Here is a 57,671-nt window from a genome sequence, read left to right as displayed (position 1 = left end):
GCTCCTATTATTTCTTCCGAGATACATTCAACGGCAACAGAAACAACTTCCGCTGACAACCGCTGCCACGGCCCACCCATGTACCGCGAACCCACCATCAGCCCCAAAGCCATCGCCTGGGCCCTGCTGAGCCAGTCGATCTGGCTGCCGTTGCTGGCCATCGATGCCCACGATCGCTGGCAGGCGCGGGTGAAGGACATGGCCGTCCCCCAGCCCGCCGATCCCAAGGGCAGCGACGAAGCGATCGCCTCCCTGCCGGAAGCACCCGTCGCCTCCCCGGTGGCCAGGAGCTCCTCGCCGCTTGACGACCTGGGCACCACCACCGGCCACGTGCTGAGCTCGGCCTCCGACAAGATCGGCTCGCTGCTGGATGCGCCCCTGGCCCGCAGTCTCGACCTGAGCGGCCCCTCCAACACTTCGCGCGCCCGGCCCGATCCCGGTCGCCGTCCGGTGGTCGCGTCGCGCGGCAGCGCGCCGGCGCGCGTGGCCAAGGCGCCGGCCCGCCGGGTTTCCTTCCGCATCGATGGCCCCCCCCTGGGCACCACCGGCCTGGGCAGTGCCCAGACCCTGCTGCAGCGGAATTTCTCCAACTCCGAGCTCCTTGGTGGGGTTCTCACCATCCAGGACCTGGGCATGCCCGCCATGCCCACGGTGGCCCGGGCGGAGCGGGCCCGATGGGCCAGCAGCGGCGACCCGATGGCTCCCCTGCCCCAGAACCTGAGGGAGCCGATGCGCCAGGCGATCCGCACCCTGCCCACCCCCACCCCCACCAAGGCGGCCAAGCTGCAGCAGGCCCGGGTCATCCACGTGCCCTCCACCCGGGTCAGCAGGCCCACCCAGGTGCCCCTCGCCGTCCAGGCCGACGGCAGCGTCGATGTGCTGAGCCAGCCGGATGATCCCGGCGTGATCGAGGACATCCGGGAATGGTCCAGCCGCCAGCCGGCCCAGGCCCCCGGGACCGTCACCCCCACGGTTGTCAATCTCCAGCCGCTCCCGGCTGAGGTGAGGGCCACCCCCGCCCCCGTCCGGGTCACGCCCGTGGCCAGCAGCGCCCCGATTGCGCCGCCGCCCCCACCGGCTTCCGCCACGCCGGCCCCAGTGGCGGAGGCCCCCGCCCCCACCCCGGCACCGGCCGGTTCCGCCGGCGCGATGGTGGCCCCCCAGTGAGACGCCACCGGCTCCACCCCTCCGCCCTCCCCCTGGTCGGCCTGGCCTGTCTGGCGACGGGTGGGGAACCGGGCCGGGCCCAGTCCCTGCCCGCGCCACCGGCCCCCTGGGTTCCCATCGCGGCGGAGCCCGCAGCGGCCGGCTGGGAGCCCGTCACCGACGCGGCCAGCCTGCCGCCGGACTATCTGCCGCCTCCGGCCAACCGCGATCCCGCCGAGCTGGCGATCGTGCCGCGTCAGGGCAAACCGATCGAGAACGTGGGCATCTACGGCATCGGCGGTGGCGTCAATTTCGGCAGCGATCTGCCCAACAGCGGGGTGTTCACCGGTCGGATCGGCTACAAACTCAACGAAACCCTGGCGGTCTCCCTGCGTCCCAGCGTGATCTTCGGCAACCGGGATGTGCTCGGCCGCTACAACGGCCAGACCTCCTTCCAGGTGCCCCTCACCCTCGATCTGTTCCGCCGCTCCGTGGTCTCCCCCTACCTGGGGGGTGGCATCGCCACCAACACCTATTCGACCGGACAGACCAACGCCATGCTCACCGGCGGGGTCGATGTGAACATCACCCAGAACGTGACCCTGGGGTTCAACGTCAATTACGTCTTCCTGCCCGATGGTGTCACCTTTGACGCCCTGCAGGCCATGACGCTGCTCTACCTCAAGTTCTGAGGCCCGGGCCCATGGGGTGGGTGCGGGCTCAGTCGGCCACCGCCTCGATGGCGGCGGCGATCGCCTGACGCTGTTCGGCGTCGTACCCCCAGCGGTCGAGGAAGGCCCTGTCCTCCGCGACGGCTCCTTCGGAATCACCGTCCTGCGCCGCGGCGGCCAGCAAGGATTCCAGCCGCTGCTTCACGGCCACCGGCTCCAGCTGGCGCAGCAGCTCGGTGCTGCGCAGCTGCACCCGCTCCGAACCGGCCTGGTGGTCCCGGTCCCCGGAGCGCCGGTGGTGCAGCACCATCGCCGTGCTCATGGCCAGGTTGCGCGCGGTGAGATCCACCACCCCCGGACCCGCCTGCCGCAGGGCGGCCACCAGGGGTTCCGGCAGCCGGTCGAGCAGGGGCGCCTCACCGGTGAGGCCGACGACGAAGAAACCGCGCGCCCCGTCCCGGCTCGCCACCAGCTCCCCCACCCGATCGGCCAGCACCTCATCGCTGAGTTCCCCCGCTTCCCACAGGCCGATCCACTGGGCCGCGATCTCCATCGCCTGGGGGAAGCTCGGCGCCAGGGGGGTCACGCCCTCGGTGGTTTCTGTCAGGGGGGTCCCGGTCTGCGGGGCGTCATCGATCATGGCGGCGGACGGGCGGCGGGGCCCACGGACTGGCAGTGTTGAGGCTATGGACCCGAGCGCCCCGACCGCCAGCCCCGGCGATGCCCAGCCCCAGGACATCCGTTCTCACCAGGACGGGGCTGAACAGGGCAGCACCGGAGCGTCTGTCTTCCGCTCCGGCTTCGTGGCCCTGATCGGCCGGCCGAACGTGGGCAAATCCACCCTGCTCAACCAGCTGGTGGGCCAGAAGGTGGCGATCACCTCCCCCGTGGCCCAGACGACCCGCAACCGGCTGCGGGCCATCCTCACCACCCCCTCCGCCCAGCTGATCCTGCTGGACACCCCGGGGATCCACAAACCCCACCACCTGCTGGGGGAACGCCTCGTCCAGAGCGCCCGGGGGGCCATCGGCGAGGTGGACGTGGTGCTGCTGCTGGTGGATGCCAGCCAGCCGGCCGGCCGGGGGGACGGCTTCATCGTCGACCTGCTGCGCCACAGCCGCGTGCCGGTGCATGTGGCCCTCAACAAGAGTGACCGGGTCGGCGCCGACGCCGAGGATCTGGCCGCCACCTACCGGGAGCTGCTGGCGGACGCCGGCGATCCCCCCGTGGCCTGGCCCCTGCACCCCTGCAGCGCCCTCAACGGCGATGGCTGCCAGGCGCTGGTGGAGGCCCTGGCGGCCGACCTGCCGCCGGGTCCCCTGCTCTACCCGGCCGACACCGTCAGCGACCAGCCGGAGCAGCTGCTGCTGGCGGAGCTGATCCGGGAGCAGGTGCTGACCCTCACCCGGGAGGAGGTGCCCCACTCGGTGGCGGTGCGGATCGAGCGGATCGTGGAGGAGGAGGCGAAGGGCAAGGTGCGCACGGCCGTGCTCGCCACCGTGCTGGTGGAGCGCAGCAGCCAGAAGGGCATCCTGATCGGCAAGGGGGGCCAGATGCTCAAGGCGATCGGCCAGGGGGCGCGGCTGCAGATGCAGAAGGTGTTCGAGGGTCCGGTGTACCTCGAGCTGTTCGTCAAGGTGGTGCCCAACTGGCGCAGCCATCCGGGCCGGCTGGCGGAGCTGGGCTACCGGGGCGACTGAGGCCACCGGCCCGCCGCCCCTGGTGCCGGGGGGTTTGCGAGGATCCCGACCGGGGCCCACCGGCCCCGATCTCCCGCCGCCACCGCCGTGACCAGCGCGACCGAGCCGCCCGCCGCCGCCCCCTTCCCGCCCGAGACGATCGCGGCGTTCCTGACCTTCTGCGCCGGCGACTGGCTCTCCCTGCGCAGCTGCTTCAGCCTCGAGGAGGCGGCAGAGGCGGCGCGGGAGGCCGAGGCGGACGGGGTCAGCTGGCACAGCTCCGAGCGCGGGGAACTGACCGTCACCTACCTGACCCCTGAGCGGAGCGGCGAGCCGGGAGGGCTGGAGATCACCCCACCCGGTGGCGGCCGCCACCGGCTGCTGTTCCGCCCCGACGGCGGCTTCCAGGGCAGTGCCCCGGACGGGGCCGCCAGCACGGGGCGCTGGCAGCTCTGGCCGGACGGGAGTCTGGAGCTGACCAGCGAGCGGGCCGGGACGTCGGTGCGCGAAAGGATCTGGTTCACCAAGGCCAACCTGCGCCTGCGCAGCAGCGTCGAGCACCACCCCGACGGCCGCCCGGGCCGGGCCAGCTTCAGCTCCGAGATCCGGCGGGTCAGCCGACCCGCCGGCTGAGGCCACCCCCATGCGCTTCGACGTGGTGAGCCTGGTGCCGGACGCCTTCACGCCCCTGCTGGGGCTGGGGGTGATCGGCCGTGCCTTCGCCGCCGGCATCGCCGAGGTCCACACCCACAACCCCCGCGACCACGCCACCGATCGCTACCGCAAGGTGGACGACGTGCCCTACGGCGGCGGCGCCGGCATGGTGCTCAAGCCCGAGCCGGTCTACGCCGCCTTCGAGGCGATCCCGGTGCTGCCGCGCAGCCGCGTGCTGCTGATGAGCCCCCAGGGCCAGCCGCTGCACCAGCGCGACCTGCGCCGCTGGGCCACGGAGCACGACCAGCTGGTGCTGCTCTGCGGCCACTACGAGGGCTTCGACGAGCGCATCCGCCCCCTGGCGGACGAGGAGGTGTCCCTGGGGGATTTCGTGCTCACCGGCGGCGAGCTGCCGGCCCTGGTGGTGATCAGCGGCGTGGTGCGGCTGCTGCCCGGGACCGTCGGCTCCCCGGACTGCCTCGAGGCCGAGAGCCACAGCGGCCTGCTGCTGGAGCACCCCCACTACACCCGGCCGGCGGAGTTCCGCGGCATGGCGGTGCCGGAGGTGCTGCGCAGCGGCGACCACGGCGCCATCGCCCGCTGGCGCCAGGAGCAGCAGGTGGCCCGCACCCGCGAGCGCCGCGCCGACCTGCTGGCCCTGTGGCAGGCGCAGCAGGAGACCTGAGCCGCGCCCCCGAGGCACGCGCCCGTGGAGCACGCCGTCGCCCCGGACCGGCGACACTGGATCCGCCCCCAACGCCCCCCATGCAGCTGCGCATCGGCAACGGCTATGACATCCACCGGCTCGTCCCCGGCCGTCCCCTGATCCTGGGGGGCGTGCGCCTGGAGCACCCCGACGGCCTGGGGCTGGACGGCCACAGCGACGCCGACGTGCTCGTCCACGCCCTGATGGATGCCCTGCTGGGGGCCCTCAGCCTGGGGGACATCGGCACCCACTTTCCGCCGGAGGACGAGCGCTGGCGCGGCGCCGACAGCCTGGTGCTGCTGGAGCAGGTGGTGGCGCTGGTGGCGGAGCGGGGCTGGCAGGTGCTCAACGTCGACACGGTGGTGGTGGCGGAGCGGCCCCGTCTCAAGCCCCACATCGCCGCCATGCGGGAGGCGATCGCCGGCCGCATGGGCCTGGCCCCCGAGCAGGTGGGGGTGAAGGCGACCACCAACGAGGGCCTGGGGCCCACGGGCCGCCAGGAGGGCATCGCCTGCCATGCGGTGGCCCTGCTGCAGCGGCCGTGACCCGTCGACCTCCCCGGCCGCTGGCTACCTTGCTGGCCGCCCTGTGCCTGTTCACTCTCGTGTTGGTCGGCGTTCCCGCCGTGGCCCAGGCCGCCACTGCCCAGGGAGCCATCACCCCGCCCCAGGGGTCGGTGGTGGAGCACCTCAGGGTGAAGGTGCCCGCCGGCGCCCGCGGGGCCTGGCTGCAGGCGGAGGAGGAGAGCTGGGGGCCCTGGCTGCAGCGCCAGGACGGCTTTCTGGGCCGGGACCTGCTCTGGGATGCGGAACGGGAGGAGGGCCTGCTGCTGATCCGCTGGCGCAGCCGCCGCCAGTGGCTGGCCATCCCGGCCAGTGAGATCGAGGCCGTGCAGGTCCGCTTCGAAGCTGCGGCCCGGCGGGCACTGGCCCACGATCCAGGAGAACCGAGTCTGGCCCGGGCCACCAACCCCTTTCCCCTGGTCCACGCCGGCGAATTGGAATGGGTGGCTCAGACCGCGCCACTGGAGGAGGAAGGGCGTTGAGCGAGGACGCCCGGCTCGACCTGGGCCGCCGTGGCCGGCTCGGCATGGTGGAGGCGGTCTGGGGCGAGCACAAGAGCGTCGAGCAGATTGCCGCCGTGATGCTGGAGATGCGCCGGGCCGGGGAACTGGCGCTGGTGACCCGGGTGTCGGCGGAGAAGGCGGCGGCGGTGCAGCGGCAGCTGGAGGCGTCCATCGGCGTCCTGGGGGCCGAGGCGGAGCCCCGGCACGATCCGGTGGCCCGCTGCCTCACCTGGCCCGCGCCGCCGCCAGCCGATCCGACCCTCGGGCGGGTGGCGGTGCTCGGCGGCGGCAGCAGCGACCTGACGGTGGCGGCCGAGGCGCGCCTGGCCCTGGCCTGCCACGGGGTGGCCAGCGACCTGGTGCTGGACGTCGGCGTGGCCGGGTTGCACCGGCTCCTGGGGCAGCTGGAGGGACTGCGCCAGGCCCGGGTGCTGATCGCCTGTGCCGGAATGGAGGGGGCCCTGCCCACCGTGCTGGCCGGTCTGCTGCCCCAGCCGGTGATCGGCGTGCCGGTGGCGGTGGGCTACGGGGTGAGCGCTGGCGGCCATGCGGCCCTGATGGGCATGCTGGCCAGCTGCGCCCCCGGGCTCACCGTGGTGAACATCGACAATGGCTATGGGGCCGCCATGGCGGCCCTGCGGATCCTGCAGCTGGGCGTGGCCGGCTGATCAGCCGCCGGGGATCAATGGATCCGATGGCGGCGCCTTGATCTCCAGCACGGTCTGGAGCCAGAGGGTGAGGGAGCGGGGCAGGCGCCCCTGCTCGTAACGCTGTATGGCCTCCTGCAGCACCGGAGTGTTGATCCAGCTGATCGGATGGGGAGGCACCGGCGCCTGCGGCTTCTGTGGCGCAGTGTGGGCGACGACCGGCCGGCCGGCAAGGCCGCCGGATCAGAGATGCTGCAGGTCCGGGTAGGCCGTGATCACCTGCTCGGTGGTCAGCACTTCGCCGGCCCCTTCCGGCTGCCAGATCACCTCGATGGCCAGCAGATCGTCCGCACCGACGGCACCGAGCTTCTGGAGCGAATCACGCAGGTCGTCGGCGGTGCCGGCCCCCTTGATCGCCAGGCTGCGCCGGCTGGCCACCAGCAGGGTGACGACGATGAAATCACTGGCGGCGTCGCTGGCACCGGGGGCGACCGGCGCCGGCTCGCTGAAGCGGCGGCCGGCCACGTTGGCGGTGAGTTCCCGCTCCAGCTTGCTGCGCTCCTGCATGGAGAGCCGGTTGAAGGTGGATTCGGCGCTGGCGAAGGGCACCTGGCCCACCTCACCGCTGGCGTACACCCAGAGGTCGGGATGGCGCAGCAGGGAGAGGCTGGTTTCCTGCAGCACCCGCTGCAGGCCGGAGCTGCTGGAGGTGTCCGACGAACCGGCCAGGCGCCGCAGGTCGTCCTGGAGATCGCGGGCGGATGCCAGCAGACCCACCTGGATCTGGGCGATCGACACCGGACCGTCCGGACGGGGGTTGTAGGCCAGCTCGGAGCCCGAGCCTCCGAGGGCCGGACCGCCGCCGCCGCGCAGGGCGTTGACCACCACGCCGGCCACGGCCATGAGAATCAGGAAACCGAACAGGCCGCCGCCGCCGAATCCGAAGATCGGCACGATGAAGGGGAAGCCGATGCCGCCGCCCCGGTAGCCGCCGCCACTGAAGCCACCGCCGTAGCCACCACCGCCGCCATAGCTGCGGGGCATGGAGGGGGCCGAACGGAAGCTGCCGCCGCCGATGCGGCCACCGCTGGCGGCCTGGGCCGGCGGCGGCGAGGCGATCACGAGGCCGGCCACCAGCACGGGCACGACCATCAGACCGGCCAGGCGCCGGAGCAAGCGGGAACCCATGACGTGCGACGTTGCGATGGCAGGAATCTAGGAACCGCCCCCCACGATGGTGACCACTTCCAGCACATCGGATTCCACCACAGGCTGGGAAGGCCAGCGATCCCTGGGGAGGATCTCGCCGTTGAACTCCACCACCACCAGGCGCGGCTGGTAGCCGAGGGCCACGAGCACGGCATCCAGAGACAGGCCCGCCGGGCAGTGGCGCACTTCCCCGTTGACCCGCAGCAGCAGGTCTGCCGCCATCCCCCCCGTCATGCCACCTGTCATGCCTCGGCCTCCAGCCCCGCCAGCAGGGCGGCGACCGCCTCGCCGGGGTCGGCGGCGGCCGTGATGGCCCGCACCACCGCCACCCGATCGGCGCCGGCACGGCGCACGGCGGCCAGGTTGCCCGGATCGATGCCGCCGATGGCGAAGAAGGGCAGGGGGGATTCCGCCGCCGCCTGGGTGACGTAGGCCAGCCCCACCGGCTCGCGGCCGGGTTTGGTGGGGGTGGCGTTGACGGGCCCCACCCCCACGTAGTCGCAGCCGTCGGCGACCGCCTGGCGCAGGTCCTCGATCCGGTGGGTGCTGCGGCCGATCAGGCGGTCGGGGCCCAGCAGGCGGCGGGCCACCGACGGCGGCAGGTCGCCCTGGCCGAGGTGGACGCCATCGGCCCCCACCGCCAGAGCCAGGTCGATGCGGTCGTTGACCAGGAACAGGGCGCCATGGCGGTGGCAGAGCTGGCGCAGGACACGGGCCTGCTCGAGGCGGTGGCGGTCCTCCACGTCGGGGTCGGGCTTGGCGCGGTACTGGACCAGCCGCACCCCCGCCGCCAGGGCCGCGGCCACCACCGCCTCCAGGCCGTCCACCGGATTGGTGACCAGATACAGATGGCAGCGGCGCAGCAGGGCGCGGCGCCCGTCGCCGTCGCGACCGGCCTGGAGCAGGTCCACCTCCAGGTCGTAGAGGGCGTAGCGGATCGTCGCCGCCTCGGCCGCCAGGTCTGGATCCTCGAGCCGGCCGAACTCCTCCAGCACCCGCAGGGCCTCCTGCACCCGGCCGGCGTTGGCGGCCAGGACGGCGTCGGCCTCCTGCCGTTCGGCCTGGGCCGGATGGGCCAGGCCCGCCGCCGGGTCGCTGGCGGTGTGCCGGGCCAGCTTGTAGGAACTCCGGTGCAGCCGCCCCAGGCGCTGGCGCAGGTCCTTGGTGCGGGCCACCAGATCGGGCCGGTCCAGGGCGAAGCGGGCCCAGTCCTCCAGCACCCGCAGCCCCTCCCGGGCCCGGTCGAGGTTGGCATCGAGCAGCCGCTCGATGGCGGCCCGCTCGACGGGACGCTGCGACGGGACTGGAGACGGCGGCGTCACCGGACCGGGGCGGGTGGGCTCCCCAGGGTATGGGAGGGCGTCGTCAGGCGGCTGGCGGGGCGGCCGCGGCGGCGGGGTCCGGCCCCAGGGCCAGGGCCACCAGGGCCAGCAGCACCTCGACCAGCAGGTAGAGGACGCGGTGCACGGCCACCACCACCAGGGAGGTGTCGGCCGCGAGGAAGGGATCCAGGGCCAGGGCCAGCACCACCTCCCGCACCCCCAGCCCCGCCGGGGCGAAGGGCACCAGGTACCCGGCCACCCAGGCGAGGCAGTAGACGCCGATCACCGCCGGCCAGGCTGGACCGGCACCCAGGAACGGCCGCAGACACAGCCAGAAGGAGGCCCCGAGCGCGGCCCAGCCCAGCAGCAGGCTCAAGCTGGCCGCCCGGGGGGGGCGCAGCCGGATCAGCCAGGGCAGCAGCCGCGAGGAGCGGCGGCGCAGCCTCGGCAGGGCCACCGCCAGGGCCCCGGCCAGGGCCAGCAGCACCGCCCCCAGGGGCAGCGCCAGGGTGGGCGGGACCCGGCCCAGGGCCTCCAGGAGCCTCAGGTAGAAGGCGGGCTGGGCCAGCCCCAGCAGGACGACGCCGATCAGCAGGGCCGATCCGACCACCCAGCCGTTCTCGGCGAGGATCGAGTCGCGGATGGCGGTGGCCGGGGCCTGGCGGGCCCGCAGCATGGCGATGCGACTGACGAACTGCCAGATGGACCCCGGCACGTACTTGGCCAGCTGGGCCAGGTTGTACATGTAGAAGCCATCGCGGCGGCTCACCGGGATGGCGCAGTGCCGCGTCGCCAGCAGCATGGCGACGTTCATCCCCAGCTTGCCGAGCACCAGCAGGGCCGCCACGGCCGCCAGCTCCGGTGGGGAGAACCGGGCCAGGTCCTGGACGATCACCTGCCGCCGGGTGATGGCGAAGGCGGCCACGGCGACCACGACCAGGCCGATCCAGATCCACTTCACGAGGACGCCCAGGGGGCTGGAGGGCCACTTCAAGGGGTGAGCAGCGGCTGCACCGCATCGAACTGACGGGCGGCGAGGGCCTGCACCCCCGGCAGCGCGGCGACGATGCGGTCGCGGCGCTCCGCCCGCTCGGCGATCAGCCGTTGGATCAGGGCCACGGTGCGGGGTCGGTCGAGGTCGGCGCCGTCGAAGACCATGTCGGCCTGGCCGAAGCGCTCCATCACCTCCAGGTACTTGTGGCTCCAGCCCATCACCAGCACCGGAACGCCCACCACCAGGGCGCCGACCATGGCGTGGAAGCGGGACACCGCATGGACGTCACAGGCCCCGAGGATGCGATGGATCTGGGCGGCGTTCCAGCCGTCCTCGAACCCCACCACGGAGCCGGCGACGGCCGGATCGAGGTGGGTCAGCGTGGCCCGCAGCAGGGGCAGGTCGTTGTTGTGGAGGCGGGTTTCCCCCCGGCCCCGGGTGGCGTTGGGGTAGAGGGCCACCCCATGGCCAAGCCCCACCAGGTCGGTGATCAGGCCCGCCAGCCAGCGGGGGTAGTCGTGGCCCGCCGCCGCCGCGCGCCGGGCGATCACGGCGCTGGGGCAGACGCCGACGATCGGCCGGCCCCGCTCCCGCAGCGCCTGCAGGGCCAGCAGCCGCCCGTCGAGGCCGGGGGCGGGGGTGCTGAGGCCGAAGCGGCCCTCGAACAGAAAGGCCACATCGTCGCTGCGGCCGTAGCAGCCGCCGGATCCCAGCAGGCCGGCCACGTGGCGCTGGGTCACCTCACCGCGGGTGTGGAGGCGGTGGCAGCGGGACAGGAACCAGTGGGCCAGCGGGCGGTTGGGCCAGGTGCGGAACGGCCCCATCGCCTGGGACAGCTTCACGACGGGAACCCCGAGGATCATCGCCGGCCAGAGGGTGGCGATGTTGAAGGGCAGGAACTTGGCCCGGCCATCGATGAAGGAGACCCCGGCCAGGCAGAGCAGGGCCCGCGAGCGGGCCAGCGCCCGCACCGACGCCGGCAGCAGCCTCTGCAGGGGATGGAGCCGCAGGCCGCCCAGGAGCCGGTGCAGCACGGCCCCCGGCAGCAGCACCAGCACCAGATGGGCGGGGGTGGCCGAGAAGATCCCCACCCGGGGGTCGTTCACCAGCTGGCGGTCGACCGTGGGGTAGTAGCTGAACACCTCGAAGCGCAGCTGGGGCCCGCAGCGCTCCGAAAGCACGCCGACGGCCGTGCTCAGCATCGCCTCCGCACCGCGGTTGCCGTGGAAGGTGGCCGCGATGATCGCCACGGAGCTCATCGGATCCCCCGCTTCATTTCACCGACTCCAGACCCTTCTTGAGATACAGCAGCCCCCTGATCACGGGCCGGGGCAGGGCGAAGATCAGCCGGCGGCCCCAGGCGGACTCGCTCAGGCGCACATTGGCCAGGGTCCAGAGGGCATTGAGCTGGTCGTGCCAGGTGACCGGCGCCTGCACACGATCGGGGATCCTCAGCCCCAGCCAGCGGCCGGCCCGGGCCCGGGCCGTGACGTTGTAGTGGGCCGGACCGATGCGGGCCTGGCCATCCATGATGTCGCGGATGTCGAGGGCGGAGGCCGCCACGGCACCGGATCGGGTGGCGGCGTCGAACAGGGCCTGACCCGCCTCGGTGCGGGTGATCACGGCGGTGTGCTTGATCGGGTCGTTCTTGAGCCGGAACAGCCAGATGTCCCCCATCGTCAGATCGGCGGCATAGCCGTAGTGGTCATGGCAGGAGAGACATTTGCGCTCGCAGAAGAAGAACATGTTCTGGTAGTCGTTGAATGTCTTCGTGGGCCGGCGCAGCAGGGAGCCATCGGCGAATTCCGCCTCCAGATGGCCGCGCCAGTGGCCGATGCGGAAGCGGTAGGCCCGCAACGGCTGGCCCGCCTGCTTCTCCAGCCGGCCTGTGACGGCATCGATCAGGGCGGTGCGGGAGTTGTGGCCGCAGACCAGGGCGATGGTCAGCGCCAGCTTGGCCGCCAGGACGGGGTCCGTGCCGCAGCGCTGCCGCAGGGCGGCGATGTCGCAGGGCAGGCCCACCACCGCCACCCGCCCTTCGAAGCGGCGCAGCAGGGGCAGCACCGAGGGCAGGAAGCGGGATTCCACGTACTTGCTGCCGCGGGCGGCCAGGATCTGGTCCGGGTCGGTGGCGATCCGGAACCGGGGTCGCACCTTGCCGTCCTCCACCACCGCCACGCAGACCACGGCGCCGTCGAACAGGCCTTGGCGCAGCCCCTCGATCAGCACGGCGCTCGTGGTTCCCCCCGACGCGGCCCGTTCCCGGATGGCGCCGTCGGTGGCATGGGTGAGCCACGCCTCCCGCCAGGTGCCCACGTAGCGATCGATGTCCGCCGGGCTCCAGCGCTTCTTGAGAAAGCGGTCCAGAACGCTGCCGAAGGTGCGACGCTCCGCCATCTCAGGAACGGCTGCGGCGGGACTCGAAGCGGAGATCCTCGAGCAGCTTGCGATTGGCCGCGATCACATCGGTGACGAAGGCGATCAGCAAGGACTGGAAACCACCGACCAGCAGCACGGAGGCCAGGATCAGCGACTGGATGTGGCCGCCGCCCCGGCCGATCGACACCATGTAGAGGTAGCGGAAGCCGATCACCGTGCCGATGCCGAAGAGCAGCGTTCCCAGCAGCGCGAAGAACCGAAACGGCCGGTAGACCACGAAGATCCGCACGATCGTGACGATGCTGCGCTGGATGTAGGAGGGGATGCTCTTGACCAGCCGGGACGGGCGCTGGAAGCCGTTCACCCGCACCGGCACCGAGGTGATGCCGATGTTCTTCTGGCCCGCCTGGATGATCGTTTCCAGGGTGTAGGTGTAATCGCTGAACACCATCAGCTGCTGGGCCGCCCGGCGGCTCATGGCACGGAATCCGCTGGGGGCATCGGGAATGTCCGCACCACTCAGGCTGCGCACCACGCCGCTGCCGAGTTTCTGGAGCAGTTTCTTGGTGGGTGAGAAATGCTGGATCTGGCTGATGGGACGCTCGCCCACGACGATCTCGGCCTGCTGGTCGAGAATCGGAGCCACCAGCCGGGGGATGTCACGGGCGTCGTACTGGTTGTCGGCGTCGGTGTTGACGATCACATCCGCCCCCCGGGCCAGACAGGCATCCAGCCCGGTCATGAAGCCCCGGGCCAGGCCGCGGTTGTGGAAATGGCGCACCACGTGGTCGACGCCATGGGCGAGGGCCACCGCCGCCGTGTCGTCCTGGCTGCCGTCATCGATCACCAGCCATTCCACCTGATCGAAACCCTCCACCTGGCGCGGCAACGCCGCCAGCGCCACCGGCAGGGTGGCGGCCTCGTTGAAGCAGGGGATCTGGATGATGAGCTTCACGGCCTGACCCTCCGCCGTGGCCGATGGCGGCGCCCGGCCATGGCCCTCGATGGGGGAGACGCCATGATCACATGCCTGCTCCGTGATCAGGGGCCGGCCGCCCCTGGGGGGAACGCGGCTCGTCTGATGGAGAGCTCACGAGGATCACCAGGGAAAGAATCATCAGGGGGATCGCCGGTGCCGAATAGCGCGGAATGTTGTGGCTGAGCAGCCCATAGGCCAGCAGCATGCCCACCGGCAGCAGGGTGAGGGCCAGAAAGGAACCATTCCTGCGGATCACGCCCAGCAGGAACAGCACCACGAGGGCGGCATAGGACAGCAGCGCCAGCAGATCCTTGACCAGAACATAGATCGAACTGCCCTTGAAGTTGACGCCTTCATTGGGCCAGGACCAGAGGCCCCGCCAGAGGAACAGGGGGGTCATCATCAGGTGGCGGCCAGGATCGGAAAGAATCATCCGTTTCGCTTTCTCCCCCACCTGTTTCTCGGCCACTCGATTCGCATCGGGCACCCCCCGGGCCGCCGCCACGAAGATCAGCCGGTTCACCTCCGCCCCCACTTTGCGGTGATAGCTGATCACATCCTGAGGGCGACCCGCCATCGCGGCCCGGAGATCGGCCTGCTGGAAGTCGGAGCCGTAGCGGTTGATCCGCTGGTAGCGGCCGCCGGCCTGGAAGTCGGCTGGGGTGGCCCCGAGGCCCAGCAGGCGGGAGCCGTGCTGATAGAAGGAGGGACCCCAGAAATGGAGGGCCCCCGGGATTTCGGCGGCCGTCATGCCGTTCTTGATGGCCCGGGCGTACAGCACACGGCCACCCCTCTGGGTGAGCTGGACGGTGCCCAGCTGCAGCTGGTTGCGGATCATCCACGGCAGCACGGCCCCGGTGAACCCCAGCAGCAGCACGGCGGCGGCCGCCAGGGGCTGCCGGCGGCGACCACGGGCGGCGTCCCAGAGCGCGTGCAGCAGCAGAGCTCCGATGATCAGCAGGCAGACGTAGAAGAAGATCGCCTTGGTCAGGCTCAACAGGCCGAAGCAGAGTCCGGCGGCCAGAAACCAGCGGCGGCGGGAGGTGCGGACGGCCAGCACCAGGAACAGGCTGGACCAGAGCAGCATCACACTCGCCTGCAGCTCCGTGTAGAGCGTGTCGACGAACATCGGCACGGCAAAGAAGAAATACCCCACCAGCACCGTGGCGACCACCACCAGCAACACCCGGCCCGTGAGCACCTGGCAGAGCAGGGCCGTCGCCACCAGACCCAGCGCCGCCCAGTAAAGGTTGGCCCCCTTCACGGCGCGGGCGCCGGGCCCCTCCACCAGATCCCGATAGGAAGGCGCCTGGCCGGCCAGGGTCAACAGTTTCAGGTGGCCGGCGGTGACCAGATTCGGGACCGGCTCCCTCGCATTGGAGGCGGAAAAGGGCGCCCGTTCGGCCGTGGAAAACGCGCCATGGCTGGCCAGATTATGGGCCAGTCGCAGATTCACCAGGGCGTCCTTCTGACTGCCGGCCTCGGTGATCTGCGTGGCGCCGAGGGCCAGCATCGCCAGGATGGCCATCCCGACGATCAGCACCTTGATGGGGCCGGCACGACGACCGGACCGTCGCGACTGGCTGTCGATCCAGGCCTCGAATCGATCCGAGCCCTTGGTGACGAAGCTGGAAAGAATTCCGCCCATCACCCGTCGCCGGTGTGCCCCAGACAGTATCAGCAGGGAACCGGAACGGCCACGGCACAGCTTCAGCCGTCGGCGGGCAACAGGGCTTCCCCTCCGGCGCTGCGACCCATCTCCAGGGCGCGATCGGCATCCAGCCGGATCTGGCGGCTGAGGGCCTCGAGGCTCTCGAACGCCTGCTGCCGCCGCAGCAGTTTCAGGGGCTGGACGGTCAGCCGGGCCCCCGCCAGCTCCAGCCGGCGCTGCAGCAGGTGCACCTCCACCGCCGACGGGGCCAGGGGGTCCACCGTGGGCTGGGGCCCCAGGTTCATCACCGCCGCCATCGGCCCCTCGCCGCCGTCGCGCCAGGCCAGGGCCGCGTAGACCCCCTCCAGCGGCAGGAACTTGCGCCCGTCCACCGCCAGGTTGGCGGTGGGCCAGCCCAGCTGGCGTCCCAGGCCCCTGCCGCTCACCACCTGGCCACTGAAGCGGTAGGGACGCTCCAGCAGGCGGGCCGCCTCGTCGATGTCGCCGGCCGCCAGGGCCCGCCGGATGCGGCTGCTGCTCACCCGCTCGGCCCCGTCCCACAGCATCGGCACCACCTGCACATCGATGCCGAGGCTGGCGCCGATGCGGGCCAGGTCGTCCACGTCCCCGCGGCGATCGACCCCGAAGCGGAAGTTGGTGCCCACCGCGATGCGGCGGGCCTGGAGCCTTTCGGCCAGCACCTGGCGCACGAACGGCTCCGGGGTCAGCGCCGCCAGCTCGCGGGTGAAGGGCACCAGCACCAGCTGGGCGATGCCGAGGGGTTCGAGCAGTTCCAGTTTCTCCTCCGGCAGATCCAGACGCAGCCGCGTCTCGCCGTGGAGCACCTCCCGGGGGTGGGGCCAGAAACTGACCACCGTCGGCACGACCCGCTCCCGGGCGGCGGGCATGGGGGCGGTGACGGCGGCGATCACGCGACGGTGCCCCCGATGCAGGCCGTCGAAGCTGCCCAGGGCGACGGCGGTGGGGCGCAGGGCGCCGGGGGGGTCGTGAAGCGGGATCAACGGCCTCGGCCCTCGCCGGCTGGATCCTCCCATGCCAAGTTTGGGAGCACCGATCCCCTCTCCATGGCCGACCAGCTGGACCTGCAGCGCATGGCCGACGCCCTACGCCGCACGGGCTGGGTGCGCTTCTGGATCCAGCTGGCCCTCGGGGTGGTGGTGGTGGTGGTCCTGATGTTTAACAACATCGGCGGCCGGCTGGCGGCCAATTCCTCCCGTGCCCTGGGGCTGGGCCCCGGCCTTTCCCTCACCACCCTCTCGTTCCTGGTTCTGCTCTGGAGTCTGTGGCAATCCTGGCTGGTGGTGCGCTGCGGCCGTGCCCTGGCCAGCCCGGTGCGCCCCAGCCGGGGGGAGACCGCCCGCCTGGTGAAGCGGGGCCTGGTGGCCGATGTGGCCGGACTCACCCTGGCCTCCGTGGGCTACCAGGCCCTGGCCGGCAGCCTGTTCGTGCAGGCCTCCCAGCAGGTGCCCGGCTTCCTCGGGGCCCAGCTGCCGGCGACGCCGGGCAGCGGCGGCCGGGTGGTGGGGCTGCCGATCACCTCGATCGAGATGCTCTCGGTGCTCAGCAACACCCAGGTGCTGTTCGCCCACGTGCTGGCCCTGATCATCAGCCTCTGGCTGCTGCAACGGATCTACCGCAGGAGCTGATCCCGGCGCCCGAGCGACTCCACGGGCGGCAGTGACGCCACCGGCCCGCGCCAGAACAGCTCCGGCTGCAGGGGCGTCAGGGACGGTCCCCCCTGCTGCACCCAGGCCACATCGGTGGGCCACTCGGCGGGACCGGCGCCGGTGCCCTCCAGATCGTCGACCACCTCGCCGGCCAGCCAGTAGTAGGTGCGACCGCGGGGATCGCTGCGCTTCTCGAACTGATCGATGTAGCGTCGCACTGCCGTGCGACACCAGCGCAGCGGGGCGAGGGCATCGGCGGGCCGGGGCGGCACGTTGAGATTGAGCAGCAGCCCCTCGGGCCAGCCGCCGGCCAGCATCCGCTCGGCCACATCAAGGGCCAGGGCCGCCGCCGCCTCGAAGCGGCGCCAGTGGAAATCGGCGCTGCTGACCGCCAGGGCCGGCAGGCCCTCGATCGTCCCCTCCATCGCCGCCGACACCGTGCCCGAATAGAGGACGTCGGTGCCGAGGTTGGGGCCGTGGTTGATGCCGGAGAGCACCAGATCCGGCGGCTGCTCCAGCAGCCGGAACAGGGCCAGCTTGACGCAGTCGGAGGGGGTGCCGCTGCAGGCCCAGGCGGTGACCCCCGCCGCGAACAGCTCATCGGCCCGCTCCGCCCGCAGCGGCGTCTGCAGGGTGAGGCCATGGCCGGTGGCGGACCGTTCCCGGTCCGGGCAGACCACAGTGACCGTGGGGCCGCGGCCGGCCGCCTCGGCCGCCAGGGCCTGGATGCCGTCGGCGAAGACCCCGTCGTCGTTGCTGATCAGGATCCGGAGCGGTGCCATCGACCCTGAACAGGGGACTGCCGGCAAGCTAGACGCTGCTGCCTACAGTCGCTTCCTCCCCCCGATCCGTGCCGTGAGCACCACCGTCAGCCTGCAGCAGCTCACCGACCAGCTGGAGCGCCTGGAGGCGGAGGCCGCCGACGCCATCGCCGCCGCCGGGGACGCCGCGGCCCTCGAGGAGCTGCGGGTGGGCCTGCTGGGCAAGAAGGGGCGCCTCTCCGGGGTGCTCGGCGCCATGGGCCGGCTCCCCGGCGACGAGCGCCCCCTGGTGGGCCAGCGGGCCAACCGCCTCAAGGACCAGGTGCAGCAGCTGCTGGGAGCCCGGCTCGAGGCCGTGCGCAGCGCCGCCATGGCGGAGCGGCTGGAGCGGGAGCGGATCGATGTGACGGCGGCCTGCAGCTACGTGCCGCCGGGCCACCGCCATCCGCTGCAGAGCACGATCGAGGAGATCGTCGACATCTTCGCCGGCCTCGGCTACCGGGTGTCCGAGGGGCCGGAGATCGAGACCGACCACTACAACTTCACCGCCCTCAACATCCCGGAACACCACCCGGCCCGGGACATGCAGGACACCTTCTATCTGGGGGGCGACCGGCTGCTGCGCACCCACACCTCGCCGGTGCAGATCCGCCACCTCGAAGCCAACCCCCCGCCGGTGCGGGTGATCGCCCCCGGCCGGGTGTATCGCCGCGATGCGGTGGATGCCACCCACTCGCCGGTGTTCCACCAGGTGGAGGTGCTCGCCCTCGACGAGGGGCTGGATTTCAGTCACCTGCGCGGCACCGTCACCACCTTCCTGCAGCAGTTCTTCGGCGACCTGCCGGTGCGGTTCCGGGCCAGCTATTTCCCCTTCACCGAGCCCTCCGCCGAGGTGGACGTGCAGTGGCGGGGCCGCTGGCTGGAGGTGATGGGCTGCGGCATGGTGGATCCGGCGGTGCTGGAGGGCCTGGGCATCGATCCGGAGCGCTGGAGCGGCTTCGCCGCCGGTCTGGGGGTGGAGCGGTTCTGCATGGTGCGCCACGGCATCGACGACATCCGCAGGCTGTTCAACAGCGATCTGCGCTTCCTGGAGCAGTTCTGATCTCCCCCCATAAACTCGATGGGCCCCCACGAGCGCGATCGGTGCCCCGGGTCGGACTGATCGTCAACGACGGCAAGGATCTGGCGATCAGCACCGCCGACCTGATCGAGAACCGGCTGACCGCCGCCGGGCTGGAGGTGGCGCGGGTGAGCAGCTCCGGCGGCGTGGTGGGCTTCGCCAACCCCGACCAGCACCTGCGCTCCCGCGGCTATGCCGCCTGCGTGCCGGCCAGCTTCGACGAGGAGATGGCCCTGGCCCTGGTGCTGGGGGGGGACGGCACCGTCCTCTCCGCCGCCCGCCAGACCGCCCCGATCGGCGTGCCGATCCTGACGATCAACACCGGCCACCTGGGCTTCCTGGCCGAGGCCTATCTCAAGGATCTGGACCAGGCCCTGGCCCAGGTGGTGGCCGGGGAATGGACCGTGGAGGAGCGCTCCATGCTGGTGGTGAGCGTGATGCGGGGGGAGCAGCGGCGCTGGGAGGTGCTCTGTCTCAACGAGATGGCCCTGCACCGGGAGCCGCTCACCAGCATGTGCCACTTCGAGATCGCCATCGGCCGCCATGCCCCCGTCGACATCGCCGCCGACGGGGTGATCCTCTCCTCCCCCACCGGCTCCACCGCCTACGCCCTCAGCGCCGGCGGGCCGGTGATCACCCCCGACTGCCCGGTGCTGCAGCTGACGCCGATCGCCGCCCATTCCCTCGCCTCCCGGGCCCTGGTGTTCAGCGACCAGGAGCCGGTGACCGTGTTCCCCGCCACCCCCGAGCGGCTGATGATGGTGGTCGACGGCAGCGCCGGCTGTTACGTCTGGCCCGAGGACCGGGTGCTGGTGCGTCGCAGCGAGCACCCCGTCCGCTTCGTGCGGCTGGCCGACCATGAGTTCTTCCAGGTGCTGCGCAACAAGCTGGGCTGGGGCCTGCCCCATGTGGCCAAGCCCTCCAGCAGCCACGCCGACGCCCCCCTGTGACCGCGTCCCTGCCACCGACCGTCGTGCTGCTGGTGGGCCCGGAGGCCGCCGGCCTGGCACCGCGGCTGGAGGTCTCCGGCTACCGCACCGTGCTGGAGCAGTCAGGGGAGGACCTGCCGGCGGCGGCGGTCCTGTCGCCCGGCAGCGAAGAACGGATTCCGGAGCTGCGCCGCCGGCTGGGGGCCCGGCCGCTCCTGCTCGGCATCACCAGCGACAGCATCGAGAGCCGCAGCCGCTGCCTGGAGTGGGGCGCGGATGACTTCTGGCTGCCCACCCAGGGCACCAGCGACCTGCTCACCCGGCTGCGGCTGCACCTGGGCTTCGCCCGGCGCCAGGCCCCCACGCCGGTGTCCACGCTGCTGAAGGTGGCGGATCTGCGCGTCGACCCGGTGGCCTGCCAGGGGTGGCGCGGCCAGCGCCAGCTCAGCCTGACCGCCCGGGAATACCAGCTGCTGCTGCTGCTGCTGCGCCACAAGGGCACGGTGGTGAGCCGGGAGCAGATCCTCGAGGAGATCTGGGCCGACCAGGGCGGCGGCGCCAGCAACGTGATCGAGGTCTACGTGCGCTACCTGCGCCAGAAGCTGGAGCAGGGGGGGGAACCGCGGCTGATCCACACCGTGCGGGGCCGGGGCTACTGTCTCCGGGACGGGCGGCCTCCGGTGGGGCCCATGCCATGAGAGGTCCCTTCCTGCGGAGCCTGGCGGTCGCCAGCGCGGTCGGGCTGATCGGCTGCGGACCGGGCTTGAGCCAGAGCCCGCCCCAGTTCCTGCCGATCAGCGCCCAGTGGTGCCTGGAGGGGACGGTGCCGCCCCGCTGCATCCAGCTGGAGGTGCCCCGGGGGGAGCGCCAGTACGCCATGGGGCTGCAGCTGCGGCCACCGTTGCCGCCCCTGCGCGGCATGTGGTTCCCCTACGACCCCCCCGCGGTGGCCCGCTTCTGGATGCACCGCACCCCCGAACCGCTGGACATGCTGTTCATCCGCCACGGGCGCGTGGCCGCGCTGGAGCCGGATGTGCCCCCCTGCATGAACCTGCCCTGCCCCAGCTACGGCCCCGACACGCCGGTGGACGGGGTGCTGGAGCTGGCGGCCGGCCAGGCCGCTGCCCTGGGCATCACCGTGGGCACCCCGGTGCGGATCACGCCGCTGCCGGGAGCGACCCCTTCAGCACCAGCACCGGATTGAGGGGCGCCAGACGGGTGCCCTCCGCCAGGGGGGCGCCACGCCAGGCCTGGATCTGGCTGACGGTCACCCCCAGGCCGGCCTGCTCCAGCTGGGGCCTGAGCTGGGCCAGGGCTTCGACCGTGGCCAGGGGCAGGACCACCACCCCGCCGGGCCGCAGCCGGCCCAGCACCGCCTGAAGCCCCTCGGCGCGCCCCCGGCCGCCGCCGCCGATCAGCACCCGGTCGGGATCGGGCAGGGACCCCAGGGCCGCCGGAGCCTCCCCCTCCAGCACCGCCATGGGCCGCACCCCCAGCCGCTCCGCATTGGCGCCGATCAGGGCGGCGGCCCCGGGCCGGCGCTCCACCGCCCACAGCTCCAGGGCAGGGCGCAGGCGCAACGCCTCCAGCCCCACCGACCCCACCCCGGCGCCGATGTCCCAGAGCACCCCGTGCCCGGGGAGCTCCAGATCGGCCAGCAGCTGGATGCGCACCTCCCGCTTGGTCATCAGCCCCGGCTGGTCGGGGTGCTGCAGCCAGAGGCCATCGGCCAGGCCGAACAGGGGCAGGGTCTCCGGCGGAGGCACGGCGGGCTCGGCGGCGATCAGCAGCACCAGGTGCAGGGGATCGAGATCGGGCGGCAGGGGGTCGGCGGGGGCCAGCCGCTGCAGCCGCTCCGCCGGATGGCCCAGGCGTTCCCCCAGCCAGAGTTCATAGGCCGCCTCCAGCCCCGACGCCCGCAGGATGCGGCGAACGGCGTCGGCACCGCCGCGGGCCGGATCGGTCAGCACCGCCAGGGCGGCGGGCCGCTGCTGCAACCGGGCCGCCAGCGGCTCGGGATCGCGCCCGTGGAGGCTGATCCACGAGGCGTCCTGCCAGGGCCGGCCCAGGCGGGCGAAGGCCAGCTGCAGGGAGGTGGGGGCCGGGTGGAAGCGGAGCCGTTCGGCGGGAAGGTGCTGGAGCAGCAGGCGGCCGATGCCGAACCAGAGGGGGTCACCGCTGGCGAGCAGCACCACCCGCTGGCCGGCGGCGAGGGCCCGCTCCAGCCGCGGCAGCAGGTCGGCGGGCCTGTCGCTGGCGAGCAGCTCCGGGGCAGGGGCGCCGTCGCGCCAGGCCTCGAGCTCGGCCAGGAGCCGCCGCGGGGCCGCCACCAGGTCGGCCCGCCGGATCCGCTCCTGCCAGGGGCGGGAGAGACCCGCCAGGCCGGCGGCATCGGTGCCCAGCACCTCCAGCAGCGAACCCTCCAGCCGTGCCCCAGACCCAGTTCTGGCCATGATGCTCCCGCATGTGCCGGTCCCACCCCCTGACCATGAGCGATCGACGCCAGAGGATCCACACCCTGGTGCTGGCCCTGCTGGCCCACCAGAGTGACCTCGAGCTGCTCGATGACGACCGCTCCGGTCCCGGCGGCCATCCGCTCGGGAGCGCCGGGGACGCCGGCAACTGGCTGGAGCGCAACCGTCGCGTGGTGCAGCGCTACCAGTCGCTGGTGCGCAGCGCCGTGACCCTCGATGCCCTGATCGAACAGGAACTGGGCAGCGATCAGCTGGGCGGCGGCGCCGGCCCCGGCTGAGCCTCGAGGAAGGCCATCAGGCGCGGATAGAGCAGCAGGGCGCCCGCGTTGGTGAGGTGGGTCTCGTCGCTGTAGAGCAGCGTCCCGGCACGCACGCTGGAGCAGACCGCCTGCGACGGCGGGCAGAGGCTGTCGAAGGGGCTGAACAGGCGGGCGCCGGCCAGATCCCGGATGGAGCGCTCCTGCAGGCGCCGGGCCGGGGCGATGGCGGCAAGCTCCTGCCGGCGGGGCCGCAGCACCGGCTGGCACTGGGGACCCAGGGACCAGGCGGGACGGAACCATTCCGCCTGGCAGAGGGTGAGCGGGCCGCCGATCTTCTCCTGGGGGAAGGTGGGCAGGGGGCCGAACAGCACCAGTGCCCCGCCGCGGCGGCTCACCTCGGCTCCGAAGCGGCGCAGGGCGGCGGTGTAGGAGGCCTCGGCGCTGCGGAGGGCCGCCCCCCGGGCACCCTCCAGGTAGCCGGCCAGATTCGACACCAGCACCACCCGGTCCCCGGGCCGCAGGCGGGCCAGCACCCGGCGCTCCTCGTTGTCGGCGTAGGGCCGGCAGCGGCGGTAGCGGGCCGGCACCGGGGCGCCCTCCCCCCAGCGGGAGAAGAAGGGCACCGGACAGCCGCCCCGGGCCATGAAGGCCACGTTGAAACGGCCGCTGGCCAGCAGCTTCTCCCCCAGGGGGATCAGCACGTGGGTGTGGCTGTCCCCCAGGAAGAACAGGGTGGGAAGGTCCTTCCCCTTCGGTGCCAGGGCCAGGCAGGGGTCGGGACCATCGCCCCCGGCGACCGGATCGGTGGGCTCCTGGAAGCAGTGGACCGTGTCGACGGTCGTGCCGCCGATGCGCTTCATGTTGGCCGTGGTGCCGACGGTGTGGCGGCGCTCACCGACGAAGAGCCGGCCCAGCAGGGGCCCCTGCAGGCCCGCAGTGAAGGCGGCGACCAGCACGGTCATGGCCGGGTAGGCGAGGCCGGAGCGACCCAGGCCGGGGATGGCGGGGTGGCCGTAGCGGAACAGGCACTCGAGCCGGTAGGAGAGGGCCGTGCAGAGGGTGATCAGCACCAGCACCGGCAGCAGGGTGACGGCGTTGAACCCCACCGTCCAGCGGGCCAGCACGATCACCGGCCAGTGCCACAGATAGAGCGAATAGGACACCATGCCGATGGCCAGGCAGCCGGGGTGGCACAGCCAGCGGCCGAGGCCCCCGGCGGGCCGGAGCAGCAGCAGCAGCGCCGCCGTCAGCACCGTGATCCCCAGGGTGGTGCCCAGCCGCCAGGCCTCCGGCAGCAGCAGCAGGGCCAGCAACGCCACCAGGGCCACGGTGGCCAGGGGCTGGCGCCAGCGGGGCAGCGCCAGGCGCTGGCCCAGGTCGCGGGCGCTGCCGCTGCCGCGATGGAGCAGGTAGGCGCCGCAGCCCGCCGTCAGTTCCCAGAACCGGGCCGTGGTGAGGAAGAAGGCCCGCTCGCCGTTGCCGCCCAGGCTCAGGCCCAGATAGAGCGCCAGGGACAGGGCCAGCAGCAGCAGGCTGGCCACCTTGAGCCGCCGCAGGGCGCCGGCGCCGGCGCCGGCCACCCCCAGGCCGCAGAGCAGCAGCACCGCCGGCCAGACCAGATAGAACTGCTCCTCCACCCCCAGCGACCAGGTGTGCATGAAGACGTTGAAGTGGTTGTCGGTGGCGAAGTAGTTCGAGCCCTGCCGGAGCAGATAGAGATTGGAGACCCCGAACAGGGCGGCCAGGCCGGTCCGCATCACCGGCGCGAAGAAATCATCGAGCGGCGAAACCACCATCGAGAACAGGGCCGAAACGACGGCGATGTTCACCACCAGCGCCGGCATCAGCCGCCGGATGCGGCGTCCATAGAACCGGCGCAGGAACTGCCAGCGGCTGCCGTCCCGCCGCGCCAGCAGCGAGGACGTCACCACATAGCCCGAGATCACGAAGAAGATGTCCACCCCGAGGAAGCCCCCCGGCAGCCAGCGGGGATCGAGGTGGTTGATCAGCACGGCGAGGACGGCCACGGCCCGCAGGCCGTCGATCTCGGGCCGGTAGGCCCTCGAGCGTTGCGGCGGCCGCAGGCCCGGGCCGAAAAGCCGCACCAGAGAATTCACGCCGCCCCGACGATTGCAGGCAGGGTAATGGCGATTCTGGACGGGCCCTCGCTGAGGGGGCAGCTCTGACAAGCTGGGCCCACCTCGTCTGGCCCCATGGCGCCCTTCGGCCTCTCCGCTCTCCAGAACCTGCGGCGCGGCAGGAATCCCTGGCAGCCCCCCGAGGCCAGCTGGTCGCGGCCCTTCGGCCAGGGCTGGAGCCAGCCCTACACGGTGCGCTACGCCAGCAACCTCGACGACGGCCCCAACCACGGCATGCCCCTGGGGGGCTTCGGCGCCGGCTGCCTGGGGCGGGGCCTCGACGGTGCCTTCAACCTCTGGCACCTCGATGGAGGGGAGCACTGGTTCGGCGTGCTGCCCGACTGCCAGTTCGCCCTGTTCGAGCGGGACGGCGACGGTCGCCGGGCCCATGCCCTGGCCACGCAGCCCGAGGGCGACGCTTCCCGCCCCGACGCCGGCCCGCCGCTAGCCGCCTGGAGCTGGTATCCCGCCGCCACGGCGGAGCAGCCGAGCGGCACCGTGGCGGTGCGCTACCCGATCAGCTCGCACCATTACGCCTCCGTGTTCCGCGCTGACGTGCGCTGTGAGGCCTTCAGCCCGATCCTTCCCGGCGACTACCGGCGCACCAGTTACCCCGTCGCCGTCTTCGCCTGGACGTTCAGCAACCCCACCCACCAGCCGCTGGAGCTGTCGCTGCTGCTGAGCTGGCGCAACACCGTCGGCTGGTTCACCAACACCGACCCGGCGGCGGAGATCCACTTCCGGGACGACGGCAGCCCGGAGCACAACTACGTGCCGGCGATCGGCCGCGGCAAGGGGCAGCGCAACCGCTGGGTCGACGGGGCCGGCCTCAAGGGTCTGCTGCTGGAGGGGGAGCGCTCCCAGCCCCTGGCCGAGGGTGAAGGGCAGTGGTGTCTGGCGGTGCCCGACGAGGCGGCGCTGAACCACCCGGGGGTGGAGGTGTTCCGCTGCAGCCGCTGGGATCCCAGCGGCGACGGGGCCGAACTCTGGGAACCCTTCAGCCGCGACGGCGCGATCCCCGACAGCGACAACGACCGCCGCAGCACCGGTGACGATCCCCTCAGCGCCGCCCTGGCGGTGCGCTTCCGGCTGGAGCCCGGGGCCACGCTCGAGCTGCCGGTGGTGATCAGCTGGGACCTGCCGGTGACGGCCTTCGCCACCGGCACCCGGGCCCTGCGCCGCTACACCGACTTCTTCGGCGCCGATGGCGAGAGCGCTGCGGCCATCGCCGGCGAAGCCCTGGCCGACTGGCGCGACTGGCACGCCGCGATCGAAGCCTGGCAGGCGCCGGTGGCGGGGCGCCACGACCTGCCGGAGCCCCTGCGCATGGCGCTGCTCAACGAGCTCTACGACCTGGCCAGCGGCGGCAGCCTCTGGACGGCCGCCAGCCCCGGCGATCCCGTGGGCCGCTTCGGGGTGCTCGAGTGCCTCGACTACGCCTGGTACGAAAGCCTCGACGTGCGGCTGTACGGCTCCTTCGCCCTGCTGCAGCTCTGGCCCGAGCTCGACAAGGCGGTGCTGCGCAGCTTCGCTCGCGCCATCCCGGCCGCCGATCCGACGCCGCGGCCGATCGGCTGGTACTTCACCCAGGGGCGGGGCCGGGTGGAGGCCCCCCGCAAGGTGGCCGGCGCCACCCCCCACGACCTCGGGGCCCCCAACGAGCGCCCCTTCGACGCCACCAACTACACCGCCTACCAGGACTGCAACCTCTGGAAGGACCTGGCCAGCGATTTCGTGCTGCAGGTCTGGCGCACCTACCGCCTGGCCCCCAGCGGCCCGGACATCGCCTTCCTGGCGGACTGCTGGCCGGCGGCGGTGACCGCCCTCGACTACCTCAAGCGCTTCGACGTCAACGACGACGGCCTGCCCGACAACGGCGGTGCCCCGGACCAGACCTTCGACGACTGGCCCCTGCAGGGGGTGAGCGCCTACTGCGGCGCCCTCTGGATCGCCGCCCTGGAGGCCGCCCTGGCCATCGGCCAGCAACTGCAGCTGGAGCTGGGGCTCGACACCGCCGAGGAGCAGCGGCGCTTCGGCGGCTGGCTGGAGCAGTCCCGAAGCCATTTCGATGCCCTGCTCTGGAACGGCGAGTACTACGCCATCGATGCCGGCAGCGGCACGCCGGTGGTGATGGCCGACCAGCTCTGCGGCGACTTCTACGCCCGCCTGCTGGGGCTGCCCCCGGTGGTGGCCGACGAGCGGGCCCGCTCGGCCCTGAACGCGATCCGCCAGGCCTGCTTCGAGTCCTTCGAGGGGGGCCGCCTCGGGGTGGCCAACGGCCTGCGCCGCGACGGCACCCCCCTCGATCCGAAGGGCACCCATCCCCTGGAGGTCTGGACCGGCATCAACTTCGGTCTGGCCGCCTACTACCGGCTGATGGACCAGACCGCCACCGCCTTCGCCATCACCGGGGCCGTCGTGCGCCAGGTGTACGAGGGGGGCCTGCAGTTCCGCACCCCGGAGGCGATCACCGCCGCCGGCACGTTCCGCGCCTGCCACTATCTGCGGGCCATGGCGATCTGGGCCCTCTGGGCCACCCACACCGGCTGGCAGCCGATCCCCGGCGCCGATCGCCAGCCATGAACCACCGGACCGGCGGGCTGATCGACGTCCTGCTGCTGGCGCCCGTGCTGGCCCTGATCCTGGCGATCGCCCCGGCGCCGGCCCTGGCCCAGGTCCATGCCCACCCCGATGCCCAGGGCACGCCGGTGGTGCGCAGCCTCGAGAGCCTGCGCGACCTCGACGACCAGAGCTGGCAGGTGGTGGCCTACCGGGAAGGGCCGCCGGGGGGACCGCTGCGGCTGCGGATCGTCGGCTACCCCGGCAAGGTGCGCCTTGACCATCCCACCGCCCTCGAGGTGCGCAGCGGCCGACTGCGCTGGGACCTGGAGGACGTCACCCTGGCCAGCACCGCCCTCGCCGGCGACACCCGTTCCGCCGCGGCCGAATTTGATCTGGCGCCGCTGCTGGCCGATCTGGACCGCGACCGCCCCCTGCGACTGCGGCTGCCACGGGTGTTCAGTGAACTGGCGGTGCCCCCCTACGTGGTGGCCGAATGGCGCAGCCTCCCGGACGCCCCTGCCCCATGAGCCCCGGCTCCCCCTGGCGCCGGTGGATGGCCCGGGCGCTGCAGCTGGCCGCCCTCGCCGAGGGGCGCACCAGCCCCAATCCCCTGGTGGGAGCCCTGGTGCTCGACCCAGGCGGCCAGCTGGTGGGGGAGGGATTCCATGCCCGTGCCGGCGAGGCCCATGCGGAGGTGGGGGCCCTGGCCCAGGCGGGCGAACGGGCCCGGGGCGGCACCCTGGTCGTGACCCTGGAACCCTGCTGCCACCACGGCCGCACCCCCCCCTGCAGCGAGGCGGTGCTCGCCGCCGGCATCGCCCGGGTGGTGCTGGCCATGGCCGACCCCAACCCGCGGGTGGCCGGCGGCGGCATCGCCCGCCTGCGGGCCGCAGGCCTGGAGGTGATCGAAGGGGTGATGGAGGCCGAGGCGCGCCGGCTGAATGCGCCCTTTCTGCATCGGATCGCCACCGGCCGGTCCCTGGGGATCCTCAAATGGGCCATGAGCCTGGATGGGCGCACGGCGCTCCCCAACGGCGTCAGCCAGTGGATCAGCGGTCCGGGGGCCCGGGACTGGGTGCACCAGCTGCGGGCCCGCTGCGATGCGGTGATCGTGGGGGGCGGCACGGTGCGGGCCGACGACCCCCTGCTCACCAGCCGGGGGCGGCGCACCCCGGAGCCGCTGCGGGTGGTGCTCAGCCGCGGCCTGGATCTGCCGGCGGCGGCCCAGCTGTGGGATCCGGCCCCGGCGGCGACGCTGCTGGTCCATGGGCCGGAGGCGCCGCAGGAGCGCCGCGACCGGTTCGATCGGCTGGGGGTGGAGCGCCTGGCCCTGGAGGCCTGCGAACCGGCGGCGCTGGCCATCGCCCTGGCCCGGCGGGGCTGCAACCGGGTGCTGTGGGAGTGCGGGCCGGTGCTGGCGGCGGCGGCCCTGCGCCAGGGCTGCGTGCAGCGGCTGGCCGCGGTGATCGCACCGACGCTGCTCGGCGGCCTCCCCGCCCGCACCCCCCTGGCGGACCTGGGCCTGGAGAGGCTGGAGGACGGCTGGGCCCTGTCGGAGGCGGCCACCGGCTGGCTGGGCCCGGACCTCCTCTGGCAGGGTTCGGTGAACGGAGGCCCTCCGCTCAGCGCAGTTCCGGGTGCCGGGGATCCCCCTTGAACGGTCCCTCCACGGCGCTGGTGATCCAGCCGCCGTAGAAGCCGCCGGGCTGGGGGACCACCCGCTCCCCATCCACCCAGCAGCCATCCATCAGCGCCGGATAGCAGGCCAGCCAGCCGGCCAGCGGCGTGAAGGCCGGGGTGGGCGAGGGGTAACTCCACAGCGCCCGCCGCAGGCGACGCTCCCCGCCTTCGCCCTCCGGGGCCACCAGATCGAAGTAGCGGGCCACGCCCTTCCACTCGCAGTAGCTGGAGCCGGGCGCGGGCTCCAGCAGGGTCAGGTCCACGTCCTCCGGGCAGAGATAGAAGACCGGGGGGTGAAAGGTTTCGAGCACCCGCAGGCTGCGCCGGGTGTCACACAGCACCCGCCCCAGGGCCTCCACCCGCACGTGCTGGCGGCACTCCACGAGGGCCGGGGGCCGGGGATAGCTGGCGACGGACTCGGCCATGGCCATCAGCCGGGGATGAAGTGGCGCAGCCGTCGCGCCTCGGCCCCGGCCCGCGCCTGCAGCTCCTCATCGCTGAGGCTGGCCTCGGCCCGCTGCTGGGCGGCGATCACGTCCGCCTCGTCGACGGCGAAACCGGCGCCGCGGGCCAGGGCCAGAAAGACCGCCAGATCGGGGGGGTCGGCCGGGTCATGGAGACGGCGATCGAGGGCGGCATCGGCGCGGGCGTGGGCCAGGAAGGCATCCAGCTGGTCGAGGCTCATGGGACCGGCATCGGGGCCCTACCTCTCTAGCGGCCCGCCGGGTCGTCCGCGGCGGCAGCCAGCAGATCGAGCTGAACGGCGGCCTGGGGCGGCGCCTCCAGCTTCACCGCCTCCCACGGGGCCGGGTCCCAGGGGGCCATCAGGGGTTCCAGGGCCCGCAGGGACGGACCGTCGACGGCGGCCAGCCACGCCTCCTCCAGGCCGTCGGGGATCACCACCGGCATCCGGTCGTGCACCCGGGCCAGCAGATCGTTGGGGGCGATGGTGAGCACGACGCAGGTCTCGAGCTCCCCCCCGTCCGCCCCCAGCCAGCGGTCCCAGAGCCCGCCGAGCCAGAAGGGGCGCCGATCCCGCCGCCGGAACAGCCAGGGCTGCTTCACGGGCCGGCCGTCCACCGTCTTCGCCTGCCATTCGTAGAAGCCATCGGCGGGGATCAGGGCCCGGCGGTGGCGCCAGGCACCACGGAAGAAGGGTTTCTCCGCCACTGTCTCGGCGCGGGCGTTGATGGGCCGGCGGCGGGCGCCGGGGTCGGGGCACCAGTCCGGCACCAGCCCCCACAGGGCCAGGGCCACCTCGAGCTGGCCATGCTCCTGGCGCTGCAGCAGCACCGGCTCCCCCGGCCGCACCTGGGGCCGGGGGGCGTAGTGGGCCTCCAGCCCCGGCGGCAGCGGCCCCTTGAGCCGCGGCAGCAGCCGGTCGAGGCGGGTGGCCAGGGAGTAGCGGCCGCACATGGGGGGGTGGGAAGCCGAGGGGCGGGGCGTTCGGTTCTCCCGACCGGGGGTGGGAACGGCGGGTGACGACCAGACCTAGCTTGGGCCCATTCGACGTTGCGCGCAGCATGGCCATCCGTCAGGACGACAACCGCCCCACCCGGCGTTTCGGCATCGTCAACCTGCTCCTGATCGGCTTCGGTGTGCTGCTGCTGTTCAGCAACTTCCTGCCCAACCCCGCCACCCAGGTGCCCCGGGTGCCCTATTCCCTGTTCATCGACCAGGTGAACGACGGCAACGTCAAGCGGGCCTACATCACCCAGGACCAGATCCGCTACGAGCTGACCAAGCCGCCGGAGGAGGGCGCCCCCACGGTGCTCTCCACCACGCCGATCTTCGACATGGAGCTGCCCCAGCGGCTGGAGCAGCACGGCGTCGAGTTCGCCGCGGCGCCGCCGAAGCGGCCCAGCTTCCTCACCACGGCCCTCAGCTGGGTGGTGCCGCCGCTGATCTTCATCCTGGTGCTGCAGTTCTTCGCCCGCCGCAGCGGCATGGGCGGCGGCGCCCAGGGGGCCCTGAGCTTCACCAAGTCGAAGGCCAAGGTCTACGTGCCCGATGAGGAGTCGCGGGTCACCTTCGCCGATGTGGCCGGGGTCGATGAGGCCAAGACCGAGCTCACCGAGATCGTCGACTTCCTCAAGACGCCCCAGCGCTACATGGACATCGGCGCCCGCATTCCCAAGGGCGTGCTGCTGGTGGGCCCCCCCGGCACCGGCAAGACCCTGCTCTCCAAGGCCGTGGCCGGCGAAGCCAGTGTGCCGTTCTTCATCATCTCCGGCTCGGAATTCGTCGAGCTGTTCGTGGGGGCCGGTGCCGCCCGCGTCCGCGACCTGTTCGAGGAGGCCAAGAAGAAGGCGCCCTGCATCATCTTCATCGACGAACTGGACGCCATCGGCAAGAGCCGCTCCGGCTCCATGGGCGTGGTGGGCGGCAATGACGAGCGGGAGCAGACCCTCAACCAGCTGCTCACCGAGATGGACGGCTTCACCGCCCAGGACAAGCCGGTGATCGTGCTGGCGGCCACCAACCAGCCCGAAACCCTGGATGCCGCCCTGCTGCGGCCGGGCCGCTTCGACCGCCAGGTGCTGGTGGACCGTCCCGACCTGTCCGGCCGCAAGATGATCCTCGACATCTACGGCAAGAAGGTGAAGCTCGCCGAGGGGGTGGATCTGGACAAGATCGCCCAGGCCACCAGCGGCTTCGCCGGCGCCGATCTGGCCAACCTGGTCAACGAGGCGGCCCTGCTGGCGGCCCGGGCCTATCGCACCACCGTGGAGCAGGCCGACCTCAACGAAGCCATCGAACGGGTGGTGGCGGGCCTGGAGAAGAAGAGCCGCGTGCTGCAGCCCGACGAGAAGAAGGTGGTGGCGTACCACGAGGTGGGCCACGCGATCGTGGGGCACCTGATGCCCGGCGGCAGCAAGGTGGCCAAGATCTCGATCGTGCCCCGGGGCATGGCGGCCCTCGGCTACACCCTCCAGCTGCCCACCGAGGAGCGGTTCCTCAACTCCAAGGAGGATCTCGAAGGCCAGATCGCCACCCTCCTGGGCGGTCGCTCCGCCGAGGAGGTGGTCTTCGGTGAGGTCACCACCGGCGCCGCCAACGACCTGCAGCGGGCCACCGACATCGCCGAGCAGATGATCGGCACCTACGGCATGAGCGAAACCCTCGGCCCCCTCGCCTACGACAAGCAGGGCGGCAGCCGCTTCCTGGGGGGCAACTCCAACCCCCGCCGGGCCGTCAGCGACGCCACCGCCCTGGAGATCGACAAGGAGGTGCGCGGCCTGGTGGACCGGGCCCACGAACGGGCCCTGGCGATCCTGCACCACAACCGCGAGCTGCTGGAGACCATCTCCCACAAGATCCTCGAGAAGGAGGTGATCGAAGGCGACGAGCTCAAGCAGCTGCTGGCCTCCAGCCAGCTGCCGGATGCGACGGTGCTCGAAGGGGCAGCGGCCTGAGCCGCCGGCGCCGGGACGGGCCTGGGAATCAGGCCTAAAGTCCCGGCAGTGGTCTCGGTTCAGCCGTGTCATGGGGGTCGGGACAGAGCCGTCGGCACCCCCAACCATCAACCGACCGCTCCAGCGCCCGCCCCAACGGCTCCTGACCGTCGTTCTGATCCTGGGCTGCCTCTGGGCCGCCGCACAGGGCCTGGCAACGGCCTATTCCTACTGGTCCGATGAGATCTGGTCGGTGGCCGCCAGCAGCGCCGACTGGGGCGTGCTGTTCCGGGACTGGCTTCTCCCCGACACCCATCCCCCCCTCTATCAGGTCCTGCTAAAGCTCTGGATCGGGGTCTTCGGCCAAGGGGAAACCGCCACCCGCAGCCTCAGCTTTCTGATCGCGGCCCTCGGCCTGGGGGTTGCCGCCCTGTGCAGTTCCGGGCGCGGCAGTGGTCGCCGGCTGGCCACGGTGGCCTTCCTGGGCACCAGCCCCTCCTTTCTCTTCTATGCCCAGGAGGCGCGCAGTTACGCCCTCTCGCTGACGCTCTCGACGCTGATGCTGGGCACGGCCCTGCTGCTGCGCCAGCGGCCGGAACGCCAGAGGGCCGCCCTGCGCTGGGGCTTCCGTCTCGCCTGCGTGCTGCTGTCGCTGACGCACTATTTCTCGCTGCTGTTCGTATTGGTGGTGCTGGCGGTGAGCGCCGCCGATGGCCAGGTGCTCCGGCGACGGCGGGAGGCGGCCGTCCTCGGGCTGCTGCTGCTGCTGCCGCCCCTCGGCCATGGGCTGGCCAGCTCGATCGGCACCAAGCTCGACCGGGTCAGCTGGATCGAGGTCAAGCCGATCACCGGCACCCTGGAGCAGTTCAGCCGCGGCCTGCTGCCCCTGCTGGACCTGAGCCAGGGACAGCTGGCCAAGCTGGGCCTGATCGGCCTGGTCGTGGCCGTCGGCTGTGCCTTCGGCTCGGCCGGAGCCCTGCGGCGCTTCGTGCTGACACCCAGCCACCGGCTGCCGATGGCCCTCGGGGAGGCCCGCTACCTGCTGCTGGTGCTCGGCCTGTTCCTGGTGCTGATGCTGGTGATCGATCCGATCAAGCCGATGAGCCAGGCCCGTTACCTGATCGTGGTGCTGCCGGCCATGGCCTATCTGGTGGGAACGGGCTGGGAGCTGACGGCCAGCCTGGGCCGCTTCCGCCGCGCCGCCCTTGCCGTGCTGCTGGCCATCGTGCTGCTCCTGCAGCTGCGGACCGGCCAGCGGTTGCTGGCGGAAAAACAGGCTCCACTGGAGAACTATCGGGCCATGGCGGTCTTCGTGAACAGCACCGGTGTCTGCACCGGCGGCTGCTGGAGCACGGGCTGGCCCCCGCAAGCCCTGATGGGCACCTACTTCCGTCCCGGCCAACTGCGGGATCTGGAGGAGCGGGACCCGGCGGACCCCACCGCCCTGAAGCAGCCGCTGCTGGCGTTCCACGGCAGCCGGCAGGGGATGAGGACGCTGAGCCGCGCCAACCCGGCCATGGCCTGCTGGGAGGCAGAGGGAGCCTGGCAGGCCAGGTCCTTCATCCTGCTGCCCCGCAGCAGCCCGGCGCAGCCCGCGCGCCACGGCCTGCGGCCCTGTCCCCCTTGACGTGGGGGGGGTCGATCTCGCATAAGGGTTCTTTGGGACGTGGGCCATGGTGTCCCCCTCAGCCCCGCTCGCCGCCCTCAGGGGCGGCGATCTGCTCTCCTCGGCCGACCTCGACGGTCCCCAGACCCTGGCCCTGCTGGAGCTGGCCCGCCAGCTGAAGGGCGGCGAGCGACGCATCGACCTGGCCGGCCGGGTGCTGGGGCTGATCTTCTCCAAGGCCTCCACCCGCACGCGGGTGAGCTTCATCGTCGCCATGGCCCGGCTGGGCGGCCAGACGATCGACCTCAACCCGGCCGTCACCCAGGTGGGCCGGGGCGAGCCGATCGCCGACACCGCCCGGGTGCTGAGCCGCTACTGCGATGCCCTGGCGATCCGCACCTTCGCCCAGGAGGACCTGGTCGACTACGCCCACTGGGCCTCGATCCCGGTGATCAACGCCCTCACCGACCTGGAGCACCCCTGCCAGGCCCTGGCAGACGCCCTGACCATCCAGGAGCGCTTCGGCCATGGCCCCAGCGACCTGCACGGCCTCACCCTGGCCTACGTGGGGGACGGCAACAACATGGCCCACTCACTGATGCTCGTCGGGGCCCTGCTGGGGATGGACGTGCGCATCGGCAGCCCCGACGGCTTCGCCCCCAGCCCGGCGGTGGTGGAGCAGGCCCGGTCCCTCACCGGCGGGCGGAGCTCGATCACGGTGCTGCAGGACCCCGTGGCCACGGCCCGGGGGGCCCATGTGCTCTACACCGATGTGTGGGCCTCCATGGGGCAGGAGGAGGAGCAGGCCCAGCGGGAGCGGGCCTTCGCCGGCTGGTGCCTCGACGAGGACCTGCTGGCCGAGGCCGATCCGCGGGCGATCGTGCTGCATTGCCTCCCCGCCCACCGCGGAGAGGAGATCAGCGCCGGGGTGATCGAGGGGGCCGCCAGCCGGGTGTTCGACCAGGCGGAGAACCGCCTGCACGTCCAGCAGGCCCTGCTCGCCACGCTGCTGGGGGGCGTCGGCGACTGAGGGCGCCGGCAGCGGGCACCGGGCGGCGGGCGCAGACCCGGCCCTGGACAAACCGTCCGTGGGGTGGCAGAAAGGGACTGGTTCATCCGTACTGCCCGTGGTCGCCACCCACCAGGAGCTCACCGAGGCCCAGCGGGAGCTCTACGACTGGCTCGCCGACTACATCGGCCACCACCGCCACAGCCCCTCGATCCGCCAGATGATGGAGGCCATGGGCCTGCGCTCCCCGGCGCCGATCCAGAGCCGCCTGCGCCACCTGCAGCAGAAGGGCTGGATCACCTGGCAGGAGGGCCAGGCCCGCACCCTGCAGCTGCTCGGCGAAAGACGCCCGGGCATCCCGGTGCTCGGGGCCGTGGCGGCCGGCGGCCTGGTGGAAACCTTCGACGACGTGCAGGAGCACCTCGATCTGGCCCCGGTGCTCGACACCCGCGGCCTGTTCGCCCTCACCGTCAACGGCGACTCGATGGTGGACGCCCACATCGCCCATGGCGACGTGGTGCTGATGGAGCCCGTGGCCGACCCCTCCCGGCTGCGCGAGGGCACGATCGTGAGCGCCCTGGTGCCCGGCAGCGGCACCACCCTCAAGCACTTCCACCGCCAGGGGGCCCAGGTGCGGCTGGAGGCCGCCAACCCCGCCTACGCCCCGATCCTGCTGCCGGCCGAGCAGGTGAGCGTGCAGGGTCGTCTGGTGGCGGTCTGGCGCCAGGTCTGAAGGGACCGGGCCCGCGCCCCCCACGTTGTAAGCTCCTCAAGCACCGGGAAACCGGCGCACCAATGGGGCCATAGCTCAGCTGGTAGAGCACCTGCATGGCATGCAGGGGGTCAGCGGTTCGAGTCCGCTTGGCTCCATTCAATTTTCCCAGTCCCCACCTGGGATCTCGCCCAAACGGCCCGGTGGCCGCTCCAGCGAGCACTTGCTTTCGACGGCGTTTTTGCAAACAATTTTGCAAACGCCTCCCAGTTGATGGCAGCGGCAAGGCCCCGGCAGCCCAGGTGGATCACCACCCTCAGGCACGCCCTCCAACAGGACAACGGACGCGGCTGGACGGTGTGGGAGGCGAGGGGGCACGTGCAGCTGTGCCACCGCGGTACCGACGGCAGCCGGGAAACCCAGACACTCGCCATCCCCTGGAACGGCGAGTGCATCCCCGCCGTGCTCGGGACGGTTGCCCACCTCCGTTCAGCGATGACGGAGCAGGGGGTTGGGCTCAAGCGTGCCCATGCCCTGCTCCAGCGGAACGGCGTGGTGACTCTTCCCGGACGTGCCACGCAGCAGCGCATCGACTGGCCGCTGCTGGTGGCAGGCTTCCGGTCCTTCAAGCTCAGCAGCGGCGCCGTGAAGGCCAGCACCTTCGAGCGGATGTACGAGCCGGTGATGCAAGCCGTCCTGGCGGAGCTGGCGGCCAGCCCTGCCCCGGCGGATGCCCCAGAGCTTTTCGAGCGGTTGGTGCAGACGTGCGGAGGTGAACCCGGCAGCAAGGGCCGGCAGCTCCGCGTCCTCTACACCGCCCAGCTTCTGCGCTTTGCCCTGAAACAAGGGGCACCAATTCGCTGGAAACCCCCAGAGGAGCTGGCGGACTTCATCGGCAGGCGCTCGGCCGATTCCCTTCGAAGGGACAGCACCCCGATCAAGGATCGGCAACTGGTGGCCCTGCTGGAGTCCATCAATGATCCCCGCTGGCGATTGGCCATCGGACTGATCGGCTGCTTCGGGCTTCGGCCAGTGGAGCTGCGCTTCTGCCGAGCAGACGGAAACTGGCTCGTTGTGGATTACCGCAAACGCACCGCCCGAGGGAGCACCGCCCCTCGCCGGGTACGCGGGCTGGATCCGGAAGGAATCGAAGGCGAAAGCACCCGGCTGCTCAACCTCCTGGAGTCCCAGTCACTCCCGCCGCTCGGCATCGACAACAAGGGAGCCGGAGCGGCTGTCCATCAATTCCTGGAAAGGCGCTCGGCATGGCAGCGGCTGCGGGCAGAGGCGCGCTCCAGAGGCGAACTCCTCACGCCCTATGGCCTCCGCCATGGCTATGCCCTGCGTGCCCATCAGCGAGGGCTCGCCCCCAGGCTGACCGCCAGCCTGATGGGGCACAGCCTCCAGACCCACTGCCGGCACTACGGGAACTGGACCGACGCGGAAACCATCGACGCAGCGTTTGAAAAGATCGCGGCCACAGCCGCCTGACCCGCATCGCTGGCCATACCCGCTTTTCTTAGTCGGTCCATACTCTGGCGTGCAGTTACATGCTGCAGCAGATCCATGGTCCGCCACCATGAGGAACTCTGGCTTCCCACCAGCCAGGCCGCCCGTGCCCTCGGCATCAGCCCCCACACGCTCAAGCGCTATGCCGATCGCGATGGGTTCCTGATCGAAGGCACCCATTGCCGCAGGGGGCCCTATCCGAACAGCCCACGGGTGTGGGAGGTGAATGGCTGCAGGCAGGCAATGAGCTGGCGGCAGTGCCACGGCAGGCCAGGCCCTGGATCCACCTAAACCATCAGGAAGTCCCCCCTTCTTTCCTTAGCAGCCAACAGGTGGTACACGCCGACTGCCATCCGCTCCAGAGAAAGAACTCCTCTGCGGAATGAATGCCAAAAGCCTGTAGCCAAAACAACACGGCCATAAACAATCCGCTCCACGTTCAGCCATGTGACCAGGCTTGATCAGAAGGCCAGGCCTCTGATCACCAGAATCATCAGGAGGCTCAGCGAGCCGTCATGGGCAGGATCGAGGGTGACCGTATTCCTTCTTGCCATTACCAGCCCTGAGCCATTCCCTCCCTGTCGTCCCAGGCGAAAATTCGCCACCTTCCCTATGGTGATTTCGGCTTAGTCTTCACCAGTGACCTCCAGACCGGCGAAAGCACTGGCCCACAACCAGCCGCCAGGGCTCGGATGAGCGTCACCCCCACAAGAACCCGCTCCAGGCTCAAGCCCGGAGCCGTGGTGCGCTGCCGCACCCGCCGCTACCTGGTGGAAGACGTGCAAGCCCCCCAGGAGCCTGGCGCCGACACAGTCGTGTCGATGGCCTGCATGGAGGACGACGCCATCGGCCAGCGGCTGACGGTGTTCCGTGAGCGTGAGATCGACTTCGAAGTGCTGGGGGAGAGCAGCTGGGAGGCGGTGGCCCAGCGGGGCTTTGACCAACCCAAGCAGTTCGCCGCCTACCTCAACACCCTGCGTTGGAATTGCGTCACGGCCACCGACGCCGAGCTGTTCCAGGCCCCGTACCGGGCCGGGATCGATGTGAAGGCCTACCAGCTGGAGCCACTGCGCAAGGCGCTGCAGATGCCTCGGGTGGGCCTGTTCATCGCCGATGACGTAGGCCTGGGCAAGACGATCGAAGCGGGCCTGATCCTGCGGGAGATGCTGCTGCGCCAGCGGATCAAGCGGGTGGTGATCAGCTGCCCGCCGTCGGTGCTGCGCCAGTGGCAGGAGGAGATGGCCAGCCGCTTTGGCCTGGCGTTCACGGTGATGGACCGGGCCTACGTGGCCAAGGTGCGCCAGGAGCGGGGGTATGGCACCAACCCCTGGAGCACCCACAGCCGCTTCCTGATCTCCCATGCCCTGCTGCGGAACTCGGAGTACTCAGCGCCGCTGCGGGTGTGGCTGGAGCAGGGCATGGGTGGGGAAGACCAGGCTCCTGTCCAGAGCCTCCTGATCCTGGATGAGGCCCACAACGCCGCCCCGGCCAGCAACACGCTCCGCTATGCCATCGATTCCGGGCTGACCCGCAGCCTGCGGGATCTGGCGCCCCTGTTCGAGCACCGCATCTTTCTTTCCGCCACGCCCCACAACGGCCACAGCAACAGCTTCACTGCCCTGCTCGAACTGCTCGATCCGGCGCGCTTCGTGCGGGGGGTGCCCTTCGCGCCCAGTGATCTGGACACGGTGTTGGTGCGCCGCCTCAAGGACGATCTGCGCCGCATCGGCGAGGAGTTCCCCGAGAGGATTGTTGAACCCCTGTCGGTTCCCAAAGGCAGCCTGCCGGCCGACACCCCGGAGCTGGAGCTCTCACGCCTGCTGCAGACGTACCGAAAGCAGCGGGAGCAGCGGCTAATCCAGCAGGCATCAGACCAACGAAAACTATCTCGGTTGCTCAACGCCGACCGGTTGGTAACCACCAACCTCCAGAAACGGCTGCTCAGCTCGATCGAGGCCTTCGCCCGCACCCTCAAGGTGCACCGCAAGAGCCTGGATCAGAAGCAGGAGCAGCGCCGTGAGGCCTTGGCGGCCGCGGGAGCCCAACTGGATCTGATGCTCGGCGGCGCCGATAGCGACAGCGACCTGGCCGAACTCACCGAAGACGAGCTTCTCAATCTGGAGGAGGCCCAGACCCGGGCGGCGCTCCGCCAGACCCTCCAGGCCGATCAGAGCGATCTGGCGCTGCTGGAGCGGATGGGTGAAGTCGCGGCGGCCAATCGCTCCATGCCCGATCCGCGCATCAAGATGCTGGAGACGTTTCTGCGCACCCACCTCTGTCCCGACCTCGGGGAGGCCAAGGCGACGTGGAAGCCCACCCGGCTGCTGATCTTCACCGACTACGTCGACACCAAGCGCTACCTGGAGCGGCAGCTGCGCGACCTGCTCGGCGATGACGATGCCGATCGCCGCATCGCTGCATTTACCGGCGGAATGAGCGAGGAGAACCGCGAGCGGCTCAAGGCCCAGTTCAACGCCGACCCCGACCAGGAACCCCTGCGGATCCTGATCGCCACCGATGCCGCCCGGGAGGGGGTGAACCTGCAGAACCACTGCAAGCACCTGATCCACTTCGACATCCCGTGGAACCCCAGCAAGCTGGAGCAGCGCAACGGCCGCATCGACCGCAAGCTGCAGCGCGCTCCCAAGGTGTGGTGCCACTACTTCGTGCTGGAAGACCGCCCGGAGGATCGGGTGATGGATGTGCTGGTCAAGAAAACCGAGGTGATTCGCCAGGAGCTGGGATCGCTCTCACCGTTGGTGCAGCGCCAGGTGGATGAGGTGCTCGAAGGCGGCATCGACACCGACAAGGCCGAGGCGGTGCAGCAACAGCTGCTGGCGATGGATTCCGCCACAAGCGATCGCGGCGCCATGCTCAACCGCGCCCGGGAGGAGCTGGAATCCACCCGGCGGGTGGAGAAGCTGCAGCAACAGCAGGATGAGCTGCGCCAGCTGCTGGTGAAGTCCCACGACTGGCTGGGCTTTGACGACGACCCTTTCCGTGATGCGCTCAACTGCTCGCTCGACCTGCTGGGCGTGAGTGGACTGGTACAAGGAAGCGACGAGAAGGGGCAACCCTGCTGGCGCCTGGAGCACCCTGAAGCCCTGGTGGCCGGCAGTAACGACCGCAGCTGGGAGCACACCCTCGACAGCCTGCGGGGCGTGTGGGATCGCAAGACACCGCTGTGGCAGTGGCGCCAGGACCACCCCGTACGGCCGGTGATCTTCTCCGATCCCGGCCGGCTCAATGCCGAGGCCGTGCACCTGCATCTGGAGCACCGGTTGGTGCAGCGTTTGCTGAGCCGCTTCCTGAGCCAGGGGTTCCTGCACCATGAGCTGAGCCGGGCCTGCGTGCTGGCCAGCCCCGACCCCCAGCCCAAGGTGTTGGTGCTGGGCCGGCTGTCCCTGTTTGGCCAGGGGGCCACCCGGCTGCACGACCAGCTGATCAGCGTGATCGCCGACTGGCATCCCGGTGCGGATCGCGCCGCGGTGCTCAAGCCTCTGGCGGGTGCTCTGCAAGAGCAGGCCTGGGCCGTCCTCACCAAGGCGATGGAGACCGGAAACACCGAGGCGATCTCGGCTGGCATTCGCAGCCAGCTGCAGGCCGAAGCCCCTGCGGATGTGGCTGCCCTCAAACCAGCCTTGGATGCGGCAGCCCAGCAGGCTCAGGCAGCTGCGGCAGAGCTGCTCAAGCGGCGGGGGGACACGGAGGCCGCAGCACTCAAGGAGGTGCTCAGGGCCCAGCGCAAACGCATCAATGCCACCGTGCGGCAGCGGAATCGCGATCTGGCCAAACTTGATCGACAGGCTGCGGCAGCGGATCCCACCGCCCTGATCCCTGGCCTGGAAGAGCAGTTGGAGGTGCCGGCCCTGGATCTGCAGAAACTCACGAGTCAGGAGCGTAAGCAGCTGGCGGCCGATCAAAAGCACTGGCAGCGGCGCCTGGACGCGATTGAGGCTGAGTTGGCCACCGAACCGAAGCGGATTCAGGAGAGCTACCGGGTGATCACCCACCGGCTGGAGCCTGCCGGTCTCGTGTATCTCTGGCCGATCAGCGGATAGCCATGCCCCGCCGCCCCCCCGCCGTTGACCCCGAGCTGAAAGCCCACCAGGAGTGGCTGGGTTACCTCCAGCCCGTGGGCCTTGTAGTGGCCCCGGCGGCGATGCAGGACGCCGGCTGGGTGGTGACCCGCAGCGGCAGGGAACTGATCGAGCGGCAGGAGCGCTACCGGGAAGCCCTTGAAGCCCTGGACTCCGATCAGGAGGCCGATCCAGACGACCGAAAGCTGGGTTTTTCCCGCATCGAGACCCTGCTGGTGGAGCACCTGGGCTGGAGCCTCGATCAGATCCAGGGCAACCCAAGCCAGATCGAGGCCTTCACAAGGGAGCTGCCTGAACTCGGCGAGTCCCTCGCCCCTAGTGCCGTGGTGCCAGCCGCCTCGGGTGAGGGCGCCCAGCTCCTGCTCCTGGAGCTGGCAACCGGAACGGCCCTGGATCAGAAGGTCACCGATGGCGAGCATCTCTGGAAGGCCACCCCTCAGGAGCGCTTCGAGCGGCTGCTGCGCGAAACAGGCGTGGAAGCGGGCCTGCTGTTCAACGGCAGCCAGCTGCGCCTGGTGGTGGCACCCAAGGGCGAAAGCTCCGGCCATCTCACCTTCACGCTCAAGGATCTCGCCGAGGTGAGCGGCCGGCTGATGTTCTCAGGCCTCGACCTGCTGCTGGGGCAGAGCCATGTGTTCCTGGATCCCGACGGGTACCGGCTAGCGGATGTGCTCAGGAAGAGCCGCAGCTTCCAGGCGGTGGTGAGCAATGCCTTGGCCGATCAGGTGCTGGCGGCGCTGTGGGATCTGCTGCGCGGCTTCCAGCAGGCCGATGAGCTGAGCCAACGGCAAGACGTGGAACTGCTGGGCGATCTGCCCGAGCGGGATCCGCAGCAGCTCTACGGCGGCCTGATCACCGTGCTGATGCGGCTGGTGTTCCTGCTCTACGCCGAAGACGAAGCGCTGATGCCCAGTGATGCGGTGTACGAGCAGAACTACAAGGTGAGCGGCCTGTTCGAGCAGCTGCAGCGCGACGAAGCCGAATACCCCGACACGATGGAGCAGCGCTACGGCGCCTGGGCAGGTCTGATGAGCTTGTGCAGGCTGGTGTTCGATGGCGGCGGCCCCACCACCGACTACCTGCCAGCACGCAAGGGCCAGCTTTTCAATCCCGCGGAATACCCCTGGCTGGAGACGCCCTGGATCAGCGATGGCGTGGTGCTGGCGGTGCTGCGCAACCTGCTGATCGTGAACGGCGAGCGCATCAGCTATCGCGCCCTCGACGTGGAGCAGATCGGCTCGGTGTACGAGGGAATCATGGGCTACGCGGTGCGCCGCATCCCCGGTCGCTGCATTGGTCTGAAGAGCAAGCCCCAGGGCGCCAAGAAGCAGCTCACCACGGCGGTGGATCTTGAGGCCCTGCTTGCGCTGCCCGGCGGCCAGCGCAAGGTTTGGCTAAAGAAAGAGGCTGACACCACACTGCCCATTAAGGCTGCCACGGCGCTCAAGGCCACCAGCAGCGAAGCCGAACTGCTGGAAGCGCTGGCCCCCCGCATCGACCGCGAACTGTTCGATGGCCCCCAGGCGGCCGGGAGCCTGGTGTTCCAGCCCACCGAGGAGCGGCGCCGCAGCGGCAGCCACTACACCCCCCGCGCGCTCACCCGGCCGATTGTGGAGGAGGCCCTGCGCCCCTGGCTGGAGCATTGCCACCACCGCCCCACGGCGGCCCAGATCCTCGACCTGAAGATCTGCGATCCAGCCATGGGATCAGGCGCCTTCCTGGTGGAGAGCTGCCGATTTCTGGCCGAACTGCTGGAGCAGGCATGGACCCGTGAAGGCTTGCCGGAGACCCTCAAGCCTGGCGGCCATGCCCACGGTGAAGAACCGCTGCTCTACGCCCGCCGGCTGATCGCCCAGCGCTGCCTTTATGGCGTAGACAAGAACCCGTTTGCGGTGAACCTGGCCCGCCTCAGCCTTTGGCTGGTGAGCCTCAGCAAGGATGCGCCGTTCACCTTCGTGGATCACGCCCTCAGGTGCGGCGATTCGCTGGTGGGAATGGAGCGCAGCGAGATCGAAAAGGCCCTCAAGGGTGCCAGCCTGCAGCGCGAACTTCAGATCGACTACCTGGAGCAGGTGCGCCAGCAGGAAGCCAGCAGCTTCGCCCTGTTTCATGCCGACAGCCGCAGCGACGCCGACGACGCTCAGAAGCGCCAGGCCCTCGATGCACTGAATGGGAGCACGGCCTACCTGCGCACGGTGGGCAATTTGCTAGTGGCGGCCTTCTTCAACGGCAAGAAGCCAAAGGATCGCGAGGAGCTGAAGAAGATCTATCTGGAAGCCACGCTGAATCACCACACTGCGGCGACACTTGAAGACGAGTTAGCCGAACCACTGAAACGACTATGCGAGGGCGACAAAGGCATCCAGCCTCTGCACTGGCAGTTGGCATTCCCGGACGTTTTCGGACGCTCAGATCCAGGGTTCGACGTGTTTGTCGGCAACCCACCCTTTGCCGGCAAGAATACCATCAAGAAAGGGAGTCACAAAAGTATTCTCAATTGGCTTAAGTGCCTCCACCCTGAGAGCCATGGCAATGCCGATCTGGTGGCTCACTTCTTCCGCAGCTGCTTTAATCTGCTGCGTCCCGGTGGATCTCTGGGACTGATCGCCACCAACACCATCGCCCAAGGCGATACCCGCAGCAGCGGCTTGCGCTGGATTTGTCTGAACGGCGGCACGATCTATTCCGCTCGCAGAAGGTTCAAATGGCCAGGTGCCGCCTCCGTAGTAGTGAGCGTCGTACACCTGTGCAAGGGCATCTACCCCGGAGAGAAGCTACTGGATCGCCGTGATGTCAAGCAGATCACGGCTTTTCTGCTTCAACACGGGGGACATGAAGACCCCAGGCAATTGGCAGTCAATTCAGGCAAGAGCTTCGTGGGAAGCTATGTCCTGGGCATGGGCTTCACTTTTGATGATTCGGGCCTGCCCGAGGCAGACTCGCCTCTGGATGAAGAAGAGCCTCAACAGGATAATGAGTCCGACGCAGAAGAAAGTGAGAACCTCCAACCAGATAACGAAACCCCGGGAATCCCATCTCCAATTGCCACCATGGAGAGGTTGATCGCGGAAAACCCGAAAAATCTCGAGATGATTTATGCATACATCGGCGGCAAGGAATTGAACGACAGCCCCACTCAATCTCACCACCGCTATGTGATCAACTTCGGTGAGCGCAGCGAAGAGGAGTGCAGGCGGCAGTGGCCTGAGCTGATGGCAATCATCGAGAAAAAGGTGAAACCTGGACGACTGGAGCAGAATCGTGAAGCTCGAGCTCGGTATTGGTGGCGCTTCGCAGAGGTGTGTCCCACCTTGTATGCAGCAATAGCCGGAAATAATCGAGTGCTCGCCATGGCTCGCGTTAGCCAAACGGGAGCGGTCGCATTTACAAAAGCCGGTCAGGTCTACTCAGACATGTTAATTGTCTTCACGAGAGAAGAGACATCGTGGCTGTCCATGCTGCAATCGCGACTACATGAGCTGTGGTCTCGTCTCCTTGCTTCTTCCATGAAGGACGACCTTCGCTATACACCTTCTGATTGCTTCGATACCTTCCCCTTCCCCGCTGCACTCCTCGATTCCACCGCCAACGATCCCGCGCACGAAGTCACCCGCCAGAGCCTCGAAGCCATCGGCGAGCGCTACCACCAGTTCCGCGCCGAGCTGATGGTGAACAACAACGAAGGCCTTACCAGCACCTACAACCGCTTCCACGATCCATCCGAAACCAGCAGCGGCCTCCTGGAGCTGCGCAGGCTCCACGGCGAGATGGATCAGACGGTGCTGGCTGCCTACGACTGGAGCGATGTGCTCACCGCATGCGGTTTCGGCCTCGACTACCTCGACACCGACGACGACGCCCAGCTCCCCGATGAGCTGCAGGAGCGCATCGCCAGCGGCGAGCTGTTCTTCTGGAATGCCGATGAAGCCTGCGCCTTCGAGGCTCAGCTGCGCGCCACCGGCGCCGTGCAGGGAAAGAAGAAACTCCCCTGGCGCTACCGCTGGCCCGATGCCGTCCGCGACGACGTGCTCGCCCGCCTGCTGGCGCTGAACGCCGAGCGCTACTCCGAGGAGGTGGCCCAGGGCCTCCACAGCAAGGGCTCCAAGAAGCCGGAAGGCCCGGCAACGCCGGGGGGCAAGCGACGGGGGCGGCCGCCGAAAGCGGCACGGGGCGGCGAGACTGGCTCGATGCAGACCGAGCAGATCGGTCTGGCGCTATGAACTTGGACTCCAGGCAAGCGCTACACGAAGCCTGATCGCCACCATGTCGACCTCCTCCGGCTCCAGCAGCAAGCCACCCGCAGATATCGGCAAGACGACCGCCCGGCGGTTTCCGCTGGTGCATCAGCTGATCCACTTCGCTGATCTGCGCAACTTCTATCGGGAGATGCGCGAGGCTCTGATCTCCGCCAACCGCCGTGCCGGCGCCCAGCAGGGTCTGGTCACCAAGGCGAAGAACAAGATCGCCCAGCTGCAGGCCGAGATGACCCGCCTGGAACAGGAACGCGACGACCTGTTGTCCTATCGCCAACGGGTGGAAGAGGAGGCCAACCAGATCTCGGCCGTGCTGCCCAGGCTCAAGGACAGGCTGCTGCAGGTTCAACAGATCGAGCAGGCCCTGGAGAACCTGGCCGATATCAAGGAGGCCGTCGATCAGCAGGAGCGGGCCAACGGCGGCCCCACCAGTCAGTCGATCCAGGACCTCAAGCTCGCGGTGGAACGGCTGCTTGAGCGTGCCGATGCCGTTGAGTTCTTCGAGGAGTCCATCGAGGATGCCGAGGCGGACGCAGACAGCCCCACCGACCGGCCCGATCGAGGTGACGGATGATGAAAAAGCCTGAGTCCCGCCGCCGCGGTACACCGATCAGCGACGGCCTCGGCGCCGATCTTCAGACTCTGGGCACCATCCTTGCCAACCACACCCGCGGCCTCGACGACTACCTCCAGCGCCAGGCCAGCCGGATCGAGGAGCGTCACGGCAATCTGTTGGCCGAAACCGCTGAGTTGCTGCTACCGGCGGGGCTGGATCTCGACAGCCTCACTGCAGGGGAGCTGCAGGATCTCTGCCGACAGAACCGTCTGCGGGGTTGGTCGAAGTTGCGCCGCAGCGACCTGATCGCCTTTCTCCGCGAACGGTTGGGTCCCCAGCTCCAGGCTCCATCCGGCCCAGCGACCTCCTACCCCGGCGATGCCAATCGCCTTGAGCGCTTGCTGCTGCTGCTTCTGCGGCAACTGGGAACCTCCAGCGAAGCCATCGATGACGCCTGGCGGGACCCCGGCGAACGGAACGGCTAGGTGTGTAGTGCACCGGGCTGATCAGCCCGGCAGCCGTGCCGAGAGATCCTCGGGCACCCTGAAGATTTCTCGGCGGCCATCCTTGCCTGGAAGCAGCAACCCACGGGCTGCCAGCTTCTGCAGGTCACTGCGGGCGGTCTGATGACTCACCCCATGGCTGTTCTGGTGCGAGAGCACCGTGTAGCGGAAGCCGGAATGCCGAAGGGCATGGCGTAGCAGGGCAAGTTGGCGGTGGTTCAGCCCGTCCATTCCCTCGAGCCGCTGCTGCAGGGCCCCCACCTCACCGGCCTTGCGTTCCAGGTAGGCATGCAGATTGGCAATGGCCTGCTGGATCACCTTCACCTGGGCCAGCAGGAAATAGGTGAGGTCGTTGTCGTCGCTCTCGCTGAGAAGAAACGAGCGCTCGTACTGCCCCCTGGCCTTGTTGATCACCGAGGAGATCGAGACAAACTCGAACAGCCAGTAGCCCTGATGCAACATCGCCCAGTAGAAGAGCGCCCGGGCGGTTCGGCCGTTGCCATCGCAGAAGGGGTGGTCGTAGGCCAGCCAGAAGTGCAGGGCGATGGCCCGCACCACCGGGTGGATGAACACCTTCGGGGTCTCGCCGTTGGCAAAGCGGCAGAGCTCCTCCAGCCGCTGCGGCAGCTCCTCAGCCGGTGGCGGCACATGGAACACGGTGCCGTAGGCGTCATCCACCACCACCTCCTTGCCGGCTGGGCGCAGCCGGCCGGCATCGGCAGGGTCATCCAGCGTGTCCTCGCTCACCAGCCGGTGCAGATCCAGCACCAGCTGCGGTGTCAGTGGCTGGTCCCGCAGCTCCTGGATGCGCTGCATCGTCAGGAAGTTGTTGAGGATCATCCGCTCGGAGCGGTCGCGGGGCGGCCGGCGGCTGCGGATCATCGCTTTGGCCACATCCCGTGTCGTGGCGGCGCCTTCCATCTGCGAGGAGGTGATCGCCTCCTCCATCAGCGAGCTCAGCAGATAGCGATCCCGGGTGGAGCGGGTGTTGACGGCTTCGGGGGCCACCACGCTGGCACCAGCCTGCATGTCGATCTGATGCAGGCCCTGGAGCAGCACAGGCGGTTGCGAGAACCAGAAGGCCTGTCCGTCACTCGCCAGAAGCGGCAGCGGGGTGGGCCGGCGGGAGAGCTTCTCGGCCAGCCACCACTGTTCATGGCTCAGTCCCTCCGGCGGCGGGCGATGGCGCAGCTCATCCCAGTGCAGGTAGTGATCTCCATCCGCCGCGGTGGCCAGGCGGGAGAGCATCGGCAGCGTCTCCTCCAGGCCCCCACTGCGCTGCAGCATCTCCTGGAGAGAAGGGGGCTTGCGGGGCAGCCGGGTGGTCAAGTGCGATGAACTTCAAACTTGCTTCAAATTAGAAGATGGTTTGACTTTGTGCTCGGAGCGCCGTCTCCAGGCCAGTCGCGGTGGTTTCCTGCCAACCTGGCCAGAATCGAGCGATGGTCACCTCCGCCGAGATCCGTCAGCAGCTCGTCGCTGCCCTGCGTAGTGACCTGATCGGCCCGGGTTGGGATGAGGTGGCCCGGCGCCATGAGCGCCTCAGCCAGCCCCCTTCGGTCTGGTACACGACGGGCTTCCTGGTGCCCCATGTGTTCCAGCAGGAGGCAGAACGACAGACCCCCGATCAGCAGCTGAGCTTCGCGGATTTGGGCGGGGAAGACGACAGCAACGACGCCGCCAACCGGCTGGAGAAGAAGGAGCGCGACGAGGATGCCAACGATTCCCTCGATCAGGCGAACAAGCGCCGCAGCTGGTTCCCCTCCTCCCTGGGGATGAGCTTCATCCTGGAGCGCGGCTCCACGCTGGAGGCCATGGTGAGCTGGGGCGACTACAGCGCGCCGGCCGATGGGGATGAGGCCCGGCTCTGGCTGCGCACGCCCCAGCGTGTGCCGAAGACCCTCACGATCACCGGCCCCGGCAGCAGCGATGACATCCCGCTGGAAGACAACCCTGCGGGCCTGTGCCTGCGCTGGATCGCCAGGCCGGCCCCCAGGAAGCTCGGCTACCCCAGCGATCAGCTCTCGGTGTCGCTGTTCCTGCTCAACAAACGAGAGCCACCCAAGGCCGACCAGATCCGCTACCGCGACCCCCTCACAGCCTTCCAGGCGGAGCTGCGCCTCCATTGCGCCCGGGGCTTCCCGCCTCGCCGGGACGCCCTGCAGAACGCCGCCAATCAGGACAATGACGAAGCACTGGCGGCTCTGCAGTACCGCCGCGACTTCTGCTTCGCCAGCGGCCACAACGTGGCCGTGATCGCGGCGGGCATCGAGCCCGAGCGGCCCGATCGCGCCCTCACCCTCACCACCACCTGGCTGCCGACCGCCGAGGTGATGCGGGTGCTGCCAGAGCCTCCGGCGGAGGCATCCAATGTGCCGATGAACATGGAGGCCTTGGCCGACCTGGCCCAGAGCGAGCAGATCATCGGCAGGCTTCAGCCGATGGTGAAGGCCTACCGGCACTGGATCGCACGCCAGCCGGGCCATCCCATCGAGGATCCTGTCCTCAACGAAACGGCCAAGAACCTCTGCAGTCAGGCCCAGGACTGCGCCGATCGCATCGAGGCCGGCATCCAGCTGCTCGCCGATCCGCTGGTGCGCGAGGCCTTCCGCACCATGAACGTGGTGATGGCCCGCGCCCAGCGGCAGCGATCAGCCTTCAGCGCCAAGGTGCCCCCCGATCAGATCGGCAAGGCCAGCGGCACCCGGACGCCGAGCTGGCGCTTCTTCCAGCTGGCGTTCGTGTTGATGAACCTGCCCGGCCTGGCGCAGCCACTGTCCGAACGGGGGCGGGTCGATCGCGAGACGGTGGAGTTGCTGTTCTTTCCCACCGGCGGCGGCAAGACCGAGGCCTACCTGGGCCTGGCCGCCTTCACCCTGGTGCATCGGCGTCTGGCCCACCCCGGCATCGAAGCGGCCGGTGTCACGGTGCTGATGCGCTACACGCTGCGCCTGCTCACGCTGGATCAGCTGGGCCGCGCCGCCACCCTGATCTGCGCCCTGGAGCTGGAGCGGCTGGAGCGGGCCAAGGCTGGCCATCGCTACCTGCTGGGCGACTGGCCCTTTGAGATAGGCATGTGGGTCGGCAAGGCCGCCACTCCCAACGTGCTCGGCGGCCCCGGCGACAGCGATCAGAACTCCACCCACGCTCTGCTCACGAAATGGAAGGCAGGCAAGCGCGACCGGCCTATCCCGATCGAAACCTGCCCTTGGTGCAACAGGCCGCTACAGCCCGACGGCTTCCTTCTGCTGCCGCCGAAGAAGCCGGAGCGGATGGAGATCTACTGCCGCGAGTCTCGGCAGCCGGAGGCCCGCCAGGAATTCACCCACATGGGGCCCTGCCCGTTCCAGAAGGGGGTGCCGTTACCGGTGCTGGCCGTGGACGAACAGATCTACCGGCGCCTGCCCTGCTTTCTGATCTCCACGATCGACAAGTTCGCAGCGCTCCCCTGGGTGGGCCGAACCTCGGCCCTGTTCGGCAACGTCAGCCACGTCCAGTTGCCCAGCGCCACTGGGTTGGCCGGCTTCTGGGGCCCTGCAGAGAAGGCCGCAGGCCTGACGATCCCCCACGGCCGCCTGCTGCCGCCCGAGCTGGTGATTCAGGACGAACTGCATTTGATCAGCGGCCCGCTCGGCACCCTTGCCGGGCTGTACGAGACCGTGATCGAGCGGCTGATGCGGCCGACACCCGAATCGCCGCCCCCCAAGATCGTGGCCTCCACCGCAACGGTCCGCCGTGCAGAGGCCCAGATCAAGGCCCTGTTCGGTCGGGCTCAGGCTCGGGTGTTTCCACCACCTGGGCCGGAGCGGGAGGACAACTTCTTCTCCCGCACGATTCCTGACTCCAACCAGGCCCGCCTCTACGTGGGTCTGTCGGCCCCCGGCCGCAACCTCAAGGGCGTGCTACTACGCAGCTACCTGGGCCTGATGGCCGCAGCCCAGAAGGCCTGGGACGACAACAGGGGCCTGGGCGCCAAAAACCCGGCCGACCCCTACATGACCCTGCTGGGTTACTTCTCCAACCTCAAGGAGCTGGGTGTCACCCGCAGCATCCTGGAAGATGAACTCGGTGCCCAGCTCGAAGCTTTCGCCATCAACCGGGCCCTGCCGATGGAGGGAGTCGAGAATCCCTTCGCCAGCCGCAAGCGACCGGAGATGCCGGAGGAGCTGACCTCACGGGTGAGCACGGCGCGGATCAGCGCCACCAAGGATCGGCTGTCGAAGCCATACGTCGACAAGGAGCGGCTCGATGTGGCCCTGGCCACCAACATGATCTCGGTGGGTCTTGACATCGCCCGCCTGGGCCTGATGGTGGTGCTCAACCAACCCAAGACCGCAGCCGAGTACATCCAGGCCACCAGCCGGGTCGGGCGTCAGTTGAGCGCAAACCCCGACGAGAACAAGCCAGGCCTGGTGCTGGTGCTGCTCAACCCCAACCGCCCCCGGGATCGCTCGCACTTCGAGCTGTTTCCCTACTGGCACCAGACCTTCTACCGGCATGTGGAGGCCACCAGCTGCACGCCCTTTGCCAGCCGAGCCCTCGATCGCGGCCTGCCTGGCGTGGTGGTGGCCTTGGCACGCCACAGCGAGCCGCAACTGGCCCCACCCAAGGGGGCGATGGCCGCCGACACGCTGCAACGGATCAAGGATCAGATCGCTGAGACTCTTCAGAGCCGCTGCATCGCCACCGGTTCCGCTGACGACGGCCACAGCCAGCTGCTGCCCACGGAGGTGCGTGCCCAGGTGATCGATCTGATGGAGGCCTGGTGGAAGCTCACCCAGCAACCCGAGGCCAAGTTGCAGTACTGGACCTACGAAGACAAGGGCTCCGGTGCCGGCCTGCTGCACACCCCACTGGATACCGATGCCCTGTACAACGGCGAGGGCTACAAGCAGTTCACCACCAACTGGAGCTTGCGGGATGTGGAGCCAGTGGCACCGATCCGTCTGGTGAACTTCCGAGAGGAGATCACCGCCGACGAGGACTGACCTGAACAATGCCACCCAGCACGCGCCGCAAGACCGCACCGCCACCCCTCGGGGAAGCCCGCCAGAGCCAGGTGCTGCAGCTCTACGGCCCTGGGGCGATGGTGGATCTGCCGGACTACGCCGTGCTGATCGGCGGCCTCGACTTCTGGAACGATCGCGGCTGTGACCCGATCCATGAACCCCGGTTGCTCCGGCTGGCGCGGCAGGCCACGGGGGCAGCACGGGTGGATCTACGCACACCGCCCAAGGAGGTGGATCCACTCCGGAACATCAGCGGTTCGATCAAGGCTCTGCGTTTCCCCGAGTGGTCGGTGGTGCAGAAGAAGATCCCCGATCGGAAGGCCTTCGGCATCGTCTGCCGCACCCGTTTGCTGGTGCACTACAACGACAGTTGCATCAAGGACTGGAAGAAATTCAAGGACGACGAGGGCGAGCATCCGCTGGTGCCAGTACGTTTCGTGATGGCCTGTCCTCACGGCCACCTAAGCGACATCCGTTGGCGTGACTTCTGCTTCAACCAGTTCGGTTGCAAGAACGATGAACGCCTCTACCTGCTGGAGGCAGGGACCGGCAACGACTTCACCCAGATTTTCGTGCAGTCGGAGAGCGGTGTGACGCGAAAGCTGGCCGATGCTCTGATCCCCGAAACCAAGGCACTGGGCACCTGCCAGGGACACACGCCCTGGCTCGGTCGGTACAGCCGGGATCCTGAGCGCTGTCTCACCGATGGTGAGCCCACGCAGAGCCGGCTGCTGGTGCGCTCCGCCACCAACGCCTACTTCAGCGAGACGATCTCGGTGATTTCCCTTCCGGAGGAAGCTGGTGGCCTGGCCAAGCGGGTCACCGAACTGAAGGACGAACTGGCAGGGATCGAAGCCGAGGCCGACATCGCCATGGCCCTGAAGTTCAACCCCAGGCTCAAGAGCGCCTTCACGGGGGTGGAGCCAGCCGCCCTCTGGCAGGCCATCGAAGCCCAGCGGGGTGGCAGTGGTGGCGACGTGCCCCAACCGAAGGATGAGGAATTGCGGCTGTTGGTCGGCCCGATGGATGGGGTCTCCAGCTCCGCCGAAAACAGCCTGTTCGAGGCCTCAGTCTGGTCACCGGCAGGTGCACCGGCCTGGTTCCGGAAGGCCATCCGCCGAGTGCTGCTGATCCGGCGGTTGCGGGAGGTGCAGGCCTTGGTGGGCTTCACCCGCTTCACGGCCCGGACCAGCAGCCTGGGGGGCCTGCCGATCGACACCACCAAGACGAACAAGCGTGCTCCGCTGGCCAACGACCTGCGCTGGCTGCCGGCCTGTGAGAACAAGGGCGAAGGCATCTTCATCGAGTTCGACCCCGCCACCATCAAGGCCTGGGCCGCCAGTGATGCCGTGGCCAGCCGCGCCGCCCAGTTCAGCAAGGCGTTCGAGAACGACTGGCTGAAGTCACGGGGACTCGACGGCGAGCAATTCCCCTTCCCGGGTGCGCCCTACATCCTCTTGCACAGCTTCAGCCATCTGTTGATCACCGAGATGGCGCTGGAGTGCGGCTATGGCGTCAGCTCGATCCGCGAGCGGATCTATGCGAACTCCGACATCGGCTACGGCATCCTGCTACTCACCAGCACCTCAGGCTCTGAGGGCTCCCTGGGTGGTCTGGTGGATGCCGGCAAGCGGATCGTGCCCTACCTGGAGCGGGCCTTCGAGAGAGGCCAGCTCTGCAGCAACGACCCCTTCTGCTCCGAGCACGACCCCAACCCCCCCTTCGACACCCGCCCCCCCCATGGCGCCGCCTGCCATGGGTGCGAGCTGATCGCCGAGACCTCCTGCGAGCAACGCAATGAGTTCCTCGATCGGGCCCTGGTGAGTCGCACCGTGTCGGTCCACGACGACAACGACGACCCCAGCTTCTGGAGTTTCATCAACTCCGGGTCCTCCGGATGAGCCTCTCTCTGCCGGCCCAGACCCTGCGCAGTGTGGCCGCCTCCCTCCGGCAGCTCAGCTATGTGCCCACCAGCTGGCAGGCCCTGCTGGGGGGGCAGAGCCAGCAGATCCGCGAGCAGCTGGAGCCCTTGCTTGTGGACATGGTGCGCGAGGGAGCTCACCCCAGACTGCTGGCCCTGGTCCTGGAGCGGTTGGCGGATGCTCAGCAGGAACGCCAACGCGAAAGAGATGCCTGGAGCTTCGTCTGGTCGGGGCCAGAGCCCCTCCATGCAAGAACGGCCGACACCTTCGCGACAGTGGATCAGCTGATCCGGGAGGCACGATCCAGCCTGATCATCGCCACCTACAACATCGGCCTCTCCGCAGGCTTTAGGGAGTTGCTGGAATCGATTGCGGAGCGTCTCGCAGATGGACGGCTACAACGGGTGCAGCTGTTCTTCCATCCAGTGCAGATCGAGGGAAGGCTGGAGTCCGATCCTGTAGGACAGATCCGCCGCTGGTTCCACACGGAGGTGTGGCCCTGGCCCGCCAAACCCCTGGCCTACATCGATCGCCGTCTGCTGGCCGGTACCAGCGAGCGTTGCCACCAGCACGCCAAGGTCGTTGTCGCCGATGCAGGCACCGATCTCGCGCGCGCCTTGGTGACCAGCGCCAACTTCAGTGAAACCGCTCAGCGACACAACTTCGAAGCTGGTTGGCTGGCACGGGAACCCTGGCGCGCCAACCAGGTGAGCGATCACCTGCAGCAGATGGTGGCAGAAGGGTTCTTTGTGATGCTCTGAGCCACCACCGCTTAGAGCTGAGGGAATCGGAAGCCCTTCGTGCGCGCGTAAAAATGCCCCAGAAATCCGGGAGGCCCTTCCTACCCGGCTTACTGAAATCCCCCCCACCCAAAAAACCCTGGGGGGGGCCTGACCAGGCACGCTTGTCAATAAGGCCTTGTTGACTCTCATTCTCAATAGCGCGCTCGTGTGAATCGGTCCCGTGCTCAGGCTGCACTACCTTCCTTGCCGCCCCGACTGAACAGGCTGGCGGATATCCGCAAGGGCCAGACACCTGCTGGAGCAAGGACTCTCCATGGTCTGGCACGTTTCCAAACAGACTGCGCTCCAAGTGGCAATCCATCCATAACGCAGTCTCAATGACTTGGTGAACAGGCGTCGTCTGCCTTCATCTACCTGGACGAGGGGACGTGCCACCCTCTCCATCAACCATAGGGCTTCAATCCCTTCATTAAGATCCTTCTATCCTCGGGGACTGCAAAGAGGTGGACGCAGTGGCCACACCACTGCACAGCAGCCAACTCATGGCCTCATCCGCATCAGCTCCAACAAACAACTCGATCGCCACGAAGAACAACTCTTCTACAGAGGCACTTCCAACCAAGCCATCCCCAGCTCCCCAACCCCTGAAACAACCCATGCTCGGCCCAGCCGCCATAGCGGCAGCAGAGCAAGCTGGTCAATACCACTCCCTTGGTCCTGTCTACACTGGCATCGGGATGGTTGGCGATTTCTCCCTGGAGATTGGCTTCCAATCCGGGGAAGGCCAGGAGCAGCAACGATCGGGGATCGGCTTCTTCATCCGCAGCGATCACATCGCCAAGCGGTACGTGAAACTGATCATCTGATCAGACTCACCCCCTGAGTCTCCAGCTCAGCACCTATGCCCCCTTCCGCGGGGGCATTTCTTTCTTTCCCCAGCAGCTCCCCTGCTGCCTGGATTGCTGCCGCCAAAGCAACTCCACTGGCGGCATAAGCAGTGAGTGGAGAACCGAGGCCGTACTGACGCATGAGCTCACCAGCGTTGGTGTAGGCATGAGAACGGCCTCCTGCCAATACCGCACGCCTCAAAGAAAGGGTGCGCTCCAGATCCACATCACCCCTTTCACTGAGCCCAGGCCGGTAAGGGCCCTGGCCGAGCAGGGTGGTGATCTGCATCACCCGATCCTCAAAGCCGAGGCCCGCCCCATTCATGCGTGAAATGGCTTGATTCAACCGGCCCAGATCGAAAGCTGGATCCACATGCTCCCCAAGAATCGCTGCCGATCGAGGGGTGAGCATGCCGCCATTTCCCTCCAAATCCTCCACAACCATTCGAGCCAGCCGCACCTGGGTGTCGTCCGAGACCACGGCATTGCCACCCACCAGTCGCTCGATCGGGCGGATTGCTGCATCCGTGAGAGCGTCATTCCAGCTGCGAACCAGGGGATTCTGCAGCACGAGCTCCATCAGTCTCTGCTGAAACGACTCACCTGCCGCCTTTCGCTGAACCATCAGAGCCGCATACCTCTGGATGAAGGGTAGGCCCCTCCCCGGGGGCTGTTCGTCGGTGTTCCGCCAAGGCGGAGCATTTCCTTCGAACACTTGCCATGACTTCCACATCATCCCCAAAAGACCGCCAGGCCATTGATCAGTCGAGTGCCCCAGGCACTGGACATGAAGAGCGGCTGACCCACTCCCTCATTGAACTGATGGCCAATGGGGTCAATCCCTGGCGCAAACCATGGAGCCCCAACCGTGGTGGCTCCCATCGCAATTTAGTGACCGGCCATCATTACACCGGCGGCAATCCAGTCCTGCTGGAAATGCAGATGGCCGCAAGAGGATCCGAGCTGCCCCTGTGGCTTGGGTACAACCAGGCCAAGGAACAGGGGTGGAGCCCCCATAAAGGCAGCAAGGCCTGCGTCATTATCCGACCCCAATTCAACCACTACGAAGCACTCGATGCCGATGGCAATCCCCTGCGAGACATCAATGGAGAAACCGTGATCACCTCGTGGGTGAGCTACAAGGCAGCTGCTGTCTTCAATGCCGCCGACCTCCACGGCGACGGTATTGAGAAAGCCATCACCATGGCTCTCGGAGATGTCAAGCCCATCCCTGAAGCGCAGCGACTTGCAGAGGCCCGGGCGGTACTACAAGCCTGGCCGGTGCCCGTGATCTACGGCGCCGACTGCGCCTGCTACATTCCGGCATTGGATCGGATTCAGCTCCCAACTGCAGGCAGCTTCCATAGCCGCGAAGCATTCCTGGCCACCTATGCCCATGAAGCGATTCATTCCACCGGAGCTGCCAAGCGTCTGAACCGCGATGGCGTCACCAGGAGGCATAGCTTTGGAAGCGAGGCCTACGCTAAGGAGGAACTGATCGCGGAACTCGGAGCCTTCCTCCTGACCCAGCGACTGGGTATTGGCAGCAACAGTGAAAACCATGCAGCCTACTTACATCACTGGATTCAGATTCTCCAGGAAAGCCCACGAATTCTGTTCAGACTCCTCAGCGATGCCAACAAAGCAGCGGATCTGATCGCGTCAAGCGTCATCAAGACCGCAGCCGAAAAGGCGCCAAAGCCTAGCCCCATCCTTGTACGGAGATGAATCATGAATAAATCGGATCAGCCAAGGAGGAGATCTCACCCCTTGGGGGCAGGATTACTGTCCAAGCCACAGTCTCATCACCCAAGTCGGAATTAAGCTCCCCAACTCCGGCATCACATTCTGACAACTGGCCCTCGACTTTCCGGGGGCCATTTCTCAATTCTAGGAATTCAGCAAGACACATCTCTCATTCGACAGAGAGGGATTACAGGAAACAATAGATACTCATCTCGATGTGAGGAGATCTTTCAAAAACCCGACCATCACGGCCGTCAACTGCAAGTTCGACCAACCCTCACGCCTGACCCACGGCAAGCAGACCTGACCACCCAGATCTCCACCCTGCTACCTGGCCTTGTGGCCCTTTGGCTTACAACCTGTAAGCACAATTTCGCCCTCGTCATCCCCGTCTTGCGACGGGCGGCCATTCGACGCTAGGCCTTCCCTTCCGGACTTTACATCACACTGCAACAGGCCCATCAATGGCGGCGACCGCCGATTCATGCCAAATCCGAGTGGCATGAACTTTTGGCATGAACTTCTCCAGTCATACCAATGGATCTGAGAGTTCATGCCATCGTGCCACCGTTTGGGAGGCCTCATGACGCCCGGATGCGCGTCGCACCCGGATGCGCGGGCGCGATCTATATATGCACCTCATTTCCCAACCCGTGCCTGTGATCACGTGGATCACCGCAGTCCACTCACTCGCTTCGGGACTCGATCCATGCAAGCCGATCCCAACCAGTGGCATATGGGCGCTGCTCGCCTGAGCTGGCTCCTCTTCGACAGACATTGACGAGCCAAGGAGGACGGGCCCAGCGCTCCTCAGCAGCCCCTACACGGCCCAGGAAGGCGGCTGGAAACCCAACAAGTCGCTAGACACGCTTCGCCATTCCCCGCCCCGCAGAGGGCCTTCCAGGGCCGCATTGGCGCAGGACGCCTATGACCTCGAAAGACCAACCAGCGCCTTGCAGCTGGGCCACGGACTGGAGGACCACCTTTGCAAACGTTTTTGCAAACA

At 69.1% G+C, this 57,671-nt stretch carries 51 protein-coding genes and 1 tRNA gene (1 of these 52 running past the window's edge); 33 read left to right on the top strand and 19 right to left on the bottom strand.

The window, feature by feature from the left end; genetic code table 11:
• The 3 genes in view from L107_RS01045 to L107_RS01035 are tightly spaced (at most 22 nt apart) and all read left to right on the top strand, a layout consistent with a single transcriptional unit that may run on beyond the window.
• Positions 1-56, top strand: partial view of a polysaccharide biosynthesis/export family protein gene (locus tag L107_RS01045; RefSeq protein WP_106220691.1) — the 3' portion only. The gene continues 1,048 nt to the left of window position 1, outside the view; the window shows 56 of its 1,104 coding nt (coding positions 1,049-1,104); its start codon lies off the left edge, out of view; it ends in the stop codon at positions 54-56.
• 22 nt (positions 57-78) lie between these two features.
• Positions 79-1,167, top strand: a complete 1,089-nt coding sequence (locus tag L107_RS01040) for a hypothetical protein (RefSeq protein WP_159816030.1) — start codon at positions 79-81, stop codon at positions 1,165-1,167.
• The gene (locus tag L107_RS01035; RefSeq protein ID WP_159816029.1) at positions 1,164-1,838 is read left to right on the top strand and encodes a hypothetical protein; all 675 of its coding nucleotides are present in this window, start codon (positions 1,164-1,166) and stop codon (positions 1,836-1,838) included. The genes L107_RS01040 and L107_RS01035 overlap by 4 nt, the downstream gene beginning before the upstream one ends.
• A gap of 28 nt (positions 1,839-1,866) precedes the next feature.
• Here the strand turns inward: L107_RS01035 and L107_RS01030 are convergent, their stop codons facing one another.
• Entirely contained in the window at positions 1,867-2,457 is a 591-nt protein-coding gene (locus tag L107_RS01030) for a hypothetical protein (RefSeq protein ID WP_201295761.1), read from the bottom strand.
• A 46-nt stretch (positions 2,458-2,503) separates the two neighbouring features.
• On the opposite strand from L107_RS01030, the gene era reads away from it, so the two are divergent.
• The 6 genes from era (at position 2,504) to larB (ending at position 6,590) form a co-directional block, all read left to right on the top strand.
• Positions 2,504-3,517 (top strand): GTPase Era, encoded by a 1,014-nt coding sequence (gene era, locus L107_RS01025; protein ID WP_236550428.1) that lies wholly within the window; start codon positions 2,504-2,506, stop codon positions 3,515-3,517.
• A gap of 87 nt (positions 3,518-3,604) precedes the next feature.
• Positions 3,605-4,129, top strand: coding sequence for a phycobiliprotein lyase (locus L107_RS01020; RefSeq protein ID WP_159816028.1), 525 nt, complete (start codon positions 3,605-3,607; stop codon positions 4,127-4,129).
• Between the two features lie 10 nt (positions 4,130-4,139).
• Entirely contained in the window at positions 4,140-4,835 is a 696-nt protein-coding gene (gene trmD / locus L107_RS01015) for a tRNA (guanosine(37)-N1)-methyltransferase TrmD (protein ID WP_159816027.1), read from the top strand.
• Positions 4,836-4,915: 80 nt separating this feature from the next.
• Positions 4,916-5,401 carry a 2-C-methyl-D-erythritol 2,4-cyclodiphosphate synthase gene (gene ispF / locus L107_RS01010; RefSeq protein ID WP_159816026.1) on the top strand — a complete coding sequence of 162 codons (486 nt, stop codon included), beginning with the start codon at positions 4,916-4,918 and terminating at the stop codon, positions 5,399-5,401.
• Complete coding sequence (locus L107_RS01005; RefSeq protein WP_236550427.1) at positions 5,398-5,901, top strand: TIGR03792 family protein; 504 nt, start codon at positions 5,398-5,400, stop codon at positions 5,899-5,901. The genes ispF and L107_RS01005 overlap by 4 nt, the downstream gene beginning before the upstream one ends.
• A complete protein-coding gene (larB, locus tag L107_RS01000) occupies positions 5,898-6,590 on the top strand; it encodes a nickel pincer cofactor biosynthesis protein LarB (protein ID WP_255451590.1) in 693 nt (230 codons plus the stop codon). The genes L107_RS01005 and larB overlap by 4 nt, the downstream gene beginning before the upstream one ends.
• On the opposite strand, the gene L107_RS16285 is transcribed toward larB, so the two are convergent.
• The 10 genes from L107_RS16285 to L107_RS00955 form a co-directional block, all read right to left on the bottom strand.
• Positions 6,591-6,749, bottom strand: coding sequence for a hypothetical protein (locus tag L107_RS16285; protein ID WP_201295760.1), 159 nt, complete (start codon positions 6,747-6,749; stop codon positions 6,591-6,593).
• 63 nt (positions 6,750-6,812) lie between these two features.
• The gene (locus L107_RS00995) at positions 6,813-7,757 is read right to left on the bottom strand and encodes a DUF1517 domain-containing protein (protein ID WP_159816024.1); all 945 of its coding nucleotides are present in this window, start codon (positions 7,755-7,757) and stop codon (positions 6,813-6,815) included.
• Positions 7,758-7,784: 27 nt separating this feature from the next.
• Positions 7,785-8,000: a sulfur carrier protein ThiS gene (thiS, locus tag L107_RS00990; protein WP_201295759.1), complete on the bottom strand. Its 216-nt coding sequence runs from the start codon at positions 7,998-8,000 to the stop codon at positions 7,785-7,787.
• A gap of 20 nt (positions 8,001-8,020) precedes the next feature.
• Positions 8,021-9,100 (bottom strand): thiamine phosphate synthase, encoded by a 1,080-nt coding sequence (locus L107_RS00985; RefSeq protein WP_159816022.1) that lies wholly within the window; start codon positions 9,098-9,100, stop codon positions 8,021-8,023.
• 43 nt (positions 9,101-9,143) lie between these two features.
• Complete coding sequence (locus L107_RS00980) at positions 9,144-10,094, bottom strand: lysylphosphatidylglycerol synthase domain-containing protein (protein WP_159816021.1); 951 nt, start codon at positions 10,092-10,094, stop codon at positions 9,144-9,146.
• Entirely contained in the window at positions 10,091-11,353 is a 1,263-nt protein-coding gene (locus tag L107_RS00975; RefSeq protein ID WP_159816020.1) for a polysaccharide pyruvyl transferase family protein, read from the bottom strand. The genes L107_RS00980 and L107_RS00975 overlap by 4 nt, the downstream gene beginning before the upstream one ends.
• Positions 11,354-11,366: 13 nt before the next feature.
• Positions 11,367-12,491 carry a Coenzyme F420 hydrogenase/dehydrogenase, beta subunit C-terminal domain gene (locus L107_RS00970; RefSeq protein WP_159816019.1) on the bottom strand — a complete coding sequence of 375 codons (1,125 nt, stop codon included), beginning with the start codon at positions 12,489-12,491 and terminating at the stop codon, positions 11,367-11,369.
• A 1-nt stretch (position 12,492) separates the two neighbouring features.
• Positions 12,493-13,428, bottom strand: a complete 936-nt coding sequence (locus L107_RS00965) for a glycosyltransferase family 2 protein (protein ID WP_159816018.1) — start codon at positions 13,426-13,428, stop codon at positions 12,493-12,495.
• Between the two features lie 67 nt (positions 13,429-13,495).
• On the bottom strand, positions 13,496-15,100 hold the full coding sequence (locus L107_RS00960; RefSeq protein WP_159816017.1) for a hypothetical protein: 1,605 nt from the start codon (positions 15,098-15,100) through the stop codon (positions 13,496-13,498).
• Positions 15,101-15,162: 62 nt separating this feature from the next.
• Positions 15,163-16,125 carry a bifunctional riboflavin kinase/FAD synthetase gene (locus L107_RS00955; RefSeq protein WP_159816016.1) on the bottom strand — a complete coding sequence of 321 codons (963 nt, stop codon included), beginning with the start codon at positions 16,123-16,125 and terminating at the stop codon, positions 15,163-15,165.
• 63 nt (positions 16,126-16,188) lie between these two features.
• Here L107_RS00955 and L107_RS00950 point away from each other — a divergent pair, with 63 nt between their 5' ends.
• Entirely contained in the window at positions 16,189-16,770 is a 582-nt protein-coding gene (locus L107_RS00950) for a DUF3611 family protein (protein ID WP_159816015.1), read from the top strand.
• Here the strand turns inward: L107_RS00950 and surE are convergent.
• Entirely contained in the window at positions 16,755-17,573 is an 819-nt protein-coding gene (gene surE, locus L107_RS00945; RefSeq protein ID WP_159816014.1) for a 5'/3'-nucleotidase SurE, read from the bottom strand. The two genes, L107_RS00950 and surE, sit on opposite strands and share 16 nt — an antisense overlap.
• A 73-nt stretch (positions 17,574-17,646) precedes the next feature.
• Between surE and pheS the strand changes: the two genes are divergently transcribed.
• Genes pheS through L107_RS00925 form a run of 4 tightly spaced genes read left to right on the top strand, consistent with a single transcriptional unit; the run spans position 17,647 to position 20,805 of the window.
• A complete protein-coding gene (gene pheS, locus L107_RS00940; RefSeq protein WP_159816013.1) occupies positions 17,647-18,654 on the top strand; it encodes a phenylalanine--tRNA ligase subunit alpha in 1,008 nt (335 codons plus the stop codon).
• Positions 18,655-18,695: 41 nt separating this feature from the next.
• Positions 18,696-19,622, top strand: coding sequence for an NAD(+) kinase (locus tag L107_RS00935; protein ID WP_106220670.1), 927 nt, complete (start codon positions 18,696-18,698; stop codon positions 19,620-19,622).
• Positions 19,619-20,299, top strand: coding sequence for a response regulator transcription factor (locus L107_RS00930; protein WP_159816012.1), 681 nt, complete (start codon positions 19,619-19,621; stop codon positions 20,297-20,299). Before L107_RS00935 ends, L107_RS00930 begins: the two co-directional genes overlap by 4 nt.
• Positions 20,296-20,805: a DUF192 domain-containing protein gene (locus L107_RS00925; protein WP_159816011.1), complete on the top strand. Its 510-nt coding sequence runs from the start codon at positions 20,296-20,298 to the stop codon at positions 20,803-20,805. Before L107_RS00930 ends, L107_RS00925 begins: the two co-directional genes overlap by 4 nt.
• Here L107_RS00925 and cbiE read toward each other — a convergent pair.
• Positions 20,759-22,054 carry a precorrin-6y C5,15-methyltransferase (decarboxylating) subunit CbiE gene (gene cbiE / locus L107_RS00920; protein ID WP_159816010.1) on the bottom strand — a complete coding sequence of 432 codons (1,296 nt, stop codon included), beginning with the start codon at positions 22,052-22,054 and terminating at the stop codon, positions 20,759-20,761. The two genes, L107_RS00925 and cbiE, sit on opposite strands and share 47 nt — an antisense overlap.
• Positions 22,055-22,089: 35 nt before the next feature.
• Between cbiE and L107_RS00915 the strand changes: the two genes are divergently transcribed.
• Entirely contained in the window at positions 22,090-22,353 is a 264-nt protein-coding gene (locus L107_RS00915; RefSeq protein ID WP_159816009.1) for a hypothetical protein, read from the top strand.
• Here the strand turns inward: L107_RS00915 and L107_RS00910 are convergent.
• Positions 22,323-24,440, bottom strand: a complete 2,118-nt coding sequence (locus L107_RS00910) for an acyltransferase family protein (protein ID WP_159816008.1) — start codon at positions 24,438-24,440, stop codon at positions 22,323-22,325. The genes L107_RS00915 and L107_RS00910 overlap by 31 nt on opposite strands.
• A gap of 108 nt (positions 24,441-24,548) precedes the next feature.
• Here L107_RS00910 and L107_RS00905 point away from each other — a divergent pair, with 108 nt between their 5' ends.
• The 3 genes from L107_RS00905 to ribD are packed head-to-tail and all read left to right on the top strand — an operon-like array spanning position 24,549 to position 28,692.
• On the top strand, positions 24,549-27,056 hold the full coding sequence (locus tag L107_RS00905; RefSeq protein WP_159816007.1) for a GH116 family glycosyl hydrolase: 2,508 nt from the start codon (positions 24,549-24,551) through the stop codon (positions 27,054-27,056).
• Complete coding sequence (locus L107_RS00900) at positions 27,053-27,562, top strand: DUF3122 domain-containing protein (RefSeq protein ID WP_159816006.1); 510 nt, start codon at positions 27,053-27,055, stop codon at positions 27,560-27,562. Before L107_RS00905 ends, L107_RS00900 begins: the two co-directional genes overlap by 4 nt.
• Complete coding sequence (ribD, locus tag L107_RS00895; protein WP_236550426.1) at positions 27,559-28,692, top strand: bifunctional diaminohydroxyphosphoribosylaminopyrimidine deaminase/5-amino-6-(5-phosphoribosylamino)uracil reductase RibD; 1,134 nt, start codon at positions 27,559-27,561, stop codon at positions 28,690-28,692. The genes L107_RS00900 and ribD overlap by 4 nt, the downstream gene beginning before the upstream one ends.
• Here ribD and L107_RS00890 read toward each other — a convergent pair.
• From L107_RS00890 to L107_RS00880, 3 genes are read right to left on the bottom strand one after another with little or no spacing between them, the layout of a single operon-like run.
• Entirely contained in the window at positions 28,658-29,140 is a 483-nt protein-coding gene (locus L107_RS00890; protein ID WP_159816004.1) for a DUF427 domain-containing protein, read from the bottom strand. The genes ribD and L107_RS00890 overlap by 35 nt on opposite strands.
• 5 nt (positions 29,141-29,145) lie before the next feature.
• Positions 29,146-29,400: a Nif11-like leader peptide family RiPP precursor gene (locus tag L107_RS00885; protein WP_159816003.1), complete on the bottom strand. Its 255-nt coding sequence runs from the start codon at positions 29,398-29,400 to the stop codon at positions 29,146-29,148.
• 26 nt (positions 29,401-29,426) lie between these two features.
• A complete protein-coding gene (locus L107_RS00880) occupies positions 29,427-30,131 on the bottom strand; it encodes an SOS response-associated peptidase (protein ID WP_159816002.1) in 705 nt (234 codons plus the stop codon).
• A gap of 107 nt (positions 30,132-30,238) precedes the next feature.
• On the opposite strand from L107_RS00880, the gene ftsH reads away from it, so the two are divergent.
• The 10 genes from ftsH (at position 30,239) to L107_RS00830 (ending at position 46,340) form a co-directional block, all read left to right on the top strand.
• Positions 30,239-32,131, top strand: a complete 1,893-nt coding sequence (gene ftsH, locus L107_RS00875) for an ATP-dependent zinc metalloprotease FtsH (protein ID WP_159816001.1) — start codon at positions 30,239-30,241, stop codon at positions 32,129-32,131.
• 70 nt (positions 32,132-32,201) lie between these two features.
• Positions 32,202-33,737, top strand: a complete 1,536-nt coding sequence (locus L107_RS00870; RefSeq protein WP_159816000.1) for a glycosyltransferase family 39 protein — start codon at positions 32,202-32,204, stop codon at positions 33,735-33,737.
• A 46-nt stretch (positions 33,738-33,783) separates the two neighbouring features.
• Positions 33,784-34,746 carry an ornithine carbamoyltransferase gene (argF, locus tag L107_RS00865; RefSeq protein ID WP_159815999.1) on the top strand — a complete coding sequence of 321 codons (963 nt, stop codon included), beginning with the start codon at positions 33,784-33,786 and terminating at the stop codon, positions 34,744-34,746.
• A 97-nt stretch (positions 34,747-34,843) separates the two neighbouring features.
• On the top strand, positions 34,844-35,458 hold the full coding sequence (gene lexA / locus L107_RS00860) for a transcriptional repressor LexA (RefSeq protein WP_159815998.1): 615 nt from the start codon (positions 34,844-34,846) through the stop codon (positions 35,456-35,458).
• Positions 35,459-35,522: 64 nt separating this feature from the next.
• A tRNA-Ala gene (locus tag L107_RS00855) sits at positions 35,523-35,595 on the top strand.
• A gap of 337 nt (positions 35,596-35,932) precedes the next feature.
• Positions 35,933-36,928, top strand: coding sequence for a hypothetical protein (locus L107_RS00850; protein WP_236550425.1), 996 nt, complete (start codon positions 35,933-35,935; stop codon positions 36,926-36,928).
• Between the two features lie 710 nt (positions 36,929-37,638).
• Complete coding sequence (gene drmD / locus L107_RS00845) at positions 37,639-41,007, top strand: DISARM system SNF2-like helicase DrmD (RefSeq protein WP_159815996.1); 3,369 nt, start codon at positions 37,639-37,641, stop codon at positions 41,005-41,007.
• 2 nt (positions 41,008-41,009) lie between these two features.
• On the top strand, positions 41,010-45,266 hold the full coding sequence (locus tag L107_RS00840; protein WP_159815995.1) for a DNA methyltransferase: 4,257 nt from the start codon (positions 41,010-41,012) through the stop codon (positions 45,264-45,266).
• Positions 45,267-45,309: 43 nt separating this feature from the next.
• Positions 45,310-45,873, top strand: coding sequence for a hypothetical protein (locus tag L107_RS00835; protein ID WP_159815994.1), 564 nt, complete (start codon positions 45,310-45,312; stop codon positions 45,871-45,873).
• Positions 45,873-46,340: a hypothetical protein gene (locus L107_RS00830; protein ID WP_159815993.1), complete on the top strand. Its 468-nt coding sequence runs from the start codon at positions 45,873-45,875 to the stop codon at positions 46,338-46,340. The genes L107_RS00835 and L107_RS00830 overlap by 1 nt, the downstream gene beginning before the upstream one ends.
• 21 nt (positions 46,341-46,361) lie before the next feature.
• Here L107_RS00830 and L107_RS00825 read toward each other — a convergent pair whose 3' ends face one another.
• Positions 46,362-47,687: a Fic family protein gene (locus L107_RS00825; protein WP_236550424.1), complete on the bottom strand. Its 1,326-nt coding sequence runs from the start codon at positions 47,685-47,687 to the stop codon at positions 46,362-46,364.
• 113 nt (positions 47,688-47,800) lie between these two features.
• Between L107_RS00825 and drmA the strand changes: the two genes are divergently transcribed.
• From drmA to L107_RS00805, 4 genes are all read left to right on the top strand, one after another.
• Entirely contained in the window at positions 47,801-51,346 is a 3,546-nt protein-coding gene (gene drmA / locus L107_RS00820) for a DISARM system helicase DrmA (protein ID WP_159815992.1), read from the top strand.
• An 8-nt stretch (positions 51,347-51,354) separates the two neighbouring features.
• Positions 51,355-53,268, top strand: a complete 1,914-nt coding sequence (gene drmB / locus L107_RS00815; protein ID WP_159815991.1) for a DUF1998 domain-containing protein — start codon at positions 51,355-51,357, stop codon at positions 53,266-53,268.
• Positions 53,265-54,050: a DISARM system phospholipase D-like protein DrmC gene (drmC, locus tag L107_RS00810; RefSeq protein ID WP_159815990.1), complete on the top strand. Its 786-nt coding sequence runs from the start codon at positions 53,265-53,267 to the stop codon at positions 54,048-54,050. The genes drmB and drmC overlap by 4 nt, the downstream gene beginning before the upstream one ends.
• Before the next feature lie 638 nt (positions 54,051-54,688).
• Complete coding sequence (locus L107_RS00805) at positions 54,689-54,898, top strand: hypothetical protein (protein ID WP_159815989.1); 210 nt, start codon at positions 54,689-54,691, stop codon at positions 54,896-54,898.
• Here L107_RS00805 and L107_RS00800 read toward each other — a convergent pair.
• Complete coding sequence (locus L107_RS00800) at positions 54,891-55,499, bottom strand: hypothetical protein (RefSeq protein ID WP_159815988.1); 609 nt, start codon at positions 55,497-55,499, stop codon at positions 54,891-54,893. The genes L107_RS00805 and L107_RS00800 overlap by 8 nt on opposite strands.
• 176 nt (positions 55,500-55,675) lie before the next feature.
• Here L107_RS00800 and L107_RS00795 point away from each other — a divergent pair, with 176 nt between their 5' ends.
• On the top strand, positions 55,676-56,647 hold the full coding sequence (locus tag L107_RS00795) for an ArdC family protein (protein ID WP_255451592.1): 972 nt from the start codon (positions 55,676-55,678) through the stop codon (positions 56,645-56,647).
• Positions 56,648-57,671: the final 1,024 nt, after the last annotated feature.

Source organism: Cyanobium sp. Copco_Reservoir_LC18 (genome assembly GCF_009834675.1).
Lineage (GTDB): Bacteria > Cyanobacteriota > Cyanobacteriia > PCC-6307 > Cyanobiaceae > Cyanobium > Cyanobium minutissimum.
Note: the sequence above shows the minus strand (reverse complement) of the source record. Positions and strands in the feature narration are given on the sequence as shown.

Excerpts from the sequence above, each read along its gene's own strand:
- L107_RS00885 (WP_159816003.1), bottom strand. The coding sequence starts at position 29,400 with ATGAGCCTCGACCAGCTGGATGCCTTCCTGGCCCACGCCCGCGCCGAT.
- ribD (WP_236550426.1), top strand. The coding sequence starts at position 27,559 with ATGAGCCCCGGCTCCCCCTGGCGCCGGTGGATGGCCCGGGCGCTGCAG.
- ispF (WP_159816026.1), top strand. The coding sequence starts at position 4,916 with ATGCAGCTGCGCATCGGCAACGGCTATGACATCCACCGGCTCGTCCCC.
- L107_RS00870 (WP_159816000.1), top strand. The coding sequence starts at position 32,202 with ATGGGGGTCGGGACAGAGCCGTCGGCACCCCCAACCATCAACCGACCG.
- L107_RS00805 (WP_159815989.1), top strand. The coding sequence starts at position 54,689 with ATGCTCGGCCCAGCCGCCATAGCGGCAGCAGAGCAAGCTGGTCAATAC.
- L107_RS01030 (WP_201295761.1), bottom strand. The coding sequence starts at position 2,457 with ATGATCGATGACGCCCCGCAGACCGGGACCCCCCTGACAGAAACCACC.
- L107_RS00835 (WP_159815994.1), top strand. The coding sequence starts at position 45,310 with ATGTCGACCTCCTCCGGCTCCAGCAGCAAGCCACCCGCAGATATCGGC.
- L107_RS00830 (WP_159815993.1), top strand. The coding sequence starts at position 45,873 with ATGAAAAAGCCTGAGTCCCGCCGCCGCGGTACACCGATCAGCGACGGC.
- drmA (WP_159815992.1), top strand. The coding sequence starts at position 47,801 with ATGGTCACCTCCGCCGAGATCCGTCAGCAGCTCGTCGCTGCCCTGCGT.
- drmD (WP_159815996.1), top strand. The coding sequence starts at position 37,639 with ATGAGCGTCACCCCCACAAGAACCCGCTCCAGGCTCAAGCCCGGAGCC.
- L107_RS00850 (WP_236550425.1), top strand. The coding sequence starts at position 35,933 with ATGACGGAGCAGGGGGTTGGGCTCAAGCGTGCCCATGCCCTGCTCCAG.
- surE (WP_159816014.1), bottom strand. The coding sequence starts at position 17,573 with ATGGCACCGCTCCGGATCCTGATCAGCAACGACGACGGGGTCTTCGCC.
- L107_RS00915 (WP_159816009.1), top strand. The coding sequence starts at position 22,090 with ATGAGCGATCGACGCCAGAGGATCCACACCCTGGTGCTGGCCCTGCTG.
- L107_RS00840 (WP_159815995.1), top strand. The coding sequence starts at position 41,010 with ATGCCCCGCCGCCCCCCCGCCGTTGACCCCGAGCTGAAAGCCCACCAG.
- cbiE (WP_159816010.1), bottom strand. The coding sequence starts at position 22,054 with ATGGCCAGAACTGGGTCTGGGGCACGGCTGGAGGGTTCGCTGCTGGAG.
- L107_RS00800 (WP_159815988.1), bottom strand. The coding sequence starts at position 55,499 with ATGGAGCTCGTGCTGCAGAATCCCCTGGTTCGCAGCTGGAATGACGCT.
- thiS (WP_201295759.1), bottom strand. The coding sequence starts at position 8,000 with ATGGCGGCAGACCTGCTGCTGCGGGTCAACGGGGAAGTGCGCCACTGC.
- trmD (WP_159816027.1), top strand. The coding sequence starts at position 4,140 with ATGCGCTTCGACGTGGTGAGCCTGGTGCCGGACGCCTTCACGCCCCTG.
- drmB (WP_159815991.1), top strand. The coding sequence starts at position 51,355 with ATGCCACCCAGCACGCGCCGCAAGACCGCACCGCCACCCCTCGGGGAA.
- L107_RS00950 (WP_159816015.1), top strand. The coding sequence starts at position 16,189 with ATGGCCGACCAGCTGGACCTGCAGCGCATGGCCGACGCCCTACGCCGC.
- L107_RS00900 (WP_159816006.1), top strand. The coding sequence starts at position 27,053 with ATGAACCACCGGACCGGCGGGCTGATCGACGTCCTGCTGCTGGCGCCC.
- L107_RS00890 (WP_159816004.1), bottom strand. The coding sequence starts at position 29,140 with ATGGCCGAGTCCGTCGCCAGCTATCCCCGGCCCCCGGCCCTCGTGGAG.
- era (WP_236550428.1), top strand. The coding sequence starts at position 2,504 with ATGGACCCGAGCGCCCCGACCGCCAGCCCCGGCGATGCCCAGCCCCAG.
- L107_RS00905 (WP_159816007.1), top strand. The coding sequence starts at position 24,549 with ATGGCGCCCTTCGGCCTCTCCGCTCTCCAGAACCTGCGGCGCGGCAGG.
- ftsH (WP_159816001.1), top strand. The coding sequence starts at position 30,239 with ATGGCCATCCGTCAGGACGACAACCGCCCCACCCGGCGTTTCGGCATC.
- drmC (WP_159815990.1), top strand. The coding sequence starts at position 53,265 with ATGAGCCTCTCTCTGCCGGCCCAGACCCTGCGCAGTGTGGCCGCCTCC.
- L107_RS00925 (WP_159816011.1), top strand. The coding sequence starts at position 20,296 with ATGAGAGGTCCCTTCCTGCGGAGCCTGGCGGTCGCCAGCGCGGTCGGG.
- L107_RS00960 (WP_159816017.1), bottom strand. The coding sequence starts at position 15,100 with ATGGGCGGAATTCTTTCCAGCTTCGTCACCAAGGGCTCGGATCGATTC.
- L107_RS00970 (WP_159816019.1), bottom strand. The coding sequence starts at position 12,491 with ATGGCGGAGCGTCGCACCTTCGGCAGCGTTCTGGACCGCTTTCTCAAG.
- L107_RS00975 (WP_159816020.1), bottom strand. The coding sequence starts at position 11,353 with ATGAGCTCCGTGGCGATCATCGCGGCCACCTTCCACGGCAACCGCGGT.
- L107_RS00995 (WP_159816024.1), bottom strand. The coding sequence starts at position 7,757 with ATGGGTTCCCGCTTGCTCCGGCGCCTGGCCGGTCTGATGGTCGTGCCC.
- L107_RS00880 (WP_159816002.1), bottom strand. The coding sequence starts at position 30,131 with ATGTGCGGCCGCTACTCCCTGGCCACCCGCCTCGACCGGCTGCTGCCG.
- argF (WP_159815999.1), top strand. The coding sequence starts at position 33,784 with ATGGTGTCCCCCTCAGCCCCGCTCGCCGCCCTCAGGGGCGGCGATCTG.
- L107_RS01040 (WP_159816030.1), top strand. The coding sequence starts at position 79 with ATGTACCGCGAACCCACCATCAGCCCCAAAGCCATCGCCTGGGCCCTG.